The organism is Listeria aquatica FSL S10-1188 (assembly GCF_000525795.1).
Classification (GTDB): Bacteria; Bacillota; Bacilli; order Lactobacillales; family Listeriaceae; genus Listeria; species Listeria aquatica.
In genome coordinates, this window is sequence record NZ_AOCG01000001.1 from 1 (window position 1) to 57671 (window position 57671).

55 protein-coding genes, 1 tRNA gene, 10 pseudogenes, 1 riboswitch and 2 other annotated features (1 of these 69 running past the window's edge) are annotated in these 57671 nt (G+C 40.4%); of the genes and pseudogenes, 54 read left to right on the forward strand and 12 right to left on the reverse strand.

Annotated features, from left to right (window positions below; all coding sequences use genetic code 11):
* Window positions 1-39 precede the first annotated feature (39 nt).
* From dusB to rplL, 22 genes and pseudogenes are all read left to right on the forward strand, one after another.
* A complete protein-coding gene (gene dusB / locus MAQA_RS00005; protein WP_036070361.1) occupies window positions 40-1017 on the forward strand; it encodes a tRNA dihydrouridine synthase DusB in 978 nt (325 codons plus the stop codon).
* A gap of 126 nt (window positions 1018-1143) precedes the next feature.
* Window positions 1144-2637 carry a lysine--tRNA ligase gene (lysS, locus tag MAQA_RS00010; RefSeq protein WP_036070099.1) on the forward strand — a complete coding sequence of 498 codons (1494 nt, stop codon included), beginning with the start codon at window positions 1144-1146 and terminating at the stop codon, window positions 2635-2637.
* 95 nt (window positions 2638-2732) lie between these two features.
* Window positions 2733-2943: a binding site (T-box leader), on the forward strand.
* A gap of 80 nt (window positions 2944-3023) precedes the next feature.
* Complete coding sequence (gene epsC, locus MAQA_RS00015) at window positions 3024-3650, forward strand: serine O-acetyltransferase EpsC (RefSeq protein ID WP_036070106.1); 627 nt, start codon at window positions 3024-3026, stop codon at window positions 3648-3650.
* Window positions 3647-5062, forward strand: coding sequence for a cysteine--tRNA ligase (gene cysS / locus MAQA_RS00020; protein WP_036070110.1), 1416 nt, complete (start codon window positions 3647-3649; stop codon window positions 5060-5062). The genes epsC and cysS overlap by 4 nt, the downstream gene beginning before the upstream one ends.
* Window positions 5063-5065: 3 nt before the next feature.
* Window positions 5066-5482, forward strand: coding sequence for a Mini-ribonuclease 3 (locus MAQA_RS00025; RefSeq protein WP_036070112.1), 417 nt, complete (start codon window positions 5066-5068; stop codon window positions 5480-5482).
* Window positions 5469-6218: a 23S rRNA (guanosine(2251)-2'-O)-methyltransferase RlmB gene (gene rlmB, locus MAQA_RS00030; RefSeq protein WP_036070114.1), complete on the forward strand. Its 750-nt coding sequence runs from the start codon at window positions 5469-5471 to the stop codon at window positions 6216-6218. Before MAQA_RS00025 ends, rlmB begins: the two co-directional genes overlap by 14 nt.
* 3 nt (window positions 6219-6221) lie before the next feature.
* Entirely contained in the window at window positions 6222-6734 is a 513-nt protein-coding gene (locus tag MAQA_RS00035; RefSeq protein WP_036070364.1) for an NYN domain-containing protein, read from the forward strand.
* Between the two features lie 82 nt (window positions 6735-6816).
* Window positions 6817-7411, forward strand: a pseudogene (locus tag MAQA_RS00040) (RNA polymerase factor sigma-70); the annotation flags it as partial.
* A 149-nt stretch (window positions 7412-7560) separates the two neighbouring features.
* Window positions 7561-7710 (forward strand): 50S ribosomal protein L33, encoded by a 150-nt coding sequence (gene rpmG, locus MAQA_RS14020; protein WP_077913506.1) that lies wholly within the window; start codon window positions 7561-7563, stop codon window positions 7708-7710.
* Between the two features lie 22 nt (window positions 7711-7732).
* On the forward strand, window positions 7733-7912 hold the full coding sequence (gene secE, locus MAQA_RS00045) for a preprotein translocase subunit SecE (protein ID WP_036070117.1): 180 nt from the start codon (window positions 7733-7735) through the stop codon (window positions 7910-7912).
* Window positions 7913-8060: 148 nt separating this feature from the next.
* Window positions 8061-8594, forward strand: coding sequence for a transcription termination/antitermination protein NusG (gene nusG / locus MAQA_RS00050; protein WP_036070118.1), 534 nt, complete (start codon window positions 8061-8063; stop codon window positions 8592-8594).
* 175 nt (window positions 8595-8769) lie between these two features.
* Window positions 8770-9201 carry a DUF2712 domain-containing protein gene (locus MAQA_RS00055; protein WP_036070120.1) on the forward strand — a complete coding sequence of 144 codons (432 nt, stop codon included), beginning with the start codon at window positions 8770-8772 and terminating at the stop codon, window positions 9199-9201.
* Window positions 9202-9274: 73 nt separating this feature from the next.
* Entirely contained in the window at window positions 9275-9592 is a 318-nt protein-coding gene (locus tag MAQA_RS00060) for a hypothetical protein (protein ID WP_036070122.1), read from the forward strand.
* 61 nt (window positions 9593-9653) lie between these two features.
* A complete protein-coding gene (locus tag MAQA_RS00065; protein WP_149023257.1) occupies window positions 9654-10073 on the forward strand; it encodes a hypothetical protein in 420 nt (139 codons plus the stop codon).
* Window positions 10060-10752 carry a hypothetical protein gene (locus tag MAQA_RS00070; protein WP_036070124.1) on the forward strand — a complete coding sequence of 231 codons (693 nt, stop codon included), beginning with the start codon at window positions 10060-10062 and terminating at the stop codon, window positions 10750-10752. Before MAQA_RS00065 ends, MAQA_RS00070 begins: the two co-directional genes overlap by 14 nt.
* A 55-nt stretch (window positions 10753-10807) precedes the next feature.
* Entirely contained in the window at window positions 10808-11533 is a 726-nt protein-coding gene (locus tag MAQA_RS00075) for a hypothetical protein (RefSeq protein WP_149023258.1), read from the forward strand.
* 4 nt (window positions 11534-11537) lie between these two features.
* Complete coding sequence (locus MAQA_RS00080; protein ID WP_036070130.1) at window positions 11538-12185, forward strand: ATP-binding cassette domain-containing protein; 648 nt, start codon at window positions 11538-11540, stop codon at window positions 12183-12185.
* The gene (locus tag MAQA_RS00085; RefSeq protein WP_149023259.1) at window positions 12182-12694 is read left to right on the forward strand and encodes a hypothetical protein; all 513 of its coding nucleotides are present in this window, start codon (window positions 12182-12184) and stop codon (window positions 12692-12694) included. Before MAQA_RS00080 ends, MAQA_RS00085 begins: the two co-directional genes overlap by 4 nt.
* A 156-nt stretch (window positions 12695-12850) precedes the next feature.
* Window positions 12851-13276, forward strand: coding sequence for a 50S ribosomal protein L11 (gene rplK, locus MAQA_RS00090; RefSeq protein WP_036070142.1), 426 nt, complete (start codon window positions 12851-12853; stop codon window positions 13274-13276).
* Between the two features lie 35 nt (window positions 13277-13311).
* Window positions 13312-14001 carry a 50S ribosomal protein L1 gene (gene rplA, locus MAQA_RS00095; protein ID WP_036070143.1) on the forward strand — a complete coding sequence of 230 codons (690 nt, stop codon included), beginning with the start codon at window positions 13312-13314 and terminating at the stop codon, window positions 13999-14001.
* Between the two features lie 46 nt (window positions 14002-14047).
* Window positions 14048-14190, forward strand: a sequence feature (ribosomal protein L10 leader region).
* Window positions 14191-14215: 25 nt separating this feature from the next.
* Entirely contained in the window at window positions 14216-14716 is a 501-nt protein-coding gene (gene rplJ, locus MAQA_RS00100; RefSeq protein ID WP_036070145.1) for a 50S ribosomal protein L10, read from the forward strand.
* 58 nt (window positions 14717-14774) lie between these two features.
* Window positions 14775-15146, forward strand: a complete 372-nt coding sequence (gene rplL, locus MAQA_RS00105; protein ID WP_036070147.1) for a 50S ribosomal protein L7/L12 — start codon at window positions 14775-14777, stop codon at window positions 15144-15146.
* A gap of 36 nt (window positions 15147-15182) precedes the next feature.
* On the opposite strand, the gene MAQA_RS00110 is transcribed toward rplL, so the two are convergent.
* Entirely contained in the window at window positions 15183-15716 is a 534-nt protein-coding gene (locus MAQA_RS00110) for a helix-turn-helix transcriptional regulator (RefSeq protein ID WP_077913507.1), read from the reverse strand.
* Between the two features lie 28 nt (window positions 15717-15744).
* Complete coding sequence (locus MAQA_RS00115) at window positions 15745-16344, reverse strand: AraC family ligand binding domain-containing protein (RefSeq protein WP_036070150.1); 600 nt, start codon at window positions 16342-16344, stop codon at window positions 15745-15747.
* 146 nt (window positions 16345-16490) lie between these two features.
* On the opposite strand from MAQA_RS00115, the pseudogene MAQA_RS14955 reads away from it, so the two are divergent.
* The 5 genes and pseudogenes from MAQA_RS14955 to rpoC form a co-directional block, all read left to right on the forward strand.
* Window positions 16491-16580: pseudogene (locus MAQA_RS14955) on the forward strand (NAD-dependent epimerase/dehydratase family protein); the annotation flags it as partial.
* Window positions 16565-17458 (forward strand): NAD-dependent epimerase/dehydratase family protein, encoded by an 894-nt coding sequence (locus MAQA_RS00120; protein WP_241462999.1) that lies wholly within the window; start codon window positions 16565-16567, stop codon window positions 17456-17458. The pseudogene MAQA_RS14955 and the gene MAQA_RS00120, both read left to right, overlap by 16 nt.
* A gap of 79 nt (window positions 17459-17537) precedes the next feature.
* Entirely contained in the window at window positions 17538-18143 is a 606-nt protein-coding gene (locus MAQA_RS00125; protein WP_036070151.1) for a class I SAM-dependent methyltransferase, read from the forward strand.
* 491 nt (window positions 18144-18634) lie between these two features.
* A complete protein-coding gene (rpoB, locus tag MAQA_RS00130) occupies window positions 18635-22186 on the forward strand; it encodes a DNA-directed RNA polymerase subunit beta (RefSeq protein WP_149023260.1) in 3552 nt (1183 codons plus the stop codon).
* 151 nt (window positions 22187-22337) lie between these two features.
* Complete coding sequence (gene rpoC, locus MAQA_RS00135; protein WP_036070157.1) at window positions 22338-25943, forward strand: DNA-directed RNA polymerase subunit beta'; 3606 nt, start codon at window positions 22338-22340, stop codon at window positions 25941-25943.
* 55 nt (window positions 25944-25998) lie between these two features.
* Here the strand turns inward: rpoC and MAQA_RS13355 are convergent, their stop codons facing one another.
* Together MAQA_RS13355 and MAQA_RS00145 are read right to left on the reverse strand one after the other, a co-directional pair.
* Entirely contained in the window at window positions 25999-27621 is a 1623-nt protein-coding gene (locus MAQA_RS13355) for a GW dipeptide domain-containing protein (protein ID WP_338151599.1), read from the reverse strand.
* Window positions 27622-27732: 111 nt separating this feature from the next.
* Window positions 27733-29200 (reverse strand): annotated as a pseudogene (locus MAQA_RS00145) (glycoside hydrolase family 1 protein).
* Window positions 29201-29346: 146 nt separating this feature from the next.
* Between MAQA_RS00145 and MAQA_RS14960 the strand changes: the two are divergent.
* The 12 genes and pseudogenes from MAQA_RS14960 (at window position 29347) to MAQA_RS00190 (ending at window position 37503) form a co-directional block, all read left to right on the forward strand.
* On the forward strand, window positions 29347-29478 hold the full coding sequence (locus MAQA_RS14960) for a TetR/AcrR family transcriptional regulator (RefSeq protein WP_241462987.1): 132 nt from the start codon (window positions 29347-29349) through the stop codon (window positions 29476-29478).
* Between the two features lie 62 nt (window positions 29479-29540).
* Entirely contained in the window at window positions 29541-29885 is a 345-nt protein-coding gene (locus MAQA_RS14965; protein WP_241462988.1) for a hypothetical protein, read from the forward strand.
* 64 nt (window positions 29886-29949) lie between these two features.
* Window positions 29950-30364, forward strand: a pseudogene (locus MAQA_RS00155) (MarR family winged helix-turn-helix transcriptional regulator).
* Window positions 30365-30380: 16 nt separating this feature from the next.
* Window positions 30381-31340, forward strand: a complete 960-nt coding sequence (locus MAQA_RS00160) for a ring-cleaving dioxygenase (protein WP_036070160.1) — start codon at window positions 30381-30383, stop codon at window positions 31338-31340.
* 452 nt (window positions 31341-31792) lie between these two features.
* Window positions 31793-32437, forward strand: coding sequence for a histidine phosphatase family protein (locus tag MAQA_RS00165; protein ID WP_036070162.1), 645 nt, complete (start codon window positions 31793-31795; stop codon window positions 32435-32437).
* Window positions 32438-32542: 105 nt separating this feature from the next.
* Complete coding sequence (locus MAQA_RS14970) at window positions 32543-32749, forward strand: hypothetical protein (RefSeq protein WP_052008371.1); 207 nt, start codon at window positions 32543-32545, stop codon at window positions 32747-32749.
* Window positions 32727-33143, forward strand: a complete 417-nt coding sequence (locus tag MAQA_RS13365; protein WP_241462989.1) for a MarR family winged helix-turn-helix transcriptional regulator — start codon at window positions 32727-32729, stop codon at window positions 33141-33143. The genes MAQA_RS14970 and MAQA_RS13365 overlap by 23 nt, the downstream gene beginning before the upstream one ends.
* A 178-nt stretch (window positions 33144-33321) precedes the next feature.
* Window positions 33322-34197: a hypothetical protein gene (locus MAQA_RS14975; protein WP_241462990.1), complete on the forward strand. Its 876-nt coding sequence runs from the start codon at window positions 33322-33324 to the stop codon at window positions 34195-34197.
* 31 nt (window positions 34198-34228) lie between these two features.
* Complete coding sequence (locus MAQA_RS14980) at window positions 34229-34714, forward strand: M24 family metallopeptidase (RefSeq protein WP_241462991.1); 486 nt, start codon at window positions 34229-34231, stop codon at window positions 34712-34714.
* 131 nt (window positions 34715-34845) lie between these two features.
* On the forward strand, window positions 34846-36363 hold the full coding sequence (locus tag MAQA_RS00180) for a flavocytochrome c (protein ID WP_036070164.1): 1518 nt from the start codon (window positions 34846-34848) through the stop codon (window positions 36361-36363).
* Between the two features lie 123 nt (window positions 36364-36486).
* Window positions 36487-37116: a nitroreductase family protein gene (locus MAQA_RS00185; RefSeq protein WP_036070165.1), complete on the forward strand. Its 630-nt coding sequence runs from the start codon at window positions 36487-36489 to the stop codon at window positions 37114-37116.
* Between the two features lie 19 nt (window positions 37117-37135).
* Window positions 37136-37503 (forward strand): annotated as a pseudogene (locus tag MAQA_RS00190) (DUF1304 domain-containing protein).
* A gap of 45 nt (window positions 37504-37548) precedes the next feature.
* Here the strand turns inward: MAQA_RS00190 and MAQA_RS00195 are convergent.
* On the reverse strand, window positions 37549-38985 hold the full coding sequence (locus tag MAQA_RS00195) for a glycoside hydrolase family 1 protein (protein ID WP_036070166.1): 1437 nt from the start codon (window positions 38983-38985) through the stop codon (window positions 37549-37551).
* A 170-nt stretch (window positions 38986-39155) separates the two neighbouring features.
* On the opposite strand from MAQA_RS00195, the gene MAQA_RS00200 reads away from it, so the two are divergent.
* On the forward strand, window positions 39156-39584 hold the full coding sequence (locus MAQA_RS00200) for a DUF805 domain-containing protein (protein WP_036070368.1): 429 nt from the start codon (window positions 39156-39158) through the stop codon (window positions 39582-39584).
* 34 nt (window positions 39585-39618) lie between these two features.
* Here the strand turns inward: MAQA_RS00200 and yidA are convergent, their stop codons facing one another.
* The gene (yidA, locus tag MAQA_RS00205; RefSeq protein WP_036070167.1) at window positions 39619-40431 is read right to left on the reverse strand and encodes a sugar-phosphatase; all 813 of its coding nucleotides are present in this window, start codon (window positions 40429-40431) and stop codon (window positions 39619-39621) included.
* A 123-nt stretch (window positions 40432-40554) separates the two neighbouring features.
* Between yidA and MAQA_RS00210 the strand changes: the two genes are divergently transcribed.
* Together MAQA_RS00210 and MAQA_RS00215 are read left to right on the forward strand one after the other, a co-directional pair.
* A complete protein-coding gene (locus MAQA_RS00210) occupies window positions 40555-41070 on the forward strand; it encodes a GNAT family N-acetyltransferase (RefSeq protein WP_036070168.1) in 516 nt (171 codons plus the stop codon).
* 37 nt (window positions 41071-41107) lie between these two features.
* Window positions 41108-41524, forward strand: a complete 417-nt coding sequence (locus tag MAQA_RS00215; RefSeq protein ID WP_036070169.1) for a VOC family protein — start codon at window positions 41108-41110, stop codon at window positions 41522-41524.
* Between the two features lie 68 nt (window positions 41525-41592).
* Here MAQA_RS00215 and MAQA_RS00220 read toward each other — a convergent pair whose 3' ends face one another.
* On the reverse strand, window positions 41593-41829 hold the full coding sequence (locus tag MAQA_RS00220; protein WP_149023261.1) for a hypothetical protein: 237 nt from the start codon (window positions 41827-41829) through the stop codon (window positions 41593-41595).
* A gap of 52 nt (window positions 41830-41881) precedes the next feature.
* Window positions 41882-42172, reverse strand: coding sequence for a PadR family transcriptional regulator (locus MAQA_RS00225; protein ID WP_036070175.1), 291 nt, complete (start codon window positions 42170-42172; stop codon window positions 41882-41884).
* Window positions 42173-42321: 149 nt separating this feature from the next.
* Between MAQA_RS00225 and MAQA_RS00230 the strand changes: the two are divergent.
* The 8 genes and pseudogenes from MAQA_RS00230 (at window position 42322) to MAQA_RS00265 (ending at window position 48811) form a co-directional block, all read left to right on the forward strand.
* Window positions 42322-43291: pseudogene (locus MAQA_RS00230) on the forward strand (Gfo/Idh/MocA family protein).
* 226 nt (window positions 43292-43517) lie between these two features.
* Window positions 43518-45671, forward strand: coding sequence for an anaerobic ribonucleoside-triphosphate reductase (gene nrdD, locus MAQA_RS00235; protein WP_036070177.1), 2154 nt, complete (start codon window positions 43518-43520; stop codon window positions 45669-45671).
* Window positions 45664-46215 (forward strand): anaerobic ribonucleoside-triphosphate reductase activating protein, encoded by a 552-nt coding sequence (gene nrdG, locus MAQA_RS00240; protein ID WP_036070184.1) that lies wholly within the window; start codon window positions 45664-45666, stop codon window positions 46213-46215. Before nrdD ends, nrdG begins: the two co-directional genes overlap by 8 nt.
* Window positions 46216-46695: 480 nt before the next feature.
* Window positions 46696-46902 (forward strand): leucocin A/sakacin P family class II bacteriocin, encoded by a 207-nt coding sequence (locus MAQA_RS00245; protein WP_036070192.1) that lies wholly within the window; start codon window positions 46696-46698, stop codon window positions 46900-46902.
* Between the two features lie 2 nt (window positions 46903-46904).
* A complete protein-coding gene (locus MAQA_RS00250) occupies window positions 46905-47255 on the forward strand; it encodes a bacteriocin immunity protein (protein WP_036070200.1) in 351 nt (116 codons plus the stop codon).
* Between the two features lie 299 nt (window positions 47256-47554).
* Complete coding sequence (locus MAQA_RS00255; RefSeq protein WP_036070205.1) at window positions 47555-47947, forward strand: ATP-binding cassette domain-containing protein; 393 nt, start codon at window positions 47555-47557, stop codon at window positions 47945-47947.
* On the forward strand, window positions 47922-48428 hold the full coding sequence (locus tag MAQA_RS13370) for a P-loop NTPase family protein (RefSeq protein ID WP_052008373.1): 507 nt from the start codon (window positions 47922-47924) through the stop codon (window positions 48426-48428). Before MAQA_RS00255 ends, MAQA_RS13370 begins: the two co-directional genes overlap by 26 nt.
* A 5-nt stretch (window positions 48429-48433) precedes the next feature.
* A complete protein-coding gene (locus MAQA_RS00265; protein ID WP_036070207.1) occupies window positions 48434-48811 on the forward strand; it encodes a hypothetical protein in 378 nt (125 codons plus the stop codon).
* Between the two features lie 870 nt (window positions 48812-49681).
* Here MAQA_RS00265 and MAQA_RS00270 read toward each other — a convergent pair.
* The 4 genes and pseudogenes from MAQA_RS00270 to MAQA_RS00285 all read right to left on the reverse strand — a co-directional run bounded on the left by MAQA_RS00270 (window position 49682) and on the right by MAQA_RS00285 (window position 53002).
* Window positions 49682-50462, reverse strand: a pseudogene (locus MAQA_RS00270) (carbon-nitrogen family hydrolase).
* 32 nt (window positions 50463-50494) lie between these two features.
* Window positions 50495-51088: pseudogene (locus MAQA_RS00275) on the reverse strand (methionine ABC transporter permease); the annotation flags it as partial.
* A gap of 63 nt (window positions 51089-51151) precedes the next feature.
* Window positions 51152-52165 carry a methionine ABC transporter ATP-binding protein gene (locus tag MAQA_RS00280; RefSeq protein ID WP_036070208.1) on the reverse strand — a complete coding sequence of 338 codons (1014 nt, stop codon included), beginning with the start codon at window positions 52163-52165 and terminating at the stop codon, window positions 51152-51154.
* A gap of 11 nt (window positions 52166-52176) precedes the next feature.
* A pseudogene (locus MAQA_RS00285) lies at window positions 52177-53002 on the reverse strand (MetQ/NlpA family ABC transporter substrate-binding protein).
* A gap of 87 nt (window positions 53003-53089) precedes the next feature.
* Window positions 53090-53204, reverse strand: a riboswitch (SAM riboswitch).
* A gap of 146 nt (window positions 53205-53350) precedes the next feature.
* Here MAQA_RS00285 and MAQA_RS00290 point away from each other — a divergent pair.
* From MAQA_RS00290 to walK, 4 genes and pseudogenes are all read left to right on the forward strand, one after another.
* On the forward strand, window positions 53351-54547 hold the full coding sequence (locus MAQA_RS00290) for a pyridoxal phosphate-dependent aminotransferase (protein ID WP_036070375.1): 1197 nt from the start codon (window positions 53351-53353) through the stop codon (window positions 54545-54547).
* Between the two features lie 54 nt (window positions 54548-54601).
* A tRNA-Asp gene (locus tag MAQA_RS00295) sits at window positions 54602-54674 on the forward strand.
* A gap of 214 nt (window positions 54675-54888) precedes the next feature.
* The gene (gene yycF / locus MAQA_RS00300; protein ID WP_036070213.1) at window positions 54889-55602 is read left to right on the forward strand and encodes a response regulator YycF; all 714 of its coding nucleotides are present in this window, start codon (window positions 54889-54891) and stop codon (window positions 55600-55602) included.
* Between the two features lie 281 nt (window positions 55603-55883).
* Window positions 55884-57671: pseudogene (gene walK / locus MAQA_RS00305) on the forward strand (cell wall metabolism sensor histidine kinase WalK) (it continues 4 nt past the right edge of the window).

The window sequence follows — 57671 nt, forward strand, 5'->3', positions numbered from 1 at the left end:
AAAAGGAAGGGGTTTTTAAATGGTTTCAAATTTGGTGATGTGGAGATTAAGAATCGCGTGGTTGTTGCACCGATGGCCGGCATTTCGAACTCTGCGTTTAGGCTGACGGTAAAGGAATTTGGAGCAGGACTTGTTTGCTGTGAAATGATCAGTGACAAAGGGATTGCTTATCGCAACAAGAAAACGATTGATATGCTTTATATAGATGAGCGTGAAAAGCCGCTTAGTTTGCAAATTTTTGGCGGAGAAAAGGAAACGCTTGTTGAAGCGGCGAAATTCGTTGCTGAAAATACAACTGCAGATATCATAGATATTAATATGGGCTGTCCAGTGAATAAAATTATTAAGTGTGAAGCTGGAGCTAAGTGGTTACTTGATCCAAATAAAGTGCATGACATGGTGAAAGCGGTTGTGGAAGCGGTAGATAAACCGGTAACAGTGAAAATGCGAATTGGCTGGGATGATGAACATGTCTTCGCGGTTGAGAACGCTTTGGCTGCTGAAAGTGCAGGTGCTTCTGCGGTTGCCATGCATGGTAGAACGCGTGTGCAAATGTATGAAGGGAAAGCCAACTGGGATATTCTTCGTGATGTTAAACAAGCTGTTAAGATCCCGTTCATTGGAAATGGGGATGTGAAAACACCTGAAGATGCCAAGCGGATGCTTGAAGAGACGGGTGTTGACGGTGTTATGATTGGACGTGCGGCGCTTGGAAATCCGTGGATGATTTACCGGACGGTGAAATATCTAGAAACGGGTGAACTTCTTCCTGAACCGGAACCGCGTGAAAAAATTGAAACGGCTTTACTTCACTTAGATCGTCTTGTTGCGCTAAAAGGTGAAAATATTGCGGTTCGAGAATTCAGGCAACATGCGGCTTATTATTTGAAAGGTGCTCGTGGAAGTACACGGGCGAAAGTAGCCGTCAACCAAGCGAGTGAAAAAGCAGAGATGGAAAAAATTCTGCGTGATTTTGTTGCTCAATATGAACAAAAAACGTTGTCTAAACAATCTTGATACATGGAAAAGTTGTCTAATTTTTAATTTAGACAACTTTTTTTCGTTTTAGGCTAGAAAAAAGAGGGGGTTTAAGCGTATAATGGATACATCTGTAGATATTGAAAAGAATAGGAGTGTCATGACATGAGTCACGAAAATCACGAAGAATTAAACGACCAGCTGATTGTTCGCCGTGAAAAAGTGGATACACTGCGTGCTGAAGGCGTCGATCCTTTTGGCGGAAAATTTGACCGTACAGCAAGTCCAGAAGAATTAGAAGAAAAATACAAAGATAAATCAAAGGAAGAATTAGAAGAAGCAGATATTGAAGTATCCGTTGCGGGACGAATCATGACCAAACGTGTGAAAGGGAAGGTTGGTTTTACGCATATCCAAGATCGCTTCCACCAAATTCAAATTTATATTCGTAAAGATAATATTGGTGAAGAGGAATATGCGATTTTTAAACAAGCCGATTTAGGGGATATTATCGGGGTTAAGGGAACGGTATTCCGAACGAACACGGGAGAACTTTCGGTGAAAGCAACGAATTTTATGATGCTTACGAAAGCACTTCGTCCGCTTCCAGATAAATATCATGGTTTGAAAGATGTGGAGCAGCGCTATAGACAACGTTATTTGGATTTGATTACGAATGAAGAAAGTCAAAAGCGTTTTGTTATGCGCAGTCAGATTTTAAAATATACACGTGATTACTTGGATGATCATGGGTACTTAGAAGTCGAAACGCCAGTACTGCACACTGTAGCAGGTGGAGCCGCTGCTAAACCGTTTATTACGCATCATAATGCGCTGGATATGGATCTATATTTACGTATCGCTCTTGAGCTTCACTTGAAACGTTTGATTGTGGGTGGCATGGATAAAGTATATGAAATTGGTCGAGTTTTCCGGAATGAAGGGATTTCGACGCGTCACAACCCTGAATTTACAATGCTTGAATCTTATGCGGCTTATGAAGATTTTGAAGATATCATGAATCTTGTGGAAGGTTTAGTTTCTTATGTTGCTGAAAAAGTAACTGGGGGAACAACAATTACTTATGGTGAGTATGAAGTGGATCTTGCGCCAAAATGGAGAAGAGTTCATATGGTCGATGCAGTTAAGGAATACACTGGGATCGACTTCTGGAATGTTACGACTGAGGAAGCGCGTGCGCTTGCGAAAGAACATCATGTGGAAATTACAGAGCATATGACTTACGGCCACATTTTAAATGAATTCTTTGAAACGTTTGTTGAAGAAAAATTGATTCAGCCGACTTTTGTTTATGGACATCCGATTGAAATTTCGCCGCTTGCGAAACAAAACAAAGAAGATGGCAGATTTACGGATCGGTTCGAACTTTTCATTGTGGGACGTGAACATGCGAATGCATTCTCGGAATTAAATGATCCAATTGATCAAAGAAAACGTTTTGAAGCTCAAATGGTTGAGCGAGAACAAGGAAACGATGAAGCGCATGAAATGGACGAAGACTTCCTGATTGCTCTTGAGCAAGGACTTCCGCCAACTGGTGGGCTTGGAATTGGAATGGACCGTTTGATCATGCTTCTTACAGACGCTCCTTCGATCCGTGACGTATTACTTTTCCCAACGATGAAGCATCGCGATTAAACTGGGATGACTGGATTTAGAAGTGTTTAGTGTAGCCTAAAGATGGTGTGCTTGCGCTTCTAAATTATGCTGTTATAATAGAGGTATTCAAATGAACGAAAACGTAGATGGGAAGAAGTACAAAGCGGGAAACTTAAAGAGAGAGTCCGGTGAGCTGGGAAGGACTTAGTGAAACGACTTTGGAAATGCATCCTGGAGTTCTTGCGGGAAATGAAGTATCGCAAGACGGCGCAGGTCGTTAAAACTAGTGATGAGGTGGGGCTTTTTAAGCTCAATCAGAGTGGAACCGCGCAAGGCGTCTCTGTTTTTATAGAGGCGTCTTTTTGTTTTGAATAAATGTTCGTTTGATGGGGAGTCTGCAAAAGAGGGATCTAGGAGGAAACGGCATGGTATGGAAAGTTAAGGAGGATTTGCGTGCGATCATGAAAAATGACCCAGCTACGCGAAATTATGTGGATGCATTTTTTACAAATGCAGGGGTCCATGCTATTTGGGCATATCGCTTGGCTCATTTTTTCTACAAGCGCAAACTCATACTTTTTTCAAAAATCATTTCGCAAGTGGCTCGATTTTTAACGAATATCGAAATTCATCCAGGTGCAGAACTTGGTCGGCGTTTATTTATTGATCATGGTGCTGGGGTTGTGATCGGGGAAACGGTCGAACTTGGAACGGATGTAGTGCTATTTCATGGGGTAACGCTTGGTGGAACTGGAAAGCATACGGGAAAACGGCATCCAACAGTGAAAAATGGCGCGTTGATTTCGGCCGGTGTGAAAGTGCTTGGTCCTGTGACGATTGGTGAGGAATCAAAAATTGGTGCGGGAGCTGTGGTTTTGAAAGATGTTCCACCTTATGCGACGGTAGTTGGGATTCCAGCTAAAGTTGTTAGGATTAATGGCAAATCTGTGGCGCATGCTGAACCGGATTTAGAAGGTTTATATGAACGAATTGAAGTTTTAGAAAAGAAATTAGCTCAATATGAGGAGAAAAAGGAGTCGATGGATAAATGACTTTGCAGATTTATAATACGCTCACGAGAGAGAAGGAAACTTTCAAGCCTATTGAAGATGGAAAAGTGAGAATGTATGTTTGTGGTCCAACGGTTTATAACTACATTCATATTGGCAATGCTCGTCCGATCATTGTTTTTGATACGGTGCGTCGCTATTTGACTTACCGCGGTTATAATGTTAACTTTGTTTCGAATTTTACGGATGTGGATGATAAGTTGATCAGGGCTGCAGAAGAATTGAAACTCACGGTACCTGAAGTTGCGGATAAGTTTATTGGTGCGTATTTTGATGATGTTGATCGTTTGAATGTCGCGAAGGCAACTGTGAATCCACGTGTTACAGAGAATATGGATGAAATTATTGAATTTATTTCTGCGCTGATCGATAAAGGCTTTGCTTATGAATCAGGTGGAGATGTTTATTATAGGACGCGAAAATTTGCCGATTATGGGAAGCTTTCCCATCAGCCAATTGAAGATTTGCGCCACGGCGCGCGAGTTGAAACCAATGAGCTGAAAGAGGAACAACTAGATTTTACACTTTGGAAAAAAGCCAAGCCCGGTGAAATTTATTGGGAAAGTCCTTTTGGAAACGGGAGGCCTGGTTGGCACATTGAGTGCTCTACGCTTGCCAAGAAATATTTGGGGGATACGATTGATATTCATGCGGGTGGTCAAGATTTGATTTTTCCTCATCATGAAGATGAAATTGCGCAATCAGAATCTTTAACGGGGCATACATTTGCTAATTACTGGATGCATAATGGCTTTTTAAATATTGATGGCGAGAAAATGTCGAAGTCACTTGGCAATTTTATCACCTTACATGATCTTCTCGAAGAAATTGATCCAAATGTGATTCGCTTTTTCATGCTTTCTGTGCAATATCGTCGGCCGATATCGCTTAGTGATGCGACGCTCAATGATGCTGCTAATGGTTTAGAGCGCCTGCAAACGGCGTATCAAAATTTGAAATATCGTCTTGAAACGGTTGAAGAGGACCACTTTGAATTGGAACATCAAGATGAATGGCTTGAACAGCTTACAGAATTGAAGCAACAATTTGAAGCGGAAATGGATGATGATTTTAATACGGCGAATGCGATTACGGCTTTCTATGAACTCGCAAAGCGTTCTAATATTTATTTAGCGCAGGACAAAGTTTCGGTAACGGTTCTCCGTGAGTTCTTGAGTATGTTACAGCTTTTTGCTAATGTCTTGGGTATTAAATTGGAGCAAGTAGCTGTTTCGGGGCTAGAAGATGCAGAGATCGATGAGCTGATTGAAGAACGGCTTCAAGCGCGAAATGAACGCAACTTTGCACGTGCGGACGAAATTCGTGATTTGCTGAAAGAAAAGAATATCATCCTAGAAGATACGGCGCATGGCACGCGCTGGAAACGGGGTTAAGCGATGCCTGGAGTTAAAGATTATAAACAGTTGAATGGCTTGACGCTCGCATATATGGGCGATGCCGTTTATGAAAAATTTATTCGTGAGCACTTGCTTGTATCGGGGAAAACGAAACCAAATCTGCTCCATAAGACGGCGACTAAATACGTTTCTGCAAAAGGGCAAGCGAAAGTTTTAAATCGACTTTTGGAAAGTGGCTTTTTGACAGAAGAAGAGGAAGCGATCTACCGGCGTGGTCGAAATGCAAAGTCACATTCGGTTCCGAAAAATACGGATCTTGCGACTTATAATTTATCGACAGCTTTTGAAGCGGTTATTGGCTACCTATATTTAGGTGAGGAAGAAAAGCGGCTGAACGAATGGCTGATTTTGGCAGTGCAAACGATTGAGGAGGAGAATCTGGATGGCAAAAAATGAAGATTGGATTGGTGGGCGAAATCCGGTTCTCGAGGCATTACGCTCAGGACGGGAAATTCAACAAATTTTAGTTGCAGAAGGCTCGAATAAAGGTGTTATGCAGCAAGTGATCCGCCTTGCAAAGGACCGGAAGATTGATGTGCGGTTTGTGCCAAAAGTCAAAATTGATAAGGTTGCTGAAGGTGCTCATCAAGGGGTTGCGGCACAAGTGGCTGCTTATCATTACTATGAGCTAGATGATTTATTTAAGCGTGCCGAAGAAAAAGGAGAGCAGCCATTTTTTATTATTTTGGATGAACTGGAAGATCCGCACAACTTAGGCTCAATTATGCGGACGGCGGATGCTGTTGGCGCGCATGGCATTATCATTCCTAAAAGACGTTCGGTTAGTTTGACGCAAACGGTTGCTAAAGCATCGACAGGAGCCATTGAATATATTCCGGTTGTGCGAGTGACGAATATTTCGCAAACAATGGAAGAGTTGCAAAAGCGTGGATTATGGATTTTTGGGACGGATGCGTCTTGTAGCAGTGATTATCGCACGATGGATGCGGAACTCGCGCTAGCGCTTGTGATCGGTAGTGAAGGAAAAGGGATGAGCCGATTAGTTCGTGAGAAATGTGATTTTCTTATTCATTTGCCGATGGTAGGACAAGTAACTTCACTCAATGCTTCAGTTGCTGCAAGTCTTTTGATGTATGAAGTTTATCGCAAGCGAAATCCGTTGGAGAGCTAAATGATGAAGCGGATATTGCTTGTTGATGGCTATAATGTCATAGGTGCCTGGCCGAATTTAAGCCGTTTAAAGGATCGTGATCTTGAATCAGCTAGGAATACACTTGTTGAATGGATGGCTGAATATCAAAGTTATTCGGGTTATCAGGTGGTCGTTGTGTTTGATGCCCAGTATGTTCGGGGTATTAAAAGAAAACTTCGTCAAAATAATGTGGATGTGATTTTCACGAAGGAAGATGAAACCGCGGATGAATATATTGAACGTAAAGCGGTAGAATGGAAAAATGCTAAGACACAGATCATGGTTGCAACGAGTGATTATGCGGAACAATGGGCTATTTTTGGTCAAGGGGCACTTCGGATTTCTTCGCGAGAACTTTTGTTTGAAATTCAAGAAATGGGTCGTGATATTGATAAGAAAATTAAAAGTATCCAAGAAGAAAAGCCTAAATCGAAACTAAACTTGGATTCTGAAGTGATTGAGCAGTTAGAAAATTGGCGAAGAGGCGAAAAATAGTCGTTGACGGCAGAAGTTCTGGTTCGTTATAATAAGGCAACTTAAAAATCTTCTTGAAAAGGAGTTTAGCCGATAGTGAAGCGTGAAAAAAAAAGAAGAACGTAATGAACTCGATTTGCTTGAACTTGCTCGAGAAGGGGATGCGGATGCGCTTGAATATTTCTTTTCGAAATACCAGCCGGTTATTTACTGGAAGGCTACGCAATATTTTTTGCAAGGAGCCGAACGGGATGATTTGATTCAAGAAGCTATGATTGGTCTTTTTAAAGCGATTCGCGATTTTGATCCAGAAAAGGAAGCCTCGTTCAAGTCATTTGCGGAAATGTGTATTAATAGACAATTGCTTTCGGCTGTGAAGCGCTCGCTAAGAAAGAAGAATATGCCGCTCAATCAGTCAATTTCGCTGGATACGCCACTTACTTCGGATGAAGAATCGGTGGACTGGACGTTATTAGATGTGATTTCAGAAAAACAAGCTGAAACTCCGGAAGATTTCTTGATAAAAAATGAAGATTTGACTGGGGCAGTCAAAAAATTAGAACAAGTTACTAGCCCATTTGAAAAAAAAAGTTTTGCAGCAGTATTTAGAAGGAAGAAGCTATCAAGAAATGGCTGAGAGCTTTGATGTGAAGGAAAAATCGATTGATAATGCCCTGCAACGCATTAAAAGAAAAATTGGGGCAGGAACTTTCTTGAGTAAAAACTGTAACAAAATATTCACAGAATTGGGTTTGACGTTTGGGGTCGACTAGTGATATATTTATAAAGGTGAATAGTCTTCTTTGAAACACCACGGAGTGAATAGTATCGGAGTTGAAAGAAGTCAATGAAAAAGAAAACTTCACTTGCATGTAGCGAGTGTGGCTCAAGAAATTACACAGTAAGTGCCAGTGGATCAAATAAGCAGGTTCGATTAGAAGTGAAGAAGTTTTGCCGGCACTGTAATAAACACACTTTACATCGAGAAACGAAATAGAGGTATTGGAGGTTTATCAAGCATGTCCGCAATTACGAGATTCTTTAAAAATGTAGCGTCTGAAATGAGCAAAGTAACATGGCCGACGCGTCAAGAAATGGTGAAATATACAGTAACTGTAGTAATCACAGTTATTCTTTTTGCTGTCTTCTTCATGGTCTTAGATTTTGGAATTGAACAATTGATTCAACTTCTTATGTAAAAGCTAGGATTTTTAAAAAAAAGAGTGCTATAATACTACTTGAGCTAAAACCCGATTGATACGGGTTTTTTGTTTTGAGAAAAATGAGTCTGAAGATAAATGATTAATTTCGAAGGAGGAAGGCAGCACAGGCTGTCAAAAAAATGTGATGGAAAAAAATTGGTATGTGGTTCACACTTATTCCGGTTATGAAAACAAGGTGAAAGCAAATCTTGAAAAACGTGTAGAATCAATGGGTATGTCGGATAAAATTTTCCGTGTAATCGTCCCTGAAGAAGAAGAAACAGAAGTTAAAAATGGCAAAACAAAAACAATCAAACGGAAAACGTTCCCTGGTTATGTGCTAGTTGAAATTGTAATGACGGATGACTCTTGGTACGTCGTACGGAACACGCCAGGCGTAACTGGTTTTGTTGGTTCGGCAGGATCAGGATCAAAACCAACACCACTTCTTCCAGATGAAGCTGACCGAATCCTGAAAAGTATGGGAATGGTCGACAAAGCTGCAGAAGCTGATTTTGAAATTGGTGAAACAGTTATGGTTAAAGAAGGACCATTTGCGGATTACTCTGGTAAAGTGGACGAAATGGACTTTGATAAAGGTAAAGCCAAAGTTATGGTTAACATGTTCGGGCGGGAAACGCCAGTTGAAGTTGACTTTGACCAAGTTGAAAAAATTTAACATAGAAAACAGTTCGCGTAAGCGGGCTGTTTTTTTTATGTGATTTTTAAATGCAACGAATTTGTGAACAATTAGCGAGCGCACTTCCTTTTTTTTTTCATACACGTATTCTAAAAGCCATGTTGCTATGCTACACTGAAACGTGACTAAAATGACATCAAGAAGGAGTTACAACATGTTAAAAAGAATAGTAGTAGTTAGTTTTGGAATGGTTTTGATAGCGGGAAGTATGGGGCTGATAAATGTCTACGCCGCTGGAAATACGAAGGATACAACATTTGACTTGCTTTTGAGACCATCTGCTAAATCTGCGGATTATGATCAAACGGGGTTTCGAAAAAAGAATAATACGTCAGCTGTATATATGAAAGTTAATTATGTGAAAAATAAGAAAAATAGGGTGCCTGCGTGGGTTCTTGGTGGTAACGGATGGACAAGTAAAAATTGTTCTGGCGGAAACTACTATAATGCGCATATCAGAGGAATAAAGCGAATGACAAACTATGTTCGAGAAGAAGGAAGAACAAGTGCAGCAATTAAGACAGGTGCTGACCCGAGACAAACGAATAATGTAGAAGGTGTTTGGAGCCCTGATTCGAGAAGATGATATACGCTCGATCGGTTGAAAATGAGCCGCGAATTTATATAGGCTTTTAGCAAAGGAGTGAACATACACAGATATGCATCATTATTTTATTCAAAGAATTTTGCACAAAAGGTCTTTTCAAATTGCATTGCTTATCGGAACGCTCTTGTCTTTGTTTTATTTGATTGCAGATGTTTTTCCAAACCGTTTATATGGTGGCTCACCATACACTAGATGGATTGAAAGTTTTACGGGTTCAGAGGTTCCGCAATTGCTATTTATGCTTATGCCGATTATTTCGGCAATGGCAGCGGCGGATATTTATGCGGTTGATAAGAAAAATGGCTTTTTCGCTCACATTTACACGAAAAATTTGCGAAAAAAAATATTTTATAAATTTATATGGTTATAATTTTTTATTTGCAGGTTTAAGTTTTGTTTTTCCTCTACTACTCAATATTTATGGTTGCTTCATGTTGCTGCCGAATCACCCACCGGATTTGTTAGTGACAACAAGTGAAGCCGTTCCCCAGATGTTTTCAACCACTTTATTTCCAGCGCTTTATTATGCCCATCCATTTTTACATATCTTGCTTTATGTTGGGATTGCATTTTTGTCTGCGGGGATGTATGCCGCAATTGCGCTTTCCGTTAGCTTTTTTGTTAAATCTAGCTTTTTGATTTTCCTTTCAGCTTTTATCGTTGATTACATTTGGACTTATTTGATTCCAATTGATTTGAATGATAGTATTTCCTATTTTCCAACGGTATTTTCGAGGCAAATTTCAACACCGATCTTGTCCTTTGAAATCATGCTGGTCGTTTGGGGATCGGGTGCTTTACTGGCAAGTGTGCTCTATGTTATCGGGGTGAAAAAGTATGTGGTCAAATAAGCTTCTACAAGTTATCTGGATGGATTTAGTGGAGAAAAAATGGCTGTTTCTAGGAGTTTGGATTGTTGCGAGTGCAGCGATCGTTAAAACAGTAATGGAAACGAAAAAGGAAAGTACCTTGCTTGTTGTTGGAAACTTTGGGGCTGGAGCTTATGAAAAATTGATACTGCCTTCATTCTTGATTTTGCTGTACATCTTTACGGGGAACTCACTAGAGTTAAATCGAATATTTGCTTGTGGTGGAAGGAAGCAAGTATTTGGAGAATTATTAAGGCGAGTGATTTTTACTACCCTTCTTTATGTTTTTTGTTATGCCTTTATCGTTTTCGCTGTGGTCGCAATAAAATATGGAGCGTCATCTTTGTTTTTTTCACTACTTTTTAAAGTTACTTTTACCTTGCTTAGTTTTTTATTCTTTATGGGTATCAGTTTTGTGATTCTTGTACTTGTTACGAAGTATTTTATTTTTTCGATGATAATTTTAGTGGCGATTCCATTTGTCGATCAAACAATTGATGTGTATTTTGATCGAACTTTTATTGTTTCTAAGGCTTTTTGGGATGGTGAATCCCCTTTGTTTTGGCAAGATGCGACTTTGAATGCGATTTATTTTGTTGGGTTAAGTATTTTAGTGCTTGTATTGCTCGAGGGGATCATCAAACAGAAAAGTTTTTACTAAGTGGGAGGAGTCTCTTTGAGTCAACTTTTTTTTATTAATGCAACGTGATAGACACTTGCTTTTCGCTCGAAGTTGGAAACGGCTTTTAGTTGGAGGAATTGTTCTAGCAGGGCTTGTTTTAAAAGAAATGCAAGGTTTTCACGACGAACAGCAAGCGAGTATTGGCGATTTGTTTGCTGTGATGGTTGGCGGAGTGACGGTAGAAGCTATTCGAGATCATGCACTTCTCTTCCCATATACGTGGTTTTTCTTACTTGTACTTCCTGTTGTGATCTCTTTTGATTTTGTGCGAGCAGATTTATTTGGCGGCGCCAGTCATATTCTTGCAAAGTCTTCTCGAAAAATTTACTGGCTAAGTAAATGTGTAGTTCTTGTCTTGATGAATTGTGGGATTTGTCTGGGATATCTGGGGATTATTGCAGGATTTGGCTATTTTATGGGGCTAGATGATTTTTCTCTAGAAAGAATCGTTTTTGTGCTTGCTTTTTTGTGGCTCGGCATGACCATAAGCTGTTTGATTTTTTCGCTCTTGTCGTTGTTTGTAAGAGAAATTACGGGGATTATGTTTACGATGATATTAGTCTGTAGCGGACTTCGGAGCACGAATCTTATTTTCCCGACAGGGCATTTCATGTGGATTCGACATTCAGAGTTTACGCGTTTTGCTATCTCAGATTCAATCACGGTTATTTATGGAATTTGTTTACTTGGGATAATCCTCATCATGGGGCTTATTGGCATTGACAGAATAGATATTTTAACAGCAAAGAGTGAGGAGTGAACGGATGGAAAATTATATTGAACTTAGGGAAGTTAGTAAAAGCATTAAAGGGAAAATGGTGTTGGATCGTGTTTCAGTGGATTTTGGAAAGAATCAAATTATTGGCATTCGCGGTGAGAATGGTTCGGGAAAAACAATGCTACTACGTGCTATTGCGGGGCTCATCAAAGTGCAAGGTGAAATCAAGATCGATCAAGTGAAGCAACTTGCAAACGGAAATTTTGCTAGAGAAATGGGTATTTTGATTGAGCATCCGGGTTTTTTGAATGAATTCACAGGTTATAAAAATTTAGAATTATTGGCGCTTTTGAATAGAAAGAAAAACGAGATTGGCGAAGTAATCACAGAAACATTGAAAGTTGTAGGGCTGGATCCTCATGATAAACGAAGATTTAGCAAGTATTCATTGGGAATGAAACAGCGTCTTGGAATTGCACAAGCGATTATTTTTAGACCCAAAGTTATTTTGCTTGATGAGCCGACGAATGCAATTGATGAAGTGGGGATCAAGGAAATGAAGCGCCTTTTTTTGGAATTGCGTAGGCAAGGAGCGACTTTGATTATTGCAAGCCATGACTCGTTGTTCTTGCAAGGATTGGCAGATGTGACTTTTAGTATGAAAAATGGCTGTTTAAGCGCAGGTGAGGCATGATGAAAAGAAAGGTGATTTTTTGGTGCTTATTTATTCTTTTTGTGGGTATTTTTGTTTCTGCGAGTGCTCTTCGGTACATGTACTTGAATGCATCTGGGTATGAAATTAGTGAAAGGACTTGTCAGTTTGAACGTGAGGTGGCTATGGGCAAATTGACGTACCGAGTTGGTGAGCCAAGAGTAGAGAAGGTCTATAGTAAGAGCTATGGAGATGAAGTTTTACGCTATTTCGTTCCGTTTCAAGCTGAAAATAAAAAAACGGATAGTCTAGTGAAACAGAAGGTTGCGATTGACCATTTAGTTATTGTGAGTGGCGGAAGAAAATGGGAGGTAGATCCGTTTGCTTCGAAAAAACTTAAAGTAAACCAGGGAATAAAGTGGGTTCTTCAACCTGGAGAAAAGACAAGTGGCGAGATGTTGATTGAAATTCCAATCGATAAAAAAGGGCGAGGGATACTATACGGCAGATATCTTAAAGAAATATCAATTGTATTTCGTGGAGCGTCATAAACGAGGGGCCGATAAATATAAATTTCAAAACTAACCTTGCTATCATGCTTGAATAATGGTATCATATAAAAGTACGTTTTTGCGTACTTTTTGTCGTGGGAGGGGAAATCTCAATCCCCATCATAACCACAGCACGGACTTAAGGAGGTATGTCTCGTGGCTAAGAAAGTTATCAAAGAAGTGAAGCTTCAAATTCCAGCAGGTAAAGCAAATCCTGCACCTCCAGTCGGACCTGCACTAGGTCAAGCTGGTGTAAACATCATGGGCTTCTGTAAAGAGTTTAATGCTCGTACAGCCGATCAAGCTGGTCTTATCATTCCTGTTGTTATCAGTGTATTTGAAGACCGTTCGTTTACGTTCATCACTAAGACTCCGCCAGCTGCTGTTTTGCTTAAAAAAGCTGCTAAAGTGGAAAAAGGATCTGGTGAACCTAACCGTAACAAAGTTGCTAAAGTAACTCGTGCTCAAGTACAAGAAATTGCTGAACTTAAAATGCCTGACCTAAATGCTGCAAACGTTGAGTCTGCAATGCGTATGGTTGAAGGTACAGCTCGTTCTATGGGATTCACTGTAGAAGACTAAGTTTAAGTAATTCTGAACAATAAGGAGGAAAAGAAATGGCTAAGAAAGGTAAAAAGTATCAAGAAGCTTTGAAAAAAGTAGATACAGCAAAAGCGTATTCTGTTGAAGAAGCAGTAGCGCTTGCTAAAGAAATTGATTTCGCCGGTTTCGATGCAACTGTTGAAGTAGCATTCCGTCTTGGCGTAGATCCTAAAAAAGCAGATCAACAAATCCGTGGTGCCGTAGTACTTCCAAATGGTACTGGTAAAACTCAACGTGTTTTAGTGTTCGCTAAAGGAGAAAAAGCAAAAGAAGCAGAAGCTGCTGGCGCTGACTTCGTTGGAGATGCTGAATATGTTGAAAAAATCAACCAAGGTTGGTTTGACTTCGACGTAATCGTAGCTACACCTGACATGATGGGTGAAGTTGGTAAACTAGGCCGTGTGCTTGGACCAAAAGGCTTAATGCCAAACCCTAAAACTGGTACAGTTACGATGGATGTAACAAAAGCAGTAAACGAAATTAAAGCTGGTAAAGTAGAATACCGTGTTGATAAAGCCGGGAATATTCATACTGCAATCGGAAAAGTTTCGTTTGATACGGATAAACTAATTGAAAACTTCCGCACTGTAAATGATGTGCTTCAAAAAGCTAAACCAGCGGCAGCTAAAGGAACTTACGTGAAACATTTGAGCGTAACGACAACTTTTGGTCCTGGAATTCAAGTAGATCCAGCGTCGCTATAATACTAGCTTGACGCCCTCACGGTTTTTTGTTAAACTAATGGAGGCTTATAAGTGAATATCCTTACCGTAGACAGCAGGTACACAATTGTGTTTAAATTTGCCCGCCGAGGAGATTAACGATAAAGACAGTTTTTGCTGTCTTCTTGACCCTTGCTGATACGGTGGCAAGGGTCATTTTTATGTAGCTGATATCGTTTTGGACGGAGGTGTAAAAATGAGTGCAATCTTAGATGCTAAGAAAAACAATGTTGAAGAAATTACAACAAAACTTACAGACAGTGTATCTACAATTATTGTAGACTATCGTGGACTTAATGTAGCAGAAGTTACTGAATTACGTAAACAATTACGTGAAGCTGGTGTTGACTTCAAAGTTTACAAAAACACGATGGTACGCCGTGCTGTTGAAGCAAAAGGTTTTGACGGACTTGAAGAAGTTCTAACTGGACCCAATGCTATTGCGTTCAGTAATGACGATGCTGTTCTTCCTGCTAAAATTTTGAATGATTTCGCGAAAGATCACGAAGCACTTGAAATTAAAGCGGGTATTATTGAAGGTAAAGTATCATCTGTAAGCGAAGTCAAAGCTCTTGCAACACTTCCATCGCGCGAAGGTTTGCTATCCATGCTTTGCAACGTGTTACAAGCGCCAGTCCGCAACTTCGCACTTGCTGCGAAAGCTGTAGCTGACCAAAAAGAAGAACAAGAAGCTTAAGTTTATCGAAAGGGAATTTAGTTCCCTAATAAAAAACATTAAATGGAGGAATTTTAAAATGGCTTTAAACATTGAAGAAATCATTGCTTCTGTTAAAGAAGCATCTGTACTAGAACTTAACGATTTAGTAAAAGCGATCGAAGAAGAATTTGGCGTAACTGCAGCAGCTCCTGTAGCTGTAGCAGCTGCTGGCGGTGCTGCTGGTGGTGCTGAAGAACAAACTGAATTCACTGTAGAACTTACTTCTGCTGGGGATTCTAAAATCAAAGTTATCAAAGTGGTTCGTGAAATCACTGGTCTTGGCTTGAAAGAAGCTAAAGAATTAGTAGATAACGCTCCAAAACCACTTAAAGAAGGTGCTTCTAAAGAAGAAGCTGAAGAAATCAAAGCTAAACTTGAAGAAGTTGGCGCTAGCGTAGAAGCTAAATAATTTTGCTTTGAGCAAACAAAAAGCCTGTCAGGAATTTTATTCTGGCAGGCTTTTTTTGTATTCGCGAGGTGTCATGCCGACTTCGCCAAGAAAAGCTCGATTGAATGACCGAACTGAGGTGAAGCCGGCGAGATCGGATATTTGGCTAAAGGATAGTGAAGTTGTTTGGATAAAACTTTTGGTGTAGCTAATTTTAATAAATGTTGCGAGCTCGCGAGCATTCATCTGAAAAGTTGTTTGAAGGGCTTGTTCAATGTTTTTTCGAGATGTAAAAAAGACTTTTTCGAGGCTGGAAAGGGAAAGATCTAGTTTGAAATTTTCTGTCATGTACATGTAAATTTGAAAAGCAAGAGTGGGTTCAGCTTTTTTGGAAGCTTTTTTATGGTACTCTTTAGGTGTTTCTTTGTAGAGTTGTTTAAATTGACGGTTGAAACTAGGGAAAGACCGGAAACCGACATTAGAAGCAATTGTTTTTATTTGTAGATCTGTTACTTGCATGAGAGCTCTTGCGTGATTAAAACGAATTTGGGTAAGGTTTTGCAGTAAGTTCTTTCCAGTTAGTGCTTTCAATTCTTGATTGAGCCGTTCGGGTGTGGCATTAAAATGCTGAGCTACTTTTGCAGTGCTGAGTGGCTCGGCAAAATGATAGTGTAAATACCGAAGAGCTTTCCAGCCGGGTGTGGTAATGAATTTTGGTTTTTCCTTTGTAGATGTATCTCAAGTAAAGCAAAATGATTTTTGTGACATTGGCGAGAACTAACGTTTCAAATAGGGGGGCGCGAATTTCAGCTTCTTGCAGCGCTTCGTCAAATAACTTTTCTAGTTGCTTGGCGTTTGGATAAGTGATAACAGGCGAAAAGTGATTTTGAAACATCATTTTATGCAGTTGTTCTTGGTTTGGACCATCGAGAATTTGTAACAAAACTCGAAGTGGAAAAGAAATTTCAATGACTTCTAAATTTTTTGCTTCGGTTAAGCTTGTTGAATGATAGGGGAAAATCCAAGATAGTGAGCCACGTGAGATGGGATAGTTTATCCCGTTGATTTTAATGGTTCCGTGGCCTGAAATTGTTGCAAATAAACGAATGCGACCGGTTTCGTGATCTTTGCGTGCCGCATTTGTTGAATGTTTATACACGCTGAAGCTTGGTTCTTCCCAAAAGGTATTATGATAAGGGTTGTGATAAGTTTGTTCCACTGTTTGTCACCTCCTTTTTATTATAGCTTGGATCAAGATAATAAAAAAGCCTATTTTGTCTCATTTCCACTTACAGATCATGTTAATATAAACATGTGATAAATTTCACTAACTTTTATTAGATAACTGAAAGTGAGGAACCGAACATGGAAAAAATATTTGTTTTAGGTGGCACAGGATTTTTAGGTTACTACACAGTGAAGGAACTGCTGAAACGGGGATATCAAGTGGAAACCGTTGCGCTTCCACCGATGCCAGAAGAGGCTTATTGCCGTCAGAAGTTAAATGTACACTTGGGGATATTGGTGCGATGTCAGATGATGAAGTAAAGAAAATGCTTGAGGGGGTATCGGGATTCATCTACGCAGCTGGTGCGGATGAACGAACTGTACCGAAAGCTCCAGCGGAAAAATTCTTTTATGAAGCTAATGTCCTTCCAACGCAGCGCTTAGTTCGCTTGGCTAAAGAAGCGGGAGTTCAAAACTTTGTTGTTTTTGGTTCTTATTTCGCGGAATTTGCGGAGCGCCTTCCAGAAACGCTTTTAAAGGATCAACCGTATCCTAATACGCGTTTATTACAAGAACAAGTCGCTTTTGCTGAAGGGGAGGGGAGTATGAATGTTTCGAGCTTGCGCTTGCCGTATATTTTTGGGACGATGCCTGGAAGAATACCTCTTTGGAAAATGTTTACTGACCAAATTAAGGGGCAAGCTGTTTTCCCTGCGCTTAAAGGTGGAACGGCGATGGTAACTGTAGAACAAGTGGCAGAAGCGGCAGTAGGGGCATTGGAAGCTAAGAAGCACCGTGCTACGTACGCGATTTGTGGGGAAAACATGAAATACCAAACGTTTTATAAATATATGGTCGATGCTTTAGGGCAAGAAACGGAAGTGCCTGTTGTACCACTTGATGCTGTTCGTGAAGTCTATGAAGGAATGGATCAAGCATCCAAAGCGGAAGGAACTGAACATGGTATCCATTCGATTGTGACAGCAGAACTCCAAGAGCTAGATTTGTATTTAAATCCTGAAGATACGAAGAAAGTGCTTGGTATCAGAGATCATGATGTTAAAGAATCGATTCATGAGACGCTTTTAAGATGTGTAGCTGAATAAAAAGAAAGCCTGCGGTAAAAATATACGTGTCCGTGGGCTTTTTGTATGGTAGAATACACAAGTGGAGGAGGAAGGCTGAATGACAAATAATCATTATTTTACAAATGATGACTCTTTATCTTCAAATCGGCAAATTTTTCATTATGAGTTGCGTGGCTTTGATTTGCGCTTTGTGAGTGATGATGGCGTTTTTTCTAAAAAGACAGTTGATTTCGGTTCGCGCCTTTTGATAGAAACATTTGAGCAACCGGATTGTGCGGGGAAGTTTCTTGATGTTGGCTGTGGTTACGGACCAATTGGGCTATCGCTCGCAAAGAGTTTTCCGGATCGAGAAGTGGAAATGGTAGATGTGAATCAACGAGCGCTTTCGCTTGCTTCGGAAGGTGCTGAGTTAAACGGGATTCAGAATGTGAGGATCTATGAAAGCTCTGTCTATCAGCACGTGGATGAAAATGAATTTGCTGCGATTATTAGTAACCCGCCAATTCGCGCTGGAAAAACGGTTGTGCATGCGATTTTGGAAGGTGCTCATGACAAGCTCACTTCTGCGGGGGAACTTTGGATTGTGATTCAAAAGAAACAAGGTGGACCGTCTGCTGCGCGCAAAATGGAGCAGGTTTTTGGCAATGTGGAAGTGATGAAAAAAGATAAGGGTTATTATATTTATCGAAGTATAAAAGCGTAAAAGAAGTCTTGATTTTAAGGCTTCTTTTTTGTAGACTAATGGGTTGACTTTTTTTCTGGGGTATTGTATCATAGTAAGATGCCAAAAGAATCTAGACTGTTATTTCGCATGCCCATTTTTCTGGAACAAGTTGGAAGAATGAAGTGTTTGCAAGGGTTTTGGTAAAATAAGACATGGATGTGGTTTTCAGAGCTGACAAAGCAAAAGTTAAATTTGGCTGTTGTCGTGAAACTTTTTTAGGAAAGGATCAAAGCAAGTTGAATTCCGCTTTCTTTTTGTCTAAAAACAGGCTAGATCAATTGCTCAAGTCCCACTTTCTTTCTTGTAGAATAAAGGCGAGTAGTAGGAAACTTTTGATGAACGCCGGTTAAGCGAGTATTTTTTACACGTGTAGAAAGCTCTTGGCTTAAACGTCGGGTGCGGGGGGTTCCACTGTTTAGCGATTCTATGAAAGCAGAAAGTGTGCTTATAAATTTTTAAAAATTTGAGGGGTGAAGAGTTTGTCAGGACATGTAGTACAATACGGCAGACACCGTAAGCGTAGAAGTTTCGCTCGGATTAGTGAAGTGCTTGAATTACCGAATTTGATCGAAATTCAAACAGCTTCTTATCAGTGGTTCTTAGATGAGGGTCTTCGGGAAATGTTCCGCGATATTTCTCCGATTGAAGACTTTGCAGGAAATCTTTCGCTTGAATTTATTGATTATGACCTCGGAGAACCGAAATATTCGGTTGAAGAGTCTAAAAATCGCGATGCTAACTACGCAGCTCCGCTTCGTGTGAAATTGCGCCTGATTAATAAAGAAACTGGTGAAGTAAAAGACCAAGAAGTTTTCATGGGTGATTTCCCACTTATGACTGAAATGGGAACATTTATCATCAACGGTGCTGAACGTGTTATTGTTTCGCAATTAGTTCGTTCGCCGGGCGTTTATTTCAATGACAAAGTGGACAAAAATGGTAAAAAAGGTTTTGGATCGACCGTTATTCCAAACCGTGGTGCTTGGCTAGAATACGAAACGGATGCAAAAGATGTTGTGCATGTTCGTATTGACCGCACACGTAAATTGCCGGTTACGGTCCTTCTTCGCGCTCTAGGATTTGGTTCCGACCAAGAAATCATTGATCTGATCGGAGACAATGATTATTTGCGCAACACGCTTGAAAAAGATAACACAGATAGTGCAGAAAAAGCACTTCTTGAAATTTATGAACGACTTCGTCCAGGTGAACCGCCAACTGTAGATAATGCTAGAAGCTTACTGGTCTCACGCTTCTTTGATCCAAAAAGATATGATCTAGCAAGTGTTGGACGTTATAAAATCAACAAAAAACTTCACCTTAAAAATCGTTTGTTCGGTCAAGTTTTGGCTGAAACACTCGTTGACCCAGAAACAGGGGAAATCATTGCATCTAAAGGAGATATTTTAGATCGCCGCAACTTAGATGCGATTATTCCAAACCTTGAAAATGGCGTTGGGTTCCGTACGCTTCATCCACGTGATGGCGTCATGGAAGACGAGGTGCTTGTTCAATCTATCAAAATTTATGCACCAGAAGATGAAGAAAAAGAAATCAACATTATTGGTAACGCGTATATTGATGAAAATGTAAAACACATTACACCTTCTGATATTATTTCGTCCATCAGTTATTTCTTTAACTTGCTTCACGGTGTGGGTGGAACAGATGATATTGACCACTTGGGAAATCGTCGTCTTCGTTCTGTAGGTGAACTTCTTCAAAACCAATTCCGAATTGGTTTGTCACGGATGGAACGTGTAGTTCGTGAACGGATGTCTATCCAAGATATGAGTACGATTACTCCACAACAACTGATCAATATTCGTCCAGTTGTTGCATCGATTAAAGAATTCTTCGGAAGCTCCCAGCTTTCGCAATTCATGGACCAATCGAACCCGCTCAGTGAGCTTACGCATAAACGTCGTCTTTCTGCGCTTGGACCAGGTGGTTTGACGCGTGAACGTGCAGGCTATGAAGTGCGTGACGTTCACTACTCTCACTATGGTCGTATGTGTCCGATTGAAACGCCGGAAGGTCCAAATATCGGGCTGATTAACTCACTTTCTTCTTATGCAAAAGTGAACCGTTTCGGCTTTATCGAAACGCCGTATCGTCGTGTTGATCCAGAGACGCATCAAGTTACCGATACGATTGATTATCTAACTGCTGATGAAGAAGATAACTATGTTGTGGCACAAGCCAACTCGAAACTAGATGATAACGGCGTCTTCACGGAAGAAGAAATCATGGCTCGTTTCCGTTCTGAAAACTTAGCTGTTGAAAAAGAACGTGTCGATTACATGGACGTATCGCCAAAACAAGTTGTTTCTGTTGCAACGGCTTGTATTCCGTTCCTTGAAAACGATGATAGTAACCGTGCGCTAATGGGTGCGAACATGCAACGTCAAGCTGTTCCACTTATGCACCCTGAAGCTCCATTTGTTGGAACAGGGATGGAACACGTTTCTGCAAAAGACTCTGGTGCTGCTGTTGTCGCAAAACATGATGGGATCGTTGAGCATGTTGAAGCGAAAGAAATTTGGGTTCGACGCGTTTCAATGGTAGACGGAAAAGAAGTTACGGGAGGAATCGACAAGTATACACTACGTAAATTTGTTCGTTCTAACCAAGGAACATGTTATAACCAACGTCCAAATGTTTCAGAAGGAGATCGTGTTGTTAAAGGTGAGATCCTTGGGAATGGTCCTTCAATGGATTCTGGGGAACTCGCACTTGGACGTAACGTTCTTGTTGCCTTCATGACTTGGGATGGTTATAACTACGAGGATGCGATCATCATGAGTGAGCGCCTTGTAAAAGATGATGTTTACACATCTATCCATATTGAAGAATTCGAATCTGAAGCTCGTGATACGAAACTCGGACCTGAGGAAATGACGCGTGACATCCCGAATGTGGGTGAAGATGCGCTTCGTGATCTTGATGACCGTGGTATTATTCGTGTCGGAGCAGAAGTGAAAGATAATGATTTACTTGTAGGGAAAGTAACGCCAAAAGGTGTAACAGAACTTACGGCTGAAGAACGCTTGCTTCATGCTATCTTTGGTGAAAAAGCACGTGAAGTTCGTGATACTTCTCTTCGCGTCCCTCACGGCGGTGGCGGAATTGTCTTAGATGTTAAAATCTTTACGCGTGAAGCGGGAGATGAACTTCCTCCAGGTGTTAACCAACTTGTTCGTGTTTATATCGTACAAAAACGTAAAATTCATGAAGGAGATAAAATGGCTGGTCGTCACGGTAATAAAGGGGTTATCTCTCGGATCTTACCTGAGGAAGATATGCCGTTCCTTCCTGATGGAACGCCTGTTGATATCATGCTTAACCCACTAGGGGTACCGTCTCGGATGAATATTGGGCAAGTGCTTGAACTACATCTTGGAATGGCTGCTCGGCAACTTGGAATCCATGTTGCGACGCCGGTATTTGATGGTGCGAACGAGGAAGATGTTTGGAGCACTGTTGAAGAGGCAGGAATGGCTCGTGATGCGAAGACTGTTCTCTACGATGGACGTACTGGGGAACCATTTGATAACCGTGTGTCCGTTGGAGTTATGTATATGATCAAGCTTGCTCACATGGTTGATGATAAACTCCATGCTCGTTCAACTGGACCATACTCGCTAGTTACGCAACAACCACTCGGAGGTAAAGCGCAATTTGGTGGACAACGTTTCGGGGAAATGGAAGTTTGGGCACTGGAAGCTTATGGTGCCGCTTATACGCTTCAAGAAATCCTCACAATCAAATCGGATGACGTTGTTGGACGTGTTAAAACGTACGAAGCAATCGTGAAAGGGGAAAGCGTACCTAAACCAGGTGTACCTGAATCCTTCCGCGTCTTGATTAAAGAATTGCAAAGTCTTGGAATGGACGTTAAAATCTTGTCTGCTGACGAAGAAGAAATTGAAATGCGAGATTCGGATGAAGACGATTTTAATGGACAAAACGATGCTTTCAATATTGTAAAACCAGAGGAAACTACCGAGCAGGTTGATTAACCCGCCCGATTTTAAAAAACTCCAAAACAAATGAAAAACGAATGTTTTTGCCGATAAACTAGGTCTGTTTCTAGAAGTGGTGACTTATGAGTGTAAAATACTTATGAGGCTACTTCTAGAGAACGACCAACAAAATTAGGAGGTAGGGCACTTGATAGATGTTAATAATTTTGAGTATATGAAAATAGGGCTAGCATCTCCAGATAAAATCCGTTCTTGGTCGCATGGCGAAGTGAAAAAGCCAGAAACGATCAATTATCGTACACTTAAGCCTGAACGTGACGGTCTTTTCTGTGAACGGATTTTTGGTCCAACAAAAGACTGGGAATGTTCTTGTGGAAAATATAAACGTGTGCGCTATAAAGGGGTTGTCTGTGACCGTTGTGGCGTAGAAGTTACAAAATCTAAAGTTCGTCGTGAACGTATGGGACACATCGAGCTTGCTGCTCCTGTATCGCATATTTGGTATTTCAAAGGAATTCCAAGTCGTATGGGTCTTGTAATGGATATGAGTCCACGTGCTCTAGAAGAAGTTATTTATTTCGCTTCTTACGTGGTTACAGAACCAGGAGATACACCACTTGAGAAGAAACAACTTCTTTCTGAAAAAGAATACCGTGCTTACCGTGATAAATACGGTCAAACTTTCCAAGCTGGTATGGGTGCTGAAGCCATCAAAAAAATTCTTTCGGATATCAATCTTGAAAAAGAAACGAATGAATTGAAAGAAGAGCTCGAATCTGCGCAAGGACAACGTCGTACTCGTGCAATTCGTCGCTTAGAAGTGATGGAAGCATTCCGTAACTCTGGAAACGATCCAAGTTGGATGATTCTTGATGTTCTTCCGGTTATTCCGCCAGAACTTCGTCCAATGGTGCAACTTGAAGGTGGCCGTTTTGCAACAAGTGACTTGAACGATTTGTATCGTCGTGTTATCAATCGGAACAATCGTTTGAAACGTTTACTTGATCTTGGTGCTCCTACAATCATTGTGCAAAACGAAAAACGGATGCTACAAGAAGCTGTTGACGCACTTATTGATAATGGTCGTCGTGGCCGTCCTGTAACTGGACCAGGAAATCGTCCATTAAAATCGCTTTCCCATATGCTAAAAGGGAAACAAGGCCGTTTCCGTCAAAACTTGCTCGGAAAACGGGTTGACTATTCAGGTCGTTCCGTTATCGTCGTTGGACCAAACCTTAAGATGTATCAATGTGGTCTTCCAAAAGAAATGGCGCTTGAGCTCTTTAAGCCATTTGTGATGAAAGAACTTGTAGAACGTGGTTTGGCACACAATATTAAGAGCGCAAAACGTAAAATTGAACGTATGGCACCAGAAATTTGGGATGTGCTTGAAGAAGTTATTCGTGAACACCCAGTTCTCTTAAACCGTGCCCCTACGCTTCATAGACTTGGTATCCAAGCTTTCGAACCAACGCTTGTTGAAGGTCGTGCAATTCGTCTTCACCCGCTTGTATGTACAGCTTATAATGCCGACTTTGATGGGGACCAAATGGCGGTTCACGTTCCGCTTTCTGCTGAAGCTCAAGCGGAAGCTCGTATTTTGATGCTAGCTGCTCAAAATATCTTGAACCCGAAAGATGGAAAACCAGTTGTTACACCTTCACAAGATATGGTACTAGGAAACTATTACTTGACGCTTGAACGTGAAAACGCAGTTGGCGAAGGAATGACTTTCAAAGACTTGAATGAAGCAAACTTAGCTTACCAAAATGGTTACGTGCATCTTCATTCACGAATTGCTGTTTATGCTGGTTCGATTCCAAATGAACGCTTTACAGATGAACAACGCAAGCAATTGCTGATTACGACTGTTGGTAAATTGATCTTTAACACTATTCTTCCAACATCGTTCCCTTATATCAATGAACCAACGAAATATAACTTGGAAATTGAAACACCTGAGAAGTATTTTGTGGATACAACAACGGATGTGAAAGCACATATTGCTAAGCAACCACTTGTTGAACCATTCAAGAAGAAAATTCTTGGAAACATCATCGCGGAAGTCTTCAAACGATTCCATATTACGGAAACGTCGAAGATGCTTGACCGTATGAAAGACCTCGGCTTTAAGATTTCCACAAAAGCTGGGATTACGGTTGGGATTGCGGATATCTTAACGCTTAGCGAAAAAGGAGAAATCCTTGAAGAAGCGCATGATATGGTTGAAAAAATTACGAAGCAATTCCGTCGTGGTTTGATTACAGATGAAGAAAGATATGAGCGCGTTATCGGTGTTTGGAACGCAGCTAAAGATGAGATTCAAGAAAAACTGATCGACAGTTTGGAACGTCTCAATCCAATCTTCATGATGCAAGACTCTGGAGCTCGTGGTAACATCTCGAACTTTACGCAGCTTGCTGGAATGCGTGGTTTGATGGCTGATCCATCTGGACGTATCGTTGAACTTCCGATCACATCGAACTTCCGAGAAGGTCTAACGGTTCTTGAATACTTTATCTCGACCCATGGTGCTCGTAAAGGTCTTACCGATACAGCCCTTAAAACAGCCGATTCTGGTTACCTTACTCGTCGTCTCGTTGATGTTGCGCAAGATGTTATCATTCGTGAAGACGACTGTGGAACTGACCGCGGCTTGACGATCAAAGCGATTCGTGAAGGTACTGAAATCATTGAATCTCTTGAAGAGCGTCTTGAAGGTCGTTATGCACGTAAAACTGTTCGCCATCCTGAAACAGGAGAAGTTCTTGTTAAGGAAAATGAACTTATTACAGAACCTGTTGCACAAGCGATTGTGGATGCTGGGATTGAAGAAGTTTCAATTCGCTCTGCCTTCACATGTAACACGAAACATGGGGTATGTAAGAAATGTTACGGCAAAAACTTGGCAACTGGTACTGAAGTTGAAGTTGGAGAAGCAGTGGGAATTATTGCGGCTCAGTCTATCGGGGAACCAGGAACACAGCTTACAATGCGTACGTTCCATACCGGTGGGGTTGCCGGAGACGATATCACACAAGGTCTTCCACGTATCCAAGAAATCTTTGAAGCACGGAATCCGAAAGGTCAAGCAACCATCACTGAAGTAGCAGGTGAAGTTGTTTCGATTGAAGAAGGTCGTGACCGTGGTCAAGAAATCACGATTCAAGGAACTGATGATCGCCGCAGCTATACAGTTCCGTATACAGCTCGCCTGCGTGTTCAAGAAGGTTCGGTAGTTGATCGTGGTGAAGCTCTAACAGAAGGTTCGATCGATCCGAAAGCATTGATCCGTGTACGTGACGTATTGTCCGTTCAAGAATACTTGCTTGCAGAAGTACAAAAAGTTTACCGGATGCAAGGGGTAGAAATTGGGGACAAACACGTTGAAGTTATGGTTCGTCAAATGCTTCGTAAGATTCGTGTCATGGATACAGGGGATACAGATATTCTTCCAGGAACACTTATGGATATCCAATCCTTCACAGAAGCAAACCGTGATGCCATTATGAACGGGAATCAACCTGCAACGGGTCGCCCTGTATTACTTGGAATCACAAAAGCTTCCCTTGAAACGGATTCGTTCTTGTCAGCTGCATCCTTCCAAGAAACAACTCGTGTTCTTACAGACGCAGCGATTAAAGGCAAACGCGATGAACTTCTTGGACTTAAAGAAAATGTTATTCTTGGTAAACTTGTCCCAGCCGGAACAGGTATTGGCCGTTACCGCAAGCTGAAATCAGAAGTTGTGGGAGCGACACAAGGAGATACAGAAGAAACAACAAATGCGTAAAAATAAATAGGCAAGAAAAAAAGTTCTCCAAGTTTTGGCTTGGAGAACTTTTTTTTTAGTATTTAACGATTTCGTTGGTATTATTGACATTGATAATATAAGCATTGTTTCCGGTTTCTTTAAGCACACGAATCATTGCACTTTTTGGAATGGAAACACAGCCAGCAGTTGGTTTGCCATTATCTACGTGTAAAAAGAATGCAGAACCTGCTCCTTTTACAACTGGACTAGTATTATAATTAATGACGCGTGCATATTGATATTGAGTTTTATAGCTCGCTAAATGTTCATCGGCACTAGAAACTTTGAATTCACGCCAAGTATTGTAATAAGCACTATTTACAGTTGAAATCCAATAGCTTTTGTTTGTGATCTTTCTAAAAGTAGAAAGAGAGCCAGGATTACTTGTTCCAAAACTGAATCCAAGTTTATAAGAACCTTTTGGTGTATAACTCTTTGTTTCACTCGCTTTTCCAATTCCTTGTTTCCCAACATGACCATTTACAGTAAACTTAGTGTTCCAAACCCCATAGGTTTTTTCCCAATAAGTGATTGTGGCATTTGCTCCACTCCCGACAACAGTTAAAATTTGGCTTGTTTTTTTAGCTGTTGGAGAAGAGGCGATAGCTTGCTCTCCGATTCGCAAGGCACGTTTATCCACATAGCCAATATTCTTCCCATTATAGGAAAATCTCACGTAAGTGGCACGAGAAGTTCTCTTTTCTTCTGTAACTGTAACAGCACGACTAAAATAATTATTTGAAGTGCCTAATTTTTTATACCCCACTGTGCGATAAGGCGCTGTAAAGACACCATCATATTTACTTGAGATAACAGCATGATAATTGACGGATTTTGTAGAAAGTACCTTTTCAGGGGATACAAGCGCTCGTTTGTCCACATAGCCTATTACTTTTCCATTTTGTGAGAACTTCACGTAAGTGGCTCGTGGAGTGATTTTTTCTTCACTCACGTCTATATATTGTGTTAAATATTTAGAGGAAAAACCTAGCTGTTTGAAGCCGTAAGTATTATAAGGGGCAGTAAAGACCCCGTCAGTTGTTGTATTGATAATGGCTCCATATTTGACTGACTTTGTTGAGCGAACAGATTCATAAAGTTTTAAACCATTTTTATCTATATACCCAATCACTTTTCCGCCAATGGAAAATTTAACATAAGTTGCACGCTCTGTTTTAATTTCTTCAAGAACTCTTACATCGCGATTTAAATAAGTTTTTGAAGAAGTTAAGCGCTTGTAATTAGCAGTTTTATAGGGACGAGTGAAAATACCATCAGTCGCCCGGGTTATTTTAGCATCATAGTTCACACTTTTAGTAGAAAGAATTTTTTCTGGTGAGCGAAGTGCACGTTTATCGATGAAGCCGACTACCTTTCCGCTGATCGAGAATTTAACGTAGGTTGCACGCTCTGTTGTTTTTTCTTCCTGCACATCTATGTACTGTGTTAAGTATTTGGAAGACATTCCGAGAAATTTACACGCTGGAGTATTATAAGGTGTTGTATAAACTCCATCGTTTGTCGTACTGATAATAGCCCCGTAGTTTACATTTTTACTAGAAAGGATTTTTTCATTGTTACTCGTTGCATGTGCGAAAGTAGCGGGTCCGCCTATTAAGGTTAGCGTAAAAGTAAATAATAAAATGACCCCTAAAATTTTTTTTCATTGTTGTTCCTCCTTTTCTTTATTGTACCAATTTATGAAAGGGAAGTACAAAAACAACTAGTAAGTAGGTCTAAGTGACTAACTTACTAGTTGTTTAATCAATCAGCTCAAGTCTTCACCGTTTGTAGCGATGACTTTTTTATACCAATCGAAGGAATCTTTTTTTTGAACGTTTTAATGTTCCTTTGCCATCATCGTCTTTATCTACATAGATAAAACCATATCGTTTAGACATTTCACTTGTGGAGGCGCTAATTAAATCAATAGGGCCCCAACTTGTATAGCCAATTAAATCAACACCGTCTTTGATGGCTTCTTTCATTTGTTCAATGTGTTTTCGTAAATAATCAATTCGGTAGTCATCATGAATTTTCCCATCTGCTGTGACCTTATCATAAGCACCTAGTCCATTTTCAACGATGAATAATGGCAATTCATAGCGGCTATAAAAATCATTTAATGTGTAGCGTAACCCTTTTGGATCGATTTGCCATCCCCAATCAGAAGTTTCTAGATATTCATTTTTAACTCCGCCCATGAAGTTTCCGCCAGTTTGTTTACCGGTAGGGTTTGCCGAGGTGGAAAGCGACATATAGTAGCTAAATGAGATGAAATCTACTGTATGTTCCTTTAGAATTTCATCATCTCCGGATTCCTTCTGGATGGAAATATTATTTTCAGTAAAGTAACGATCCATATAACTTGGGTATTCCCCGCGAGCTTGAACATCCGTGAAGAAGAGATTCATTTGATTTAAATGCTGCGCTTTTAAAATGTCATCTGGATTATTGGTAGCTGGATAAGTGGTCATCCGCGCAAGCATACAGCCGACTTTGGCATCCGGAATAATTTCGTGGGCAAGCTTAGTAGCGAGCGCACTTGCCACAAATTGATGATGGGCCGCCTGATAGCATAATTCTAACCGATTTTTGGCATCTTCCACTAATACCCCACCGCCTGTGTAAGGGCTAATTGCGATGATGTTGATTTCATTAAAGGTAAGCCAGTATTTGACTTTGTCTTTATAGCGTCTGAAGACTGTTTCAGCATAGTTCGTGAAGAACTCAATCACACGTCGATCGCTCCAGCCATTATATTTAAGAGTTAAATGTAATGGCGTTTCATAATGGGAGAGTGTTACAAGAGGCTCGATACCGTATTTCAAGCATTCATCAAAAACTTGGTCATAAAAGGCAAGTCCCGCTTCATTTGGGGTAGCATCGTCTCCATTTGGAAAAATTCGCGACCAAGCGATTGAAAGCCGGAACGTTTTAAATCCCATTTCGGCAAATAAGGCAATGTCTTCTTTGTAGTGATGATAAAAGTCGATGCCTTCTCGTTTCGGAAAGCGCGCTTCCTCCACGTTTCCTGCCAGGATTTTATTTATTTGTTTTTTGGTCACATCAAGAGCGTGTTCTCCAGGGTTGCGTTCTGACTTGGGGATAAAACGCACCATATCAGCAGTCGAGAGTCCTTTTCCATCTTCATTATAGGCGCCTTCAATTTGGTTGGCTGCTGTTGCGCCACCCCATAAAAAGTCTTTAGGAAAGCCTGTTTTCATCTTCGCCATCGTTGTCACTCCTTCTGAAATATTTATTTCTATTTTATCGTACGCTATGTAATGCATTACATGTCAAGCTGGAATTTTTCAGAAGAGAGGATTGCTAAAATGTGATTTTTTCGTTAAACTTTAAAAAAAGAGCAATGGAGGCAACGATGACTACAAAAGAGAAAATTATTGAATCCGCTATTTCTGTCATTCAAAGTGAGGGAACGGCAAACTATAGTTTAGCAAAAGTGGCTGAAAAAACAGGGATGACCAAAGCCGCTATTTTTTACTATTTTTAAAAAATAAGGCGGAACTAACGCGCTCTTTAATTAGCTATACAATTGATGCCTATGAGACAGTTTTGCAAGAAGAATATCAACTTGCAAAGGCTCACTCGATTTTTCCATTTACAGAGGCTTATATTATAGGAAACTTGCGTCAGCTGGATGATGAAAAGTTAGTTGGGCTTCATGCGGCACTAATTGGAACGGTTGTGTCGGGTGAAGCGATAGAGGATGATTGGAATGAAGCTTATTTGAGAGATTTTAAGCGACTTGTTCCAGAAATTGGGGAAGAGCAAGCGGAATTTGTTCGCTATACGATTGATGGAATGTGGCATGCTCGTATTCTTGGAATTCCTGAATTTGCTAGCGAAGGTAGAAAAAGTGTGGCTGAGACGCTTCTTTCCATTGTTAAGCAAAAGTGAGAAACATTTTGCTTGCATTTTATAAAGTTTAGAACTAAACTATAAGCAAAGGAGGCCGATGAGAATGGTAAAATCAGAGGAAAGGTTAGGTATTTTATTATGGTTCAGATTGAGCCGTTTTTATAATCAAAATATCAAAAAAAACCAATCAAAACTTAAAAGAAGCTGGAATTTCGACGGCAATGTTTGACTGCATTGCACAAATCGGCCCTGGAAATAAATTAACGCAGCAAGATCTTGGCGATAAACTAGTAGTGACAAAAGGAAATATCACCCAGTTGCTTGTCAAACTAGAAAAATTGGAACTTGTTAAGCGCGAAAAAGTGGGTCGAGAGAAGTTTATCGTTTTGACGGAAAAAGGGATCGCTTGCTATCAAGAATTTGTTCCAAAGCAAGAAGCTTTTCAGCAGGAGCAATTCAGTCGGTTGTCGCGACCTGAACAAAAAGAACTTTTAAGACTGCTAAAAAAATTGGATTAAGATGGAGGGATTTTAAATGGAATTAAAAGGACTGCATCACGTTTCGATTTTTACTGAAAATGCACGGAATAACTTTGACTTTTATACGAAGGTATTAGGACTTCGCTTGGTGAAAAAAACAGTGAACCAAGATGATCCTTACACTTATCATTTATATTATGCGGATGAAATTGGGAATCCGGGAACAACGGTGACTTTTTTTGAAGTACCAGATATGGTTAAGAACCGGTTAGGGCGCAATCAAATTTCTGCGCTGGGTCTCCGCGTTCCAAACGATGAAGCCCTTCAATTTTGGAAAAACCGCTTGGATGAATTCCAAGTTTTCCATAGCCCGATTGAAACGCGTTTCAATCGGAACACATTGCGATTGAAAGATCCAGATGGTCTATTAATTTTTCTCGTTTCGGATGAAAAGAATGAGGGCGTTCAAGGTGGGAATCCTTGGAATGAAAGTCTTGTTCCTACTGAATATGCAATTACGGGACTTGGTCCGGTCAGAATATCTGTTTTTAAAAAGGAAAGAACAGCTCAAATGCTTACAAAGATACTGGGCTTTAAAAAAGTGGGAGATTATCAAGATGCTCAGAACACTGTAACGGTCTTCCAAACGGGGGAAGGCGGAACTGGAGCGGAGGTCCATTTGGAAGAACGCTCGGATCTTCAGGAAAATAATCTTGGCGCTGGGGGGATTCATCATGTCGCTTTTCGGGTGGCAGATGATTCAGAGATGATGGAATGGGTTGAGAAGATTTCGGATGCTAATTATCCGAATTCAGGCTTTGTAGATCGTTACTATTTCCATTCACTTTACTTCCGCGAATCAAATGGGATTTTGATCGAGCTTGCGACAGATGGACCTGGTTTTAGAACGAATTTCGAGTTGGAACATGGGACTTATGTAGAGCTCCCACCAAAATTAGAAGCTCGCCGCGATGAAATCTTGGAACACCTTTCGCCGCTTGATACAGACCTATAATGAAAGTGGGGTTTGAGGATTGACGAAAGAAGATAGGAATGATAAAATACGAACAAAGAATGGACATTTTGAAAAGAATGAAAACCCCCTCGCTGCTGCAACAGCGAGGGGGTTTCATTTAGCTGGACATTGTCGCCTAGCTTTCATTTGTGTTTTTCTTTGTCCAGCATATATTTGAACCAAGCGATTCCGCATCCGGCAATAAGTGGAGCAATCAGCTCTGAAAAGAAAGTGGACATTTTGATGATAGCCTCCTTCCTTTATAGTTTCGTCAAGAAAGGTAGACGACGGGAGTATTATAGCATCTGTTTTTTTGTCGTCAAATTGGGAAAAAGAGATTTTGGCGCTTTTGAAAAGGAGACAAATGGGTGTAAAGCTATACCTCCTCTTTTAAATAAAAGAAAAGCATGCTAAAATGAAGCGAAATGTTTTTTTTCTAGGAGGATTTTTAGTTGGCATCTCAAAGTTTAAGGTTTTATTTTGTTAGACATGGTAAGACGGAGTGGAATTTATCTGGGCAGATGCAAGGCTGGGGCGATTCTCCTCTTGTTACTGAGGGGAAGAATGGCGCGATTGCTGTAGGCGAGGCGTTGCGTAATGTCAAGTTTAGAAATGCTTATGTGAGTCCAAGTAAACGGACGCAAGAAACGGCAAAATATATTATCGGGTCACGAAAGATTCCTGTTCAGTTAATGGACGATTTTCGAGAAATGGGTTTTGGTTCTTGGGAAGGGGAATATATTAGTGATCTCGATGTGCGCTTCAAAGAGTCTCGCACGGAAATGCTTACTAGTCCGGCAACTTTTGATGCGCGAGAAAATGGCGGAGAAACGTTTTATGAATTAGAAGAACGCGTTTTGCGAGGCGTAGAACAAATCATCCAGCAGGAGAAAAAGGGCGGAAATGTCTTGGTTGTTTCACATGGCATGGCGCTAACGCTTCTTTTATACTTACTTTCTGGTGGTGAAATGAGTGACCATAGAACGAAAGGAACACGGATTTTGAATACAAGTATTAGTGTTGTTGAGTACCAAGAGGGTAAGTTTAACATTTTGGATTTAAATAACACGGATCATTTGGATTCAGTTCGGGTTTAAAAAGGTATCGAAAGGTACCTTTCTTTTTTTATTGACATTTTAATCAGGTACCTTTATAATATTTTTGTAAGGTACCTTTCTATTAAATTCATTGGAGGAATCATAATGGAAAATCAAGATTTGATGAAACAGTTTTTGAAGGTCGATAAAATGATGCATCGCTATCAAGGAATGCGGATGCAGCAATTTGGTCCGATGGGAAACCCTTACCGGGGACAAGGGCGTGTCCTTGCGCTTCTTAAAATGCAACCTGAAATCACACAAAAAAAAATTGGGCTTTTTGCTCGATATGAGAACGCAGTCGCTTGGTGAATTGCTTTCGAAGCTTGAAAAACAAGAGCTCATCACACGTGAACCATCTGCAGAGGATCGTCGTGTGATGAATGTGAAACTCACTGAAAGCGGCAAAGAGCGTGCGGAAGAAATGAACCAAACTGATCAGCAGTCTGGAGAGCTATTTGACTGTCTTTCAGGTGAGGAAAAGGAAAAGCTAGCGGAATTACTCAATAAAGTATCTGGTCATCTTGAAGAATTACATCAAGAACAAATGAAAAACTTTGCTGAATTTGATGGTCCAAGTCGAGAAATGCCGTTCGGATTTGGTGGTGGAATGGACCGTTCTAAAGCGGATTTACATGAATGGAAGAACATGCATCGCAGACATCGGCATTTTGGATTCGGTGGCTTTCACAGAGATTTTGAATAAGTTCATAAAATGCTAAGCTAAAAAAGCAGCGAAACAAGATCGTTTATTTTGTTTCGCTGCTTTTTGTCTGAAAATAGCTTATAATGATTGTATAGATAAGGTGTAAGTAGAATTTATTTGCGCTTTATCTATCTTTTTATATCAAGCAATTTATAATCGACCAAATAAGGAGAAAATCATGCAAAAAAAGGAAATTCGTTTAAAGCAAGTTCAAGAGCCAATCATTTTTCCAAATATCGCGCCAACGTTTTTAACGGATGATACGATGAATATGCGAAAAATCAAGTTATTAGATCGAATGAAAGCAGAGAATTTTGATGTACTTGTTATTTATGCAGATAAAGAACATGGTAGCAATTTTGAATACTTAACGGGTTTTATTCCACGTTTTGAAGAAGGTTTATTAGTTGTGGAAAGCTCTGGAAAATGCACGGCTATTTTAGGGAATGAAAACTTAAAGTTGGCTCCTTTTTCGCGCACACGAGTTGAGCTAGTCCATAGCCCGCTTTTCTCGCTTCCGAATCAACCTATGGATAATGACGGGGCTCTTGAAACGATTTTTGAAAGGGAAGGGCTTCATCAAAAAGGTAAAATTGGGATAGTTGGTTGGAAGATGTTCACTAGTAAAGTGAATGATTCGAGGAAGTTGTTTGATGTCCCGTATTTTATTGTGCATGCAGTCATGAATGTGGCTTCTCATCAAGCGGAAGTATGTAATGCAACGTATCTTATGATTGGTGAAGATGGGGTACGTACGGTGAATAATGCAAACGAAATAGCGCATTATGAATACGGTGCGAACTTGGCTTCCAGTTGTATGTTAAATGCGATGAATCGCATTGAAATTGGAAAAAAAGAATCAGAACTCGGGGAAGCTTTATCAGCGGAAGGGCAAAATCATTCGGTTGTGACAATTGCTGCAACAGGGAAGCGTTTCGAAATGGCTAATATTTACCCAACGCATAAGCCGCTTAAATTGGCGGATCCATTATCCCTCACGGTAGGATATAAAGGGGGGGTTATCCAGTCGAACTGGTTTTGTTGTTCAAAATGAGGAACAACTGCCGAGTGAGCAAAAGGATTATTTGGATAGAGTTGCAAAACCGTATTTTCGCGCGGTAGTAGGCTGGTTAGAGGGAATTAAAATTGGGATGAAGGGAAGAGAATTATATCAACTGGTTGAAAATGTCTTTCCTAAAAGGGATTATCATTGGCATTTAAATCCCGGACACCTAGTTTCGGATGAAGAATGGATGTCGTCTCCTGTTTATAGCGACTCGAATCAAATTTTAAAAAGCGGCATGATTTTTCAAATCGATATCATTCCTTCTATTAAAGGCTACACGGGAGTAAGTGCAGAAGAATGCGTAGCGTTGGCAGATGAAGAGTTGCAAAAAGCAATAAAAATGGAATATCCAGCATTATGGGACCGGATTTCTGCGAGGAGGAGTTATTTAATAAATGAATTAAATATTGAACTCAGTCAAGATGTTATCCCGCTTTCGAATACTGTAGCTTATATACGGCCATTTTTCTTGGCTAAAGATCAAGCGTTTCAAGTGAAAAACTAACACAAAGCAAACCGGCTATGTTAATTTAGCCGGTTTGTTTGATTAGAAAATAAATGATATAGAATTATATGTGAAAAAGGTAACAATAGTGTTATACTAAAAAAGGTAAAAACAAAAACGGAGGGAAAGTCATGAAAAAGAAATGGTTAGCTGCGCTTAGTTTAATTTTGACCGTCATTCTAGTTATTGCTGGTTGCGGGTCAAACGCTGACAAGGCGAAAGAGAAAAAGGAGAGTAAATCTGAGAAGACGGAAGCAAATTCAGGTGCGTCTGAGGCGAGTTATACAGAGCTTAGTAAATTAAAGAAAAAATATGATATCGTCATCGTTGGTGCTGGCGGTGCAGGAATGACGGCGGCTCTTGAAGCAAAGGAAAAAGGCATGAATCCAGTGATTTTTGAAAAAATGCCTGTTGCCGGGGGAAACACTTCTAAAGCGTCTTCTGGAATGAACGCATCTGAAACGAAATTTCAAAAAGAGCAAGGAATTAAGGATAGCAATGATCTTTTTTATGAAGAAACGCTTGCTGGTGGACATGGAACAAACGATAAGGCGATGCTCCGCTATTTTGTAGATCATTCTGCGAGTGCGATTGATTGGCTAGATAGTAAAGGAATTCGTTTAAATAACATCACGATTACAGGTGGTATGAATGAAAAACGGACGCACCGGCCAGAAGATGGATCGGCTGTTGGACAGTACTTAGTGGATGGATTGCTTAAAAATGTCAAGGAAGAACAAATTCCTATTTTTGTAAATGCCAATGTAGTCGATATTTTGGAAAAAGATGGACAAGCAGATGGTGTGAAAGTACGCTTTAATGATACAACAGAAAAAACGGTCAACAGTTCAGCGGTTGTTGTGACGACAGGCGGATTTGGTGCGAGCAAAGAAATGATCGAGAAAGCGCGACCTGATCTTAAAAATTATGTGACAACAAATCAAGAAGGAAGTACTGGCGATGGGATCAAGATGATTGAAAAACTGGGGGGCACAACGGTTGATATGGATCAAATTCAAGTGCACCCGACAGTACAACAAGATAAATCTTACTTGATTGGTGAAGCCGTTCGAGGAGAAGGGGCTATCCTTGTTGATAAGGATGGGAAACGATTTGTAAATGAAATGGATACACGCGATAACGTAACGGCAGCAATCAATAAGCTAGGAGATAAGTCGGCGTATTTGATTTTTAATGCAGGTGTGAAAGACCGCGTGAAGGCAATCAAGCAATATGAAGAAATGGGCGTTGTGAAAAAAGCGGATTCGATTGAAGCTTTGGCAAAAGAAATCAATATGTCAGGCGACACGCTCGAAGCTACTGTAGATACTTGGAACCAAGCAGTGAAAGACAAAAAGGATACGGCATTTAACCGGACAACGGGGATGGACCATGATTTGTCGAAAGCGCCATTTTATGCAATCAAAATTGGCCCGGGCATTCACTACACAATGGGTGGCGTTAAAATCAATACGAATACAGAAGTCCTTAATAAGGACGGGAAACCAATTCCTGGTTTGTTTGCAGCTGGAGAAGTAACTGGTGGCTTGCACGGAGAAAATCGAATTGGTGGAAACTCGGTTGCGGAAATTATTATTTTTGGTCGTGAGGCGGGTGTGAAATCTGCTGAATTTGTAGAGAAAAATTAATTTTAGTAGGGAGACCTCTTTTTCTTGCGAGAAGAAGGGGTTTTTGCTTTAGGCATATTAGTTGAAATGATTGGTCATTTATTTGTATACTTAAAACAATTTTGAACGAAAGAAGTGTGTATGATGCGTGAAAATAATAATTTTGAAGAGATTTTAACGGGAAGGCGCTCTGTGCGAGTTTACGATGAAAACGTGAAAATTTCTAAGCAAGAAATGAAACAAATCCTTGAAGAAACGGTGCTCGCGCCGTCATCTGTAAATATGCAACCTTGGCGTTTTGTGGTTGTGGAAAGTGATGAAGCAAAGAAAAAACTTCGGCCATTGATCCGTTTTAATACACGACAAAATGATACTTCCGCGGCGATGATTTTGATTTTTGGAGATTTAGAATGCTACGCTTATGGGGAAGAAATTTACAATCAGGCTTTTCAAGCGGGAAAAATGCCAGAGCAAATTAAAAATGAGCAGCTAGAAACGATTATTCCGCTTTATGAGAGTTTAAACAAGCAAGAAATGGGTCGAATTGTGACGATTGATGGGAGTCTTGCCGCAATGCAGTTGATGCTTGTTGCACGCTCTTATGGCTATGATACAAATCCAATTGGTGGGTTTGAGCAAGACCAGTTAGCCGAAGCATTTGGAATGGACAAGGAACGCTATCTTCCTGTAATGATTTTGTCCATTGGTAAAACGAAGGAACCGGGATTTGAATCGGTTCGTTTACCAGTTGATAAAATTGCGGAGTGGAAATAACGGGAGAAGAGGAATAGCTATGTCACTTATTTCGAGTATTCTTTGCGTTATCGTCGCATTAGAACACTTTTATATTTTTTACCTAGAAACGATAGTGCCGGCTTCAGCAAAAACAGCGAAGACTTTTCAAGTATCGCAAGACTTTACAAAAGATAAGATGGTTCAAACGCTTTTTTAAAAAATCAAGGTGTTTACAATGGGCTATTTGGCATCGGCTTATTGTATGCCGTGTTTTTATCGGAAAATAGTTTTGAAATAGCCACGTTGTTTATTTGCTTTGTCATTGTTGCAGCGCTTTATGGCAGCCTGACAAGCTCCATTTCCATTTTGTTCAAACAGGGCGGTCCAGCCATTTTGGCACTTATCAGTTTGCTTCTTTTCCATTAAAAAAACCGCAAGTTGCTTGTTTAGCAGCTTGCGGTTTTTGGATTATTAAAGGGTATCTCCATTTGTTTCGATCACGTCTTTATACCAATAATAACTCTTCTTCGGAATTCGGGTCATCGGATCGGCATCAGAAACATCGCGATCGACATAAACAAAGCCATAGCGTTTTTGATAGCCGTTTAGCCAGCTGAGAAGATCTGTGAAGCTCCATGTGCAGTAGCCGATTACTTCGGTGCCATCACTGATAGCATCACGGATGGCACTCACATGGCTTGCTAGATAATCAATCCGGTAATCGTCATTCACTTCGCCATTTTCAAGTTTATCAAATTCACCAAGTCCATTTTCGGTAATTAAAACAGGCAAATCATAGCGACTTGTGATTCGACGAAGGGCAATTTGAAGTCCCTTTGGATCAATCGTCCAATCCCAATTTGTCGTTGCAACGAAAGGATTGACAACCTTTTTATAAAGCCCTTCAACGCCAGTTTCCTTGGCGGTTCCTTTCTTGCCGGTATTGTTGATTTCATTGCTCATTCCAACACCATCTAGCGGGTTATAAGCAACTGTTGCTGATTGATAATAGTTAACGCCCATAAAATCAGGTTTTGCCCGCTTCAAAAGTTCCATATCGCCAGGCTTGATTTCAGGCGCTAAACCGTTTTCTTCCAAGTAGTGCATGATAGCGCGTGGATAGCGGCCGTATGCGTAGACGTCCATCCAGAAGTAACTGTTCAATTCTTCTGCGTCATCTGCTGCTTGGACGTTTTTCGGGTCGGTATCAATTGGGTAATGCGGCGTGTAAGCAAAACTTGGCCCGATTTTGCCATCTGGAACGAGCTCATGAAAGGCTTCGATCACGCTTGCGTTTGCTAAATTGGCAATATGATTGACAGCGTACATACGCTTCATGTCAGAAACCTTCGGCGGGTGCAGAGCTTGGCCGTACCCCATCCCCACAAAAATGTTTTGTTCATTCAAAGATACCCAGTATTTTACACGGTCCCCGTAACGCTTAAATAAGGTTTTCGCGTAATGCGTAAAGTCGGCAATCACTTCGCGGGATTCCCAACCCCCATATTCATCAAAAAGAGCTTGGGGAATATCCCAGTGGTAAATCGTTACGAGTGGTTCGATATCATATTTCAGTAGTTCATCGATTAAGTTATCGTAAAACGCCAGTCCAGCTTCGTTTACTTCGCCTTTTCCTTGTGGGAAGATCCTTGACCAAGCAATCGAGAAACGATAAGCTTTGAGCCCCATGTCTGCCATAAGTTTGACGTCTTCTTTGTAGCGGTGGTAGTGGTCGACCGCTACATCTCCCGTCGTTCCTTTATAAGTCGCGCCAGGGATGCGTACATATTCGTCCCATACGGATGGCCCTTTGCCATCCTCGTCCCATGCACCTTCAATTTGATAAGCCGCTGATGCGGAACCCCATAAAAATTTAGACGGGAAACGCTTGCGAGTCTTGTGTTCCATAATTATCCCTCCTGCATTCACATTTTTACTAAAAAATTGAACATCTCTCTTTTAAAGTATAGCCTTTTTTATTCTGAATGGAAAGTAATAATTCACAAATTCGTCACACATAGCTCCTGACTTTTAGTGTATAATCAGGAGGAAATTTGAAAAAAGGGAGGATTTTACTTTTGGGTTTTGTAGAAGCTTATAAATCGTTTTGGCGAAATTATGCAAATTTTTCGGGGCGCGCATCAAGATCTGAATACTGGTATACCGTTTTATGGAACGGCATGATTTCGGCTATTTTTTACATACTAGCTCTGATTTTTGGCCTTTCCACTTTTCTTGCTTTTGCTGCATCAATGGGAGAAACGGAAGTATCAGGTGTAGCTGCCATGGGGCCACTTCTAACCATCGGCATCATTTTTTGGCTGTACGGGATTGCTATCTTGATTCCATCACTTAGCTTGTTGATTCGCCGCATTCGAGATACTGGCAAAAGTCCGTGGTTGATTTTTTTGACGTTTATTCCATTTGTAGGTTCTATCATTATTTTGGTATTGACCCTGTTACCAAGTGAATATGCAGATTTTGATGCCGATCCATATGGGTATTAAAAAAGAACGTGCCGAGTTGGCACGTTCTTTTTGGTTATTTCTCAAAAATGAATTTATCGAAGGCAACAGCAACCCCGTCTTGATTATTGCTTGCTGTTACAAAATCTGCAAGCTCTTTTAACTTAGGGATCGCATTGCCCATCGCAACTGCTGTTCCGGCATATTCAAGCATCGTTGTGTCATTTTCATGGTCACCAATACACATCACTTCATCTTGTTTGATATGAAGAAGTTCAGCTAGTTGGTGTACTGCGTTTCCTTTACTAGCATCTCGGTTGAGCACTTCGAGGTAAAAAGGAGCACTTCTCACTAAGTGATATTTATCATAAAAATCAGCAGGCAACTTTTTGATTCCCGCTTCAAGGGTCTCTTCTTCATCAATCATCATCGCTTTTGAAACCTTAAAGTCATCTGGAACACGTTCGATTTCTTCATAAATAAGTTGGCTGTTCGTTAAGTAAGCTTCGACCACCGTATATTTGCCAATATGGCGGTTTGGCGTGTAAAGCGCAGATTCATCGAAAAAGTGCATGTGAAGACCAGCTTTTTCAGCAGCATCTGCCACTTCCACCAAGTCACCCTTAGTTAGCGTAAGGTGCGAAACGACTTCCTTACTGAAAGTGTCTTGAACAAGCGCCCCGTTGAAACTAATGACATAATCGCCTTCTTCGCGAAGTTTTAGTTCGGATAGATATTGTTCTACGCCAACAAGCGGACGTCCCGTGCAAAGAACCACTTTCACGCCGCGCGCTTTCGCCTTTTGGATTGCCTCATTCACTTTTGGTGTAACCTCATGATGGTCATTTAAGAGTGTGCCGTCGATATCAATTGCTACTAATTTAATCATTTCATGCGTCCTCCATCTAAATTTCATACGTGTTCAGTATAGCACAGTTGGGATGAGGATTGAAACTTAGATGAAAATATGGCAAACTGGGGTGGAGAGAATCTTTAAGAAGAGAGTGAAACGATGAAGAAAAGCTACCACGTGAAATTTTTAACGAATAAAGAAACAGACATTGATCTTGCAGAAGCGGTATGCAAGAAATGCGAGGATTACTATGTACTCGAAGCAGGGCGGGCGGCGACGCGCGAAGATGCGGCGGCTGTCATTTTGGAACTCCCTGAAGGCAAGACGCGCTATGATAAATTTGCGATGGCCATTTTAGATGAAGCGAATGCGCCGATTGGACTGATTGATGTCGTCGCTGACTATCCAAAATCCGGAGAATGGATCATTGGGCTCTTGCTACTTGTACCAGAAGCGCGAAACAGCGGAATGGGACGTGTTCTCCACGAAGTCATCCGGGAATGGGCACAAGATAGTGGGGCAAACTCACTTCGTGTTGGCGTACTCAAATCGAATGAATCTGCGGCAGGATTTTGGCGTCATCTTGGTTATGAGCACCAAGGGGAAAAGACCATCCAAATTGGTGGACGCGAGAACGAGGTAGAGGTTCTCACACGCGAAACTAAAAAAGCTTAATCTGAAAGTTTCTTGCAAGTAGAAAGGAGACGATTTTATGAAAGCACGCGTGACAGTTTTGACGCTTGGGGTAGCGGACCTTGAGCGGGCGGTGGCGTTTTATCGTGACGGTTTGAAGTTTGCGACGGAAGGAATCATCGGGCAAGAATTTGAGCACGGGGCGGTGGCGTTTTTTGATTTGGAATCAGGAATGAAGCTCGCCCTTTGGAGACGTGAGGATATCGCTTATGATTCTGGCGTTCAGGCGCAGAATCCGAATCCAGCAGAACTGACGCTTGGCCACAATGTTTCGAGCAAGCTTGAAGTAGATCAGGTGATGCAAGAAGTGGAAAGTGCTGGTGGCACAGTCGTTAAGTCTCCTCACGACACGTTTTGGGGAGGCTACTCAGGCTATTTTCAAGATCCGGATGGGCATTTGTGGGAAGTGGTTTGGAATCCAGAACTATCCATTTAAAATTAAGTCTGATCATAGAGCTAAAGAGATCTCTTTATTAAAAAAAGAATCTCTTTGGCTCTTTCGTTTTAATTTGAAAAAAAGTGCTCGATTTCATAAGAAACTTGAGGTTGTAATTCATTCTTTTGAATTTTGTGCTGTAAATCCATTAACCATTCGACTTCAATTGTAAGATGTTTGATTGCATTTTGAATGATAAGTGAAGTAATACTCTCACTAGGATTTTCATCAGATTGCTCAGCTTGTTCGATACTTCTTGTCAACTCTTTTTTAACCTTTTGATAGCGTGTATCTAATAGTTGCAACAACTTCTCTTTTTTGGCGTAATTGAAAAATAAAAGGGCTGGATAGATCACTTTATAGGAAAGAACATCTTTTTTTAAAAACTTTTTCTAGTTCTTTTTCGATTTGCGCCCGTCCCGTTTCTGTGATTGCGTAGATCGTTTTGGTTGGGGTCTTCTCGTTTTCAACCACTTCAGAAACTTTTACAAATCCACCTTTTTCAAGTGATTCAAATGCGTAATATATTTTTGCGTCACTGATTTGAAATAAATAGTCCCATTTATAATGTTTTAAAAAGCGTTTAATATCATATGGATGTACTTTATGATGGTCTAAAACGCCTAAAATGACAAGTTTTAATGACATACTGAATCCCCCATCTTCGGATTTTTACTTTTACTATATCATTGTTTTTAAGCGAATTCGAACAATAAGAAAAGTATATACTTTTTGACAACGATTTCAAGAAAACATATAATAAATAACATAGAAGGCAAGAGGAAAGGGTGTCACTTATGAGTAATTTGAAATGGGCTATCGTTGGACCGGGCGGAATCGCTCACCAATTTGCAGAAGCCATGGCAAAAGAAGGCCGCGAGGTGTATGCGGTTGGGGCTAGAAATAAAGGAAAAGGCGAAGCTTTTGCTAAGGAATATGGCATTGGGATCGTGTATGATGATTTTGATGCGCTTTTTGCAGATAACAAAATTGATGCGGTTTATATCTCGACTCCGCATTCGAATCACTATGAGTTTATGATGAAAGCTGTACAAAATGGTAAGCATATTTTGGTGGAGAAGGCGATTACGGTGAGTTCCCGTGAACTCGAGGATGTTCTCCGCGTTTCTCGCGAAAAAAAAGGTTGTGGTTATGGAAGCCATGACCATTTTCCACATGCCGCTTTATGCGAAGCTGAAGGAAATCGCGGCGGAAAAAGAGCTTGGCGCATTGAAAATGATTCAAGTGTCCTTTGGAAGTGCGAAGCAGAATGATCCAAGTAATCGCTTTTTCAGTATGGATCTTGCGGGTGGTGCGCTGCTTGATATCGGGACTTACGCGCTTTCGTTTGCACGTTATTTCTTAAGTGAAAAGCCTACTGAGGTGCTTTCAACGGCGAAAAGGTACGAGACGGGCGTTGATGAGCAGTCTGGCATTTTACTTCGAAACGAAAAGGACGAGATGGCGGTTGTAAGCTTGACTTTCCGAGCAAAAATGCCAAAACGTGGGATCGTTGCTTATGAAAATGGTTATTTAACGGTTGAGGATTTTCCACGTGCAGACCGGGCAACAGTAACGTTTACAAATGGCGAATCAGAGGAGATCACAGCAGGGGATACGGCTTCAGCTCTGCAATACGAAATTCGTGATATGGAAAAAAGTATTGAAAATGGAGAGAATGCGATTAGTGGGTTAACGGAAGATGTCGTTGAAATCATGACGAAAGTTCGCTCCGATTGGGGAATTGAATTTCCTTTTGAAAAATAAAATAGCTGTCACAGACCGGTTGCCAAAATTTGTTTTGGTAATCGGTTTTTTTTGATTTTATTCTTGCTTTTTTTGAAGCAAGGGACGAAAGAAGCTTTTTTCAAAATAGTTTCTAGGAACGAAAGACCTAATTTTGTGAATGTGCACACTATCACTTTTCAATGAACGATATATTGTGCTATATTTAATGAGTAGATACCATATATAGAAAATGGGGGAGTCAATGATGTATAGCGAACAGTTAACAGATCAACAAGTTATTAAACGAGACGGTCGGAAAGTAACCTTTGATCTGATTAAAATCCGCAATGCTGTGGAAGCATCGATGAAAAGCATCCAAGTAGAAGATGACATCTTTTTGGAAAATGTTATCGTTTCGATTGTGAATGCTTTACCAAACGAAACAGAGCTTACGATTGATGAGATTCAAGAAACTGTGGAAAATGTTTTGATGAAATCAAGCTATCCTAGTGTTGCAAGAAGCTACATAGAATACCGCCATGACCGTGATGCGAAACGTGCCAATTTGACGGATATGACAAAAAGTGTGCAAAAATTGCTTGAAAAAGATGAAACGGTTGTAAATGAAAATGCGAATAAAGACGCAACGGTTTTCAATACACAACGTGATTTAACTGCTGGTGCCGTGGCAAAGAGTTATGCGCTTAAATATATGCTCCCAAAACACGTTGCGAATGCCCATTTAAAAGGAGATATTCATTTTCACGACCTTGACTATAGTCCGTACCATGCGATGACGAATTGTTGTTTGATTGATATTCGCGGCATGCTTCAAAATGGATTTACAATTGGGAACGCCAATGTGGAAAGTCCAAAATCGATTCAAACGGCAACAGCTCAAATCGCTCAAATCATTGCAAATGTGGCAAGCTCACAATACGGCGGCTGTTCGGTCGACCGGATTGATGAAATTCTTTCTGATTATGCCAAGTTGAACTACGCGAAGCACGAAAAAGAAGCGCAAGACTGGGTTGTTCCAGAAAAGCAGCAAGAATATGTAGAAAGCAGAACGAAAAAAGACATTTATGATGCGATGCAAAGTTTAGAGTATGAGATTAATACGCTTTATACAAGTAATGGGCAAACCCCTTTTGTGACACTTGGATTCGGACTTGGCGAGGACTGGTTTGCACGTGAAATCCAAAAAGCTATCCTGAATGTGCGGATTGGCGGAGTGGGAAAAGATAAGCATACGGCTATTTTTCCAAAACTAGTCTTCTCGTTAAAACGTGGAACGAATTTAGAAAAACAGGATCCGAACTACGATATTAAACAATTAGCGCTTGCTTGTTCGGCAAAGCGGATGTATCCAGATGTGCTGAGCTATGATACGCTCACTCGGTTGACCGGTGATTTTAAAGTGCCGATGGGATGTCGCTCGTTTTTACCAGCTTGGAAAGATGAAGCAACTGGGGAAAATGTCAACGCAGGAAGAAATAATTTGGGCGTTGTGACGTTAAATGTACCACGGATTGCACTACAAAGCCGAGGAGACCAAGCTAAGTTTTGGGAAATCTTCCATGAAAGAATGAAGACGGTCAAAGATGCACTTTTATTCCGTTTAAATCGCGTTCGCGAAGCGCGGCCTGAAAATGCTCCGATTCTGTATAAATATGGAGCTTTCGGAAAGCGTCTTGAAGACGGTGAAAGTGTCGATCAACTCTTTAATCGTAACCGCTCTACGATTTCAATCGGATACATTGGACTTTATGAAGCGGCAACGGTTTTCTACGGCGGCGAATGGGAACAAAATGCCGAAGCTAAAACCTTTACTCTTGACATTGTTAAAGCTCTTAAAAAATACGCAGATAGCTGGAAAGAGGAGTATGGCTACTGGTTTAGTGTGTATTCGACCCCGAGCGAAAGTTTGACTGACCGATTTAATCGGCTGGATAAAGAGAAATTCGGCATCGTGAAGGATATTACGGACAAGGAATACTATCAAAATTCTTTCCATTATGACGTCCGCAAGAAAATTACACCGTTTGAAAAAATCGACTTTGAAAAAGACTATCCTGAATACTGCTCAGGTGGTTTCATCCATTACTGCGAGTATCCGAAACTCGTGCACAACACGAAGGCGCTTGAAGCTGTATGGGACTATGCATATGACCGAGTTGCCTATCTTGGCACAAATACGCCGATTGATAAATGCTATGAATGTGGGTTTGAAGGAGAATTTGCCCCAACGGAAGAAGGGTTCAAATGCCCACATTGCGGCAATACCGATCCAGAAAAAGCAGATGTCGTAAAACGAACTTGTGGCTATCTTGGAAACCCAATGAAACGCCCAATGGTGCACGGCCGCCATGTTGAAATTTCGAAACGCGTGAAGCACATGGAGCTTCGAGATGAATAATCCGGCTCCAAAAGAGTGGCAATCAAGCCGCTTAAGTCGTGGCTATATTGCCGACTACAAGCCCTTTAATTTTGTGGACGGGGAAGGCGTGCGTTGTAGTTTATATGTATCAGGCTGCCCGTTCCACTGCGAAGGTTGCTACAATAAAGCAGCACAGTCCTTCAAGTATGGCGAACCTTTCACAGAAGAGCTACTTGACCAAATTGTTGCAGACGTTGGACACGAAAGCGTACAGGGGTTGACGCTACTGGGTGGTGAGCCATTCTTAAATACAGAAACCTGTCTTACAGTTGTCAAGAAACTCCGGGAAGTCTACGGAAATTCGAAAGATATTTGGTCCTGGACAGGCTATACATTCGAGGAAATGCTACAAGAAACAGAAGACAAATTAGAACTGCTATCGCTCATTGATGTACTTGTCGACGGCCGGTTCGAGCAGTCGCTATTTGATCCAAACTTGGCATTTCGAGGCTCAAGCAACCAGCGGATTATTGATGTGAAGCAGACACTTAAAGCTGGAGAAGTTGTGCTGTATATAGAATAAACGGAAATTAAAAGGTGGGCGCCCCTGATCGGCACCCATCTTTTTTGGTGTCTAATAGATAGCGATGTTACTTTGTATCTTAAAATAGATCAGAAAAATCCAAACTGTCACATTATTTACACAGACTTTATGTGATTTTGCATGGTAGAATAAACAAAAAAATAATCGAGAAGATAAAGAAGTAATTGTCGGTAGTATGAATGAGGATGATAGTCTTATCAGCACGTGGAATAGGGAAAAAGCTGATTACTGAAAGCAGAAAGTGTTTTGTGTCTTAAGGGTGGATACAAAATCTTGTTTGATGATGTTTTAAAGAGTGGTGAGATAAATCTTAAAAAAACTTGTTATAAAACGAAAATAGTTAGTTATTATGCCATATGAATAATATTTGGAATATAGAATGTGATATTTGATTGTGCTGTAGACTGGATTTATCAATATATATCATAAATAAGAGTGAAATAAATTAGGAGGGTTTTTATGAAAAAGAGATTGGGTAAATTACTAATAGTATGCGCCTTTGCTAGTGTTTTGATACTAACTTTAACACCTGAAAAAGCGGAAGCTAAATACTATGGCAATGGTGTTTCTTGTAGTAAAAAGAAATGCTCTGTTAATTGGGGGCAAGCTTGGACAGAAGGAATCAAGCGTTGGGGAAATAATCTTTTTGGGAGTGTTAGTGGTTAAATATGAGTGATATAACAAAAAGTAAAGAACTTATTCATGATTTATATAATAAGTTGTCAAAACGGTCTGATCCTAGTAATGAGCTATTAGATATATTGGATGTTTTATATCAAGTGTATCTGAAAATTGATACTGTAAATAACCCCGAAGCTTACGTTCAGCGATTGGTTAATTATATTTATAGTGTAGGTCTCAAAGGGCGCCTTTATTTTCCAGAAGATGAAAATCGTTTGATTGCTGAACTTGGGATTATCGGTCAGAAAGCTGGTTTGAACGGCTTGTATAAAGCAAATTACGGGGATAAATCTCAATTTTATAGTTATTTTGATGAGAATAAAATGCCTAGAAGTTAAAGAAATGATTGATTTGAAATAAAAAGACAGATATAGCTTGGAGAGGCTTTGTAAATGGAGATAGTTAGCTTTAATTTATCGTCTTGTTTGTAACGTCTTGTCTGAATACTGTTCGGGTTGTTTCATTGTTTACTATAAGTATCTGGTCCGAAGTCGCTTGAAACTATATGGGGGACTATGCATACGACCGAGTTGCCTATCTGGGTACAATTACCTCGAAACATGGAGAACTTATTGAACTTCACAATAAAGTCGCAATATAGTGTTGCGACTTTATTTTTTTAGAAAGGAAAAAGCTAATGATTGAAGTTAATGAACTAACGAAGAAAATCTGTTCTAAAGAGATTATTAAACAGTTTTCATGTCAATTCTCTCAAAAGCAGATTACGGCAATCATAGGTCCAAATGGAAGTGGGAAAACCACTTTAATGAGAACTTTGTCTGGCATATACCAACCGGATCAGGGTGAAGTTATTTATTCATGTGGATTTCAAAGTTTATATTTTTTACAAGATAGCGAAATTCTATACCCATATTTATCAGGAAAAGATCATTTGATTTATATACAGTCTATTTATAAAAGCAAACTAATGATTGAAGATATCGCAAATGATTTAGAGATATTTGAGTTGTTAGACAAAAAAAGTAAAATCCTATTCTTTAGGTATGAAGCAACAATTATTATTTGCTGAAGCAGTCATTTCTGATGCTGATATTTTAATTTTGGATGAACCTTTTAATGGATTGGATCCTTCATATAGTATCCAGTTTAAGAAGGTTTTAAAAAAATTAAGAGATGCAGGGAAAACAATTATCATCTCTTCCCATATCTTAGCAGATTTGGAGGAACTAGCAGATAAGCAAATATTTATAAAAAAAGGAATGATTATGAAAATATTGGATCAAGGTGAAAATAATGCATCTAAAAATGATCCTCTTTATAAGGTCATTATTCCAAATTTAGACATTGAAACGATAAAACGTATTGAGAAAATACCAGTAGTTTTATCTGTAGACACGGATAGAGAAGGCCAAGTACTAGTTCGGATAAAGACGGGTCATTTTAAGACGATGATGGAAGCTTTTAAAGTAGCAAATATAGAATATAAAGACGTCGTAAAACAGGATCAAAATCTCACGCAACTATATAAAAAAATTTATAATAAGGATTGACGAATATGCTATTTCGTTTTGAAATTAAAAAGGTAGTAAAAAAGAAAATGACTTTTATTCTATTAGCAGTTTTATTATTGCTAGTTGGCATTTTGTTTTATTTTTACCAAATGCAAAATAGAAATCAAGCAACTTTTCAAATAGAAATGCAGCAAGAAAATATAAGAAGTATAAAGGCTGCAATTACAGAAACCAGAGAGGATCCTGTAAAATCCTCTAAAAAAAATGAGGTTTTACAAGAGTATAAAAGGGAGCTTGAATTGGCAGAAGACATTTTAGATGCTATCCAAAAGAAGGATACAAAAAGGGAACTTTTCTATCAAATCAAGGAAAAAGAGAACTTATTGCAAGATTTAAAAAAAAGGAAATACCTACACATCTGATCCGGTTTGGAAAATTAAACAAGATTTAGCCGTACAAAAAGCTGTTTATCAAAAGGGGTATGCATTTAATGAAATAGGCTATGCTACAGATGGCTATTCCTTTTCTAGAGATATATTAAAATTATTTTTTCCATATATTTTTATATTTTTTTGTGTTGCTAATGGCTTCAAGTGTTATTGGAGGAGATATCGAAAAACAAAAATTGCGATTTTATTGGGCATTACCGGTAAAAAGAACTAACTTCATGATTAATAAAATTTTAGTGGTGCTCTTGATTTCATTAGTTTCATTAATACTGATTATTACCGCTGCTTTTTTAATTAGGAAAAGTCGGAGGTTCAAAGGGGTATTTCGACTACCCAGTGCTAGTTAGGCTTGTCCAAAATAACTTTAAGTTGATCGATATGGGGGAGTTTATTACTCAGCTTTTTGTTTTATCCATTTTTGTTATATTTTTTTTTGATAGTGCTTTTTTTACACCTTAATGCTTTTATGTAAAAATAGTTTTATAGTGATACCAATTATTTTAGGACTTATTTTTTTAACTAACTACTTGAACGAATCTGCGAAAAATTTAAATGGGCTGTTAGTGATACTTAATCCTTTTAGTTATATAAATATAACTAAAATAATAGATGGAAGTTTAGCAGCACAGATAGGACAAGAAATAAACTGGGTCGTGGGAATTATTATTTTACTTTTCTATACGATTTTATTTTTCCTTTTAAGCGCGCCATTATTAAAAAAAGAAAGGTTAATTTAAATAAAAAAGTGAATGCCCAATTAATCGGCATTCACTTTTTTCATTTGTATATTTTTTAAAAAGTGCAGAGGAAGTTTCGTCCAAGTTTACGTATCCGTATTTTTTCTTAATAAAGCTCCGGACGTCTATCCTCAAAAACGGGAATGCGACCGCGAACTTTTTTTTATTTCACTGAGGTCAATTGTCGTGTAGAAATTGCCTTCCGATTCATCTGCTTGAAGCAAAATTTCACCACGTGGACTCACAACGAGCGAATGTCCGCCAAATTCATTTTTGGGATCCTTCCCGACGCGGTTTACTGCTACTACAAATGCTTGGTTTTCAATGGCTCGCGCAATAGCTAGCTTTTCCCAGTCCTGAATGCGTTCGCTTGGCCATTCGGCTGCAATGAAGAGAACTTCGGCGCCGCGCGCGGTATGTGCGCGGAACCATTCTGGGAAGCGTAAGTCGTAACAAATGAAACCAGCCGCTTTTTTGTCGTCTAGTAAAAATAAATTCGTGTCGTTTCCTGCCTCAAGAAAAAGGTGTTCGTCCATCAACTGGAAAAGGTGTACCTTTTTGTAACTCGAAAGAAAGTCGCCATGCGCATCGAAAGCGTACATGACGTTTGCGAATTTGCCTTCGTCTTTTATAGAAACAGAACCACCAATAATGTTTAGTGAATGTTCAGCCGCAATTTCAGATAAAAATCGTTTCGTACGTTCGCCGTGACTGTCAGCAAGACTGCCAAGTTCAGTTAAGGCGTATCCGGTATTCCACATTTCAGGTAAGACGGCAATTGTTGCTCCCTTTTCGGCTGCCTCAGCAAGTGCTCGCCGAACCCGTTTGAAGTTCGCCTCAGGCTCCCCGAACTCGATATCGATTTGGCAAAGTGCAATTTTCCACATGTAATGAATTCCCCCATTTTGTAAGCTAATCTTTTTTTTAAGCGTCGTGCTAACACATTGCCAAACGATTGGAGGAGTTGCACCATAATAATCAAAATCACAATTGTCGCATACATCACAGTTGGTTCGAAACGTTGGAATCCGTATTGATATGCAATCGTTCCAAGTCCGCCAGCTCCAACAAGACCTGCCATTGCCGTCGCGCCAATCAAACCAATTGTGGCGATTGTTAAGCCGAGGACAATTCCCGATCTAGCTTCACGAATGATGACGTTCCAAATGATTTTTGTGGTTGAAATCCCCATCGCCTTGTAAGCTTCGATGACGCCGCGATCCACTTCAAGTAAAGCGGATTCCATTAGTCGCGCGATATAAGGCGCCGTGAAAAATACCAGTGGCAAAATAACACCCTTAACGCCAATTGTAGTGCCAACGACGAGTTTTGTAAATGGCAGAATCAAAAATAGTAGAATAATAAACGGCAGGGAACGCAAGATGTTAATGACCCAATTGAGTAGCGTATAAACGACTTTGTTTTCAGCTTGTCCACCTGAACGCGTCAAGATAAGCAGGATGCCAAGCGGAAGTCCAATTACAATTGCGATCACGAGCGTGATTGCTGTCATTTCAAGAGTTTCAAGAAAGCCAGTCCAAAGGGTTGCGCCCCATTCGGAAAAAAAAGTTGCTCATTAGGAGGCCACCTCCCTGACAGTAATGCCTTTTTCAATTAAAAATTGAATGGCGCTATTATATGCTGCTTCTTCTCCTTTTAAATGAACAAGCAGTTTTCCAAGCGTGTCATTTTTTAAGTTTTCAATGCCGCCAGCAAGAATGCTTGGCAATACATCAAAATGACGAGATACGAGAGCAAGAGCGGGTTCATCTGTACTTTGCCCGACAAAATATAGAGAAACTAACTTACCCGTTTGTTTATAATGTTGAAGTAGCTCAGGCGGGATCTCGAAGCTTGCTTCTGAACCGACAAATCGTTTTGTTGTTTCTTCTGCAGGATTTGTGAAAATGTCGAGCACGGAACCTGCTTCAACGATCTTTCCTTGCTCCATCACTGCAACTCGGTCACAAATCCGCTCGATTACTTCCAGTTCATGAGTGATTAGGAAAATGGTGATTCCTAGCGTTTGGTTAATCTCAAGTAACAATTTTAAAATCGAATCTGTCGTTTCAGGATCGAGTGCACTTGTCGCTTCATCGCTTAAAAGAATCTCAGGTTCGTGTGCGAGCGCTCGAGCGATCGCTACACGCTGTTTTTGTCCACCGGAAAGCTGGGCAGGATAATGGTCCTTTTTATCCGTCAACCCAACGATATTTAAGTATTTTTCGACACGTTCCTGTATCAATTGCTTTTCTAGACCTTCAAGTTTGAGCGGCAAGGCGACATTTTCATAAACAGTCGCCGTTTTTAAAAGATTGTAGCCTTGAAAAATCATCCCAATCTTGCGTCTTGCTTCTCGAAGTTGCTTGGCATTTAAACTTGCCAAGTCTTGTCCAGCAATTTTCACGGTTCCTGAAGTAGGTTTCTCAAGGAAGTTGATACAGCGGACAAGCGTACTTTTTCCCGCACCACTGTAACCAACAACGCCATAAATTTCTCCTTTTTCGACGTGGAGAGAAGCCTCTTTGACCGCTTCAACCGTCGTTTCTCCGAGCTTGAAATTCTTCGATACGTTTGTTAGTTCAATCATAGAAACCCCTCCTAAAACGCTGGTACAACAGAACCGCTAAATTCTTTTTCAATAAATTGCTTCATATCTGCAGATTGGTAGATTTTTTTTCAATTTTTTCACGATTTCATCTTCTTTATTGCTTGTTCTAACAACGAAAACGTTCGGATAAGGGTTGTTTTTCGTTGGTTCATGGTAAATCGAATCATCGTTGATTGTGAGGCCTGCACCCATCGCAAAGTTCGTGTTGATCGCTGCGGCTTTTACTTCTTTTAACTGAGCAGGAATCTGCGAAGCTTCGAGTTCAACGATTTCAAGATCAAGTGGATTTCCTGCTAAATCATTTTTCGTTGCTTTTTCTTCCACACCTTTTTTGAGCTTCAAGACACCAGCATCTTCAAATAACTTGAGCGCCCGATATTCGTTTGAAGGATCATTCGGAACAGCGATTTTATCGCCTTTTTTGAGTTCTTTTACCGATTTTAGCCCCTCGGAATAAATCCCCATCGGAAATGCAACCGTCTTAAAGGCAATGGAAAGCTTGTAGCCTTTGTCTTTTTTCTGCGTTTCTAAAAACGGAATGGTTTGATAATTATTGGCATCTAAGTCACCATCATTTAATGCAGTGTTCGGTGTATTGTAGTCATCAAACGTTTTAATTGTGATATGTAAATTGTCTTTTTTGGCTAACTTTTTAGCTTCTTCAGCGATTTGCTGATGTGGCCCGCCTGTCACGCCAATTGTAATTTCATCTGTTGCTAGCGCCTCGTCTTTTTTATCCCCTCCGCAAGCTGCGAGTGAGAATAAGGCAACTCCTGTTAAAATTCCTGCTAAACTTCTTTTTGTCCACTTTTTCATTGTCATTTCCTCCCAAATTGATAGTTTAGGCCATAAAAAAGACTTCTCTAAAAGATTAGAGAAGTGAATACAAAAGTGGATTCGCTTCTCTTATCTTTCAAACTGATACCACGTCAGTTTGCTGGAATTAGCACCTTCACTTTAAAAAAAGTTAGGTTGCCGGGCGTCGCAGGGCCAGTCCCTCAGCCGCTCTTGATAAGAGAATTCAGTTTTAATAAAACCTGTTGCAAAACAATATACCAAGATTAAAATACTTTGTCAATGGTTTTTAAAAATTTTTTATAACCAGACTAGACAAAATTGCCGGAAAACTTTATGATGTTTATCAAACTGAAAGTGGGGATGAACATGAAACAAGCAAAACGACTTCAAAAATTACCAGAACAATTTTTTTCCAAACTTGTGCAAGATGTGAATCAAAAAATACGGGAAGGTGTAGATGTTATCAATTTGGGGCAAGGGAATCCTGACCAACCCACGCCAGAACACATTGTTAAGGCTCTTGCGCGCGCTGCTGAAGACCCGCAAAATCACAAGTATTCGCTGTTTCGCGGTAAGCCTGAACTGAAGCAAGCGGCTGCGCATTTTTATCAAAAAGAATATGGGGTTTCACTTGATCCAGAGACGGAAATTGCGATTTTATTTGGCTCAAAGGCAGGGCTTGTCGAATTGCCGCTTTGTTTTTTAAACGAGGGCGATTTGATGCTATTACCTGACCCGGGTTATCCGGATTATTTATCTGGGATTTCGCTTGCAGATGCACGTTTTGAGACGATGCCTCTACGTGAGGAAAATCAATTTTTACCGGATTATCGTGAAATAGATGCGGAAAGTCTGGAACAAGCCAAATTGATGTTTTTGAATTATCCAAACAATCCAACCGGAGCGGCAGCAACAAGTACATTTTTTGATGAGACGATCCAAGTTGCGCGAGAAAACGAGATAGGCGTTGTGCACGATTTTGCATATGGAGCAATAGGCTTTGAAGCAGAAAAACCTGTAAGTTTTCTTATGCGCGAAGGAGCGAAAGATGTCGGGATCGAGCTTTATACGCTTTCGAAAACGTATAATATGGCCGGATGGCGTGTGGGCTTTGCTGCGGGAAACCGGGAAATGATCGAGGCAATTAATCTACTCCAAGATCATCTTTACGTCAGCTTGTTTCCGGCGATTCAAGATGCTGCTTGCGCGGCACTTTTGGATTCCGGGGAAGCTGTGCGAAAGCAAAATGACCTATATCGTTCGCGGCGAGATGCTTTTTTTAACGCAGCCCAAAAAATTGGTTGGCAAGGTTCGGCGCCGGCAGGTTCTTTTTTCGCATGGATGAAAGTTCCAGCAGGGTTCACAAGCAGTGGCTTTGCGAAGTTCTTGCTTGAAGAAGCTGGTGTTGCAGTGGCAGATGGAAGCGGCTTTGGCACATTTGGTGAAGGCTACGTACGGATTGGCTTACTTGTTAGTGAGGCGCGTCTCGAAGAAGCGGTGAGGCGAATTGGCGAGCTTGCGATTTTTCAAAAACCAGAAGAAAATTTCATAAAAAGTTATTGACTCGATTTCGGAAATGTGGTTTAATTAGTAGGTGCCTGTTTGAAGGTGCTGAAAGGTTCCGTGGTGTAGGGGTTAACATGCCTGCCTGTCACGCAGGAGATCGCGGGTTCAAATCCCGTCGGGACCGTAAAAAAGAGGACGTAAATCCAGTGGATTTATGTCCTCTTTTTGCATTGCGCCAGCCCATTTACGCTGTAATAATTCAGAAAATTTGTGGCTTGTGTTATAATGGGTACAGGTGATTCTAAAAACGTTTAGAGCCTCGGTGAAAAATGGTGAACCGGGGAACACCATTTGATAGACGCACTTTATGAAATCCATATTTGGGAGGACTGTGTAACATGTCAGAGAAAAAAGTATTAGTTGTGGATGATGAGAAACCAATTGCAGATATCGTTAAATTTAATTTAAATAAAGAAGGATTCGATGTTTACTGTGCTTATGACGGAGATGAAGCGCTTGAGCTTGTCGAAGAAGTGCAGCCGGATTTGATTTTATTAGATATTATGTTGCCAGGAAGAGATGGCATTGAAGTTTGTCGAGAAGTTCGGAAAAAATATGATATGCCAATCATCATGGTAACGGCGAAAGATTCTGAGATCGATAAGGTACTGGGACTAGAACTTGGTGCAGATGACTATGTAACAAAACCGTTCAGTAATCGGGAGCTCATTGCCCGTGTGAAAGCTAATTTACGTCGTCACAGCAAAATTAGTTCGCAAGCTGCGGAGGAAAACGAAAATAGCGAGCTTGAAATTGGCTCACTCGTGATTCATCCGGATGCGTATGTGGCTTCAAAACGTGGTGAAACAATTGAATTAACACATCGTGAGTTTGAACTACTACATTACTTGGCGAAGCATATGGGGCAAGTCATGACTCGTGAACATTTGTTGCAAACGGTATGGGGCTATGATTATTTTGGAGATGTGCGAACTGTTGATGTAACGGTTCGGCGCTTGCGTGAGAAAATTGAAGACAATCCAAGTCATCCAGCTTGGCTTGTGACAAGGCGTGGCGTTGGGTACTATTTGCGTAATCCAGAACAAGAATAGTGTAGTAACAAAAATGGAGATGTTGAGGGGGAGGACTGATTTAAGCAGTCTTCCTTTTTGTGCGTTTAGGAAACACCTGAAACAGGCTTTCTTGCCCGTCTTTTTGGTGGTTTCTCTCGCCTTTAAAAGTGTGCTATACTTAGTTAGAAAAATAATGATTAGCGGGTTTTACGCAATTTTGCTAGAAGAGAATTTTGTGTAAAATCATGATTTTATCCGAACAGGAGTAGAAGCTTTTATGCAAAAAATAAAAAAAGTTTTTCCAGTCGGTTCAGTTTCGTCTGGTGATAATTTATCTCTTGCTTATCCTTGTAGCCATGCAGGTTATCGGTGCATACTTCGTTCGCGAACTTGAAGGGCAGCTTGAAAAAAACTTTCAGGATTCTATTAAAAGTAGTACCAAACTGCTGGATTATAATGTTCGTGAAGAGATTTTAAAAAAATAGCGATAACAGTGCGCAGTTGCAAACGGATATTCGTGAGTTACTGGTGGATTTTGCGCGGAATAATAGCAGTTTAGACGAAGTTCGAATTGTCGACGATAAAGGAAAAATTCTTGGTACTTCAGACATGGATAATCAGGGGATTGTTGGGCAAAAGTCGACAACGCCGCTGATTAAACGCTCGCTTTCACTTAATACGTCAGAAGATAAAATTTATATGGATGATTCAGACGGGAACAAACGCGTTTGGGTCAATGTTTTGCCGATTAAAAACAAAGATGAAGTGATCGGTGTTATTTATCTTGTTGCGGATATTGAATCGGTTTATACGCAAGTAAACTCAATCACAAGTATTTTTATAACCGGAACTTTAATTGCGATGGTAATCACGGCGGTGCTTGGGATTCTCTTGTCACGAACGATCACAAAACCGCTGATTGATATGAAACGACAAGCTTATGCGATGGCAAGAGGGAATTATAGTCGTAAAGTAAAAGTTTATGGCTTAGACGAAATCGGTCAACTTGCTGAAAGTTTTAACTCACTTACACGGAAAGTCCAGGAAGCACAGGCGATGACTGAAGGAGAGCGAAGAAAGCTTTCTTCTGTCTTGTCTTACATGACAGATGGAGTTATTGCGACAGACCGCCGCGGGAAGGTGATTCTCATTAACTCGCCAGCTGAAAAAATGTTGCGTGTACCGCATGAAAGTGCTAATGGGGAGCCGATTATTGATGTTCTTGATATTGGGGATAGCTACCAATTCGAGGATTTGATGGGGCAAGAAGCAACGATCACTCTTGACCGGAGTACGGTTGAAGAGCGTTATATTTTGCGAGTGAATTTTTCTGTTATCCAGCGCGAAACAGGCTTCGTGAATGGCGTGATTGCCGTTTTGCATGATATCACGGAGCAAGAAAAAGTGGATCAGGAACGGAGAGACTTTGTATCGAATGTCTCCCATGAATTAAGAACGCCGCTTACAAGCATGCACAGTTACCTGGAAGCATTGAGCGACGGCGCTTGGCAAGATCCTGAACTGGCACCGAAGTTTTTGGAAGTGACACAAAATGAAACGGAACGGATGATCCGCCTTGTTAATGATTTATTGAAACTGTCAAGAATGGACGGTGAGCGCGAACAGCTAGATAAAAGTTTCGTAAACTTCACCGATTTCTTTAATCATATTATTGACCGTTTTGAAATGATGAAGAAGGACTCGATTAAATTTAAACGATTTATTTCAAAAGAGCCTGTAATTATTGAGCTTGATGAGGATAAAATTATGCAGGTGCTTGATAACATCATTTCCAATGCTAATAAATATTCACCGGATGGTGGACAAATTTCTTTCTTCTTGAAAAAATTTGCGAATCATATTGAAGTGGCGATCAGTGATGAAGGACTTGGAATTCCGAAAGAAGATTTGAATAAAGTATTTGACCGCTTCTTCCGTGTAGACAAAGCACGGTCGAGAGAAATGGGAGGAACAGGGCTAGGCCTTGCGATTGCTAAAGAAGTAATCCGAGCACATGGTGGCGATATTTGGGCGGAAAGTAACCGCGGCAAAGGAACTACTGTGAAGTTTACCCTGCCATATAGCGACCTTCCGGAGGATGATTGGGA

Bases quoted from the DNA above. Each gene is read 5' to 3' on its own strand.
- nusG (WP_036070118.1), top strand. From the start codon at position 8,061: ATGGAAAAAAATTGGTATGTGGTTCACACTTATTCCGGTTATGAAAAC.
- rplL (WP_036070147.1), top strand. From the start codon at position 14,775: ATGGCTTTAAACATTGAAGAAATCATTGCTTCTGTTAAAGAAGCATCT.
- MAQA_RS00080 (WP_036070130.1), top strand. From the start codon at position 11,538: ATGGAAAATTATATTGAACTTAGGGAAGTTAGTAAAAGCATTAAAGGG.
- MAQA_RS00290 (WP_036070375.1), top strand. From the start codon at position 53,351: ATGAAACAAGCAAAACGACTTCAAAAATTACCAGAACAATTTTTTTCC.
- MAQA_RS00255 (WP_036070205.1), top strand. From the start codon at position 47,555: ATGATTGAAGTTAATGAACTAACGAAGAAAATCTGTTCTAAAGAGATT.
- MAQA_RS00250 (WP_036070200.1), top strand. From the start codon at position 46,905: ATGAGTGATATAACAAAAAGTAAAGAACTTATTCATGATTTATATAAT.
- MAQA_RS00060 (WP_036070122.1), top strand. From the start codon at position 9,275: ATGCATCATTATTTTATTCAAAGAATTTTGCACAAAAGGTCTTTTCAA.
- MAQA_RS00035 (WP_036070364.1), top strand. From the start codon at position 6,222: ATGAAGCGGATATTGCTTGTTGATGGCTATAATGTCATAGGTGCCTGG.
- MAQA_RS00265 (WP_036070207.1), top strand. From the start codon at position 48,434: ATGCTATTTCGTTTTGAAATTAAAAAGGTAGTAAAAAAGAAAATGACT.
- MAQA_RS00180 (WP_036070164.1), top strand. From the start codon at position 34,846: ATGAAAAAGAAATGGTTAGCTGCGCTTAGTTTAATTTTGACCGTCATT.
- MAQA_RS00070 (WP_036070124.1), top strand. From the start codon at position 10,060: ATGTGGTCAAATAAGCTTCTACAAGTTATCTGGATGGATTTAGTGGAG.
- yidA (WP_036070167.1), bottom strand. From the start codon at position 40,431: ATGATTAAATTAGTAGCAATTGATATCGACGGCACACTCTTAAATGAC.
- rplA (WP_036070143.1), top strand. From the start codon at position 13,312: ATGGCTAAGAAAGGTAAAAAGTATCAAGAAGCTTTGAAAAAAGTAGAT.
- MAQA_RS00210 (WP_036070168.1), top strand. From the start codon at position 40,555: ATGAAGAAAAGCTACCACGTGAAATTTTTAACGAATAAAGAAACAGAC.
- MAQA_RS14970 (WP_052008371.1), top strand. From the start codon at position 32,543: ATGGAAAATCAAGATTTGATGAAACAGTTTTTGAAGGTCGATAAAATG.
- rpmG (WP_077913506.1), top strand. From the start codon at position 7,561: ATGAAAAAGAAAACTTCACTTGCATGTAGCGAGTGTGGCTCAAGAAAT.
- MAQA_RS00065 (WP_149023257.1), top strand. From the start codon at position 9,654: ATGTTGCTGCCGAATCACCCACCGGATTTGTTAGTGACAACAAGTGAA.
- lysS (WP_036070099.1), top strand. From the start codon at position 1,144: ATGAGTCACGAAAATCACGAAGAATTAAACGACCAGCTGATTGTTCGC.
- MAQA_RS00245 (WP_036070192.1), top strand. From the start codon at position 46,696: ATGAAAAAGAGATTGGGTAAATTACTAATAGTATGCGCCTTTGCTAGT.
- rplJ (WP_036070145.1), top strand. From the start codon at position 14,216: ATGAGTGCAATCTTAGATGCTAAGAAAAACAATGTTGAAGAAATTACA.
- MAQA_RS00055 (WP_036070120.1), top strand. From the start codon at position 8,770: ATGTTAAAAAGAATAGTAGTAGTTAGTTTTGGAATGGTTTTGATAGCG.
- rlmB (WP_036070114.1), top strand. From the start codon at position 5,469: ATGGCAAAAAATGAAGATTGGATTGGTGGGCGAAATCCGGTTCTCGAG.
- MAQA_RS14960 (WP_241462987.1), top strand. From the start codon at position 29,347: ATGACTACAAAAGAGAAAATTATTGAATCCGCTATTTCTGTCATTCAA.
- MAQA_RS00215 (WP_036070169.1), top strand. From the start codon at position 41,108: ATGAAAGCACGCGTGACAGTTTTGACGCTTGGGGTAGCGGACCTTGAG.
- MAQA_RS13370 (WP_052008373.1), top strand. From the start codon at position 47,922: ATGAAGCAACAATTATTATTTGCTGAAGCAGTCATTTCTGATGCTGAT.
- cysS (WP_036070110.1), top strand. From the start codon at position 3,647: ATGACTTTGCAGATTTATAATACGCTCACGAGAGAGAAGGAAACTTTC.
- MAQA_RS00085 (WP_149023259.1), top strand. From the start codon at position 12,182: ATGATGAAAAGAAAGGTGATTTTTTGGTGCTTATTTATTCTTTTTGTG.
- MAQA_RS00280 (WP_036070208.1), bottom strand. From the start codon at position 52,165: ATGATTGAACTAACAAACGTATCGAAGAATTTCAAGCTCGGAGAAACG.
- MAQA_RS00160 (WP_036070160.1), top strand. From the start codon at position 30,381: ATGGAATTAAAAGGACTGCATCACGTTTCGATTTTTACTGAAAATGCA.
- secE (WP_036070117.1), top strand. From the start codon at position 7,733: ATGTCCGCAATTACGAGATTCTTTAAAAATGTAGCGTCTGAAATGAGC.
- yycF (WP_036070213.1), top strand. From the start codon at position 54,889: ATGTCAGAGAAAAAAGTATTAGTTGTGGATGATGAGAAACCAATTGCA.
- MAQA_RS00195 (WP_036070166.1), bottom strand. From the start codon at position 38,985: ATGGAACACAAGACTCGCAAGCGTTTCCCGTCTAAATTTTTATGGGGT.
- nrdD (WP_036070177.1), top strand. From the start codon at position 43,518: ATGTATAGCGAACAGTTAACAGATCAACAAGTTATTAAACGAGACGGT.
- MAQA_RS00185 (WP_036070165.1), top strand. From the start codon at position 36,487: ATGCGTGAAAATAATAATTTTGAAGAGATTTTAACGGGAAGGCGCTCT.
- MAQA_RS00025 (WP_036070112.1), top strand. From the start codon at position 5,066: ATGCCTGGAGTTAAAGATTATAAACAGTTGAATGGCTTGACGCTCGCA.
- nrdG (WP_036070184.1), top strand. From the start codon at position 45,664: ATGAATAATCCGGCTCCAAAAGAGTGGCAATCAAGCCGCTTAAGTCGT.
- MAQA_RS14975 (WP_241462990.1), top strand. From the start codon at position 33,322: ATGCAAAAAAAGGAAATTCGTTTAAAGCAAGTTCAAGAGCCAATCATT.
- MAQA_RS00125 (WP_036070151.1), top strand. From the start codon at position 17,538: ATGACAAATAATCATTATTTTACAAATGATGACTCTTTATCTTCAAAT.
- epsC (WP_036070106.1), top strand. From the start codon at position 3,024: ATGGTATGGAAAGTTAAGGAGGATTTGCGTGCGATCATGAAAAATGAC.
- MAQA_RS13365 (WP_241462989.1), top strand. From the start codon at position 32,727: ATGAGAACGCAGTCGCTTGGTGAATTGCTTTCGAAGCTTGAAAAACAA.
- MAQA_RS00225 (WP_036070175.1), bottom strand. From the start codon at position 42,172: ATGTCATTAAAACTTGTCATTTTAGGCGTTTTAGACCATCATAAAGTA.